The organism is Candidatus Devosia phytovorans (assembly GCA_029202405.1).
In the GTDB taxonomy this organism is placed as follows: domain Bacteria; phylum Pseudomonadota; class Alphaproteobacteria; order Rhizobiales; family Devosiaceae; genus Devosia; species Devosia phytovorans.
Window position 1 is genome coordinate 5001 of sequence record CP119312.1, and the last position, 57671, is coordinate 62671.

At 59.3% G+C, this 57671-nt stretch carries 50 protein-coding genes, 1 tRNA gene and 2 rRNA genes (2 of these 53 cut by a window edge); 29 read left to right on the plus strand and 24 right to left on the minus strand.

Translation table 11 applies throughout. The features are described from left to right. The 5 genes from P0Y65_00025 to P0Y65_00045 form a co-directional block, all read left to right on the plus strand. Positions 1-370, plus strand: a 23S ribosomal RNA gene (locus P0Y65_00025) (it extends 2352 nt beyond the left edge of the window). Positions 371-501: 131 nt separating this feature from the next. Then, positions 502-617, plus strand: a 5S ribosomal RNA gene (gene rrf / locus P0Y65_00030). A 194-nt stretch (positions 618-811) separates the two neighbouring features. Continuing rightward, on the plus strand, positions 812-2977 hold the full coding sequence (locus P0Y65_00035; protein WEK04685.1) for a mechanosensitive ion channel: 2166 nt from the start codon (positions 812-814) through the stop codon (positions 2975-2977). A gap of 128 nt (positions 2978-3105) precedes the next feature. Continuing rightward, complete coding sequence (locus P0Y65_00040; protein ID WEK04686.1) at positions 3106-4311, plus strand: lytic murein transglycosylase; 1206 nt, start codon at positions 3106-3108, stop codon at positions 4309-4311. A 219-nt stretch (positions 4312-4530) separates the two neighbouring features. Then, a complete protein-coding gene (locus P0Y65_00045; protein WEK04687.1) occupies positions 4531-5535 on the plus strand; it encodes an alpha/beta hydrolase in 1005 nt (334 codons plus the stop codon). A 164-nt stretch (positions 5536-5699) separates the two neighbouring features. Here the strand turns inward: P0Y65_00045 and P0Y65_00050 are convergent, their stop codons facing one another. The 4 genes from P0Y65_00050 to P0Y65_00065 all read right to left on the minus strand — a co-directional run bounded on the left by P0Y65_00050 (position 5700) and on the right by P0Y65_00065 (position 8421). Then, positions 5700-6110, minus strand: coding sequence for a VOC family protein (locus P0Y65_00050; protein WEK04688.1), 411 nt, complete (start codon positions 6108-6110; stop codon positions 5700-5702). Between the two features lie 80 nt (positions 6111-6190). Beyond that, positions 6191-6676, minus strand: a complete 486-nt coding sequence (gene bfr, locus P0Y65_00055; protein ID WEK04689.1) for a bacterioferritin — start codon at positions 6674-6676, stop codon at positions 6191-6193. Further along, positions 6642-6953: a (2Fe-2S)-binding protein gene (locus tag P0Y65_00060; protein ID WEK04690.1), complete on the minus strand. Its 312-nt coding sequence runs from the start codon at positions 6951-6953 to the stop codon at positions 6642-6644. The genes bfr and P0Y65_00060 overlap by 35 nt, the downstream gene beginning before the upstream one ends. Before the next feature lie 103 nt (positions 6954-7056). Further along, positions 7057-8421, minus strand: coding sequence for a bifunctional diguanylate cyclase/phosphodiesterase (locus P0Y65_00065; GenBank protein ID WEK04691.1), 1365 nt, complete (start codon positions 8419-8421; stop codon positions 7057-7059). A 143-nt stretch (positions 8422-8564) separates the two neighbouring features. On the opposite strand from P0Y65_00065, the gene P0Y65_00070 reads away from it, so the two are divergent. Continuing rightward, on the plus strand, positions 8565-9371 hold the full coding sequence (locus P0Y65_00070) for an alpha/beta hydrolase (protein ID WEK04692.1): 807 nt from the start codon (positions 8565-8567) through the stop codon (positions 9369-9371). Here the strand turns inward: P0Y65_00070 and P0Y65_00075 are convergent. Together P0Y65_00075 and P0Y65_00080 are read right to left on the minus strand one after the other, a co-directional pair. Then, positions 9368-10060 carry a DUF599 domain-containing protein gene (locus P0Y65_00075; GenBank protein ID WEK04693.1) on the minus strand — a complete coding sequence of 231 codons (693 nt, stop codon included), beginning with the start codon at positions 10058-10060 and terminating at the stop codon, positions 9368-9370. The genes P0Y65_00070 and P0Y65_00075 overlap by 4 nt on opposite strands. Positions 10061-10187: 127 nt before the next feature. Further along, on the minus strand, positions 10188-11225 hold the full coding sequence (locus P0Y65_00080; protein ID WEK04694.1) for an aldo/keto reductase: 1038 nt from the start codon (positions 11223-11225) through the stop codon (positions 10188-10190). Positions 11226-11446: 221 nt separating this feature from the next. Between P0Y65_00080 and P0Y65_00085 the strand changes: the two genes are divergently transcribed. From P0Y65_00085 to P0Y65_00120, 8 genes are all read left to right on the plus strand, one after another. Continuing rightward, positions 11447-11523 (plus strand) — tRNA-Met (locus P0Y65_00085). A gap of 317 nt (positions 11524-11840) precedes the next feature. Continuing rightward, positions 11841-12359 (plus strand): hypothetical protein, encoded by a 519-nt coding sequence (locus tag P0Y65_00090; protein ID WEK04695.1) that lies wholly within the window; start codon positions 11841-11843, stop codon positions 12357-12359. Positions 12360-12739: 380 nt separating this feature from the next. Next, entirely contained in the window at positions 12740-13417 is a 678-nt protein-coding gene (locus tag P0Y65_00095) for a hypothetical protein (protein ID WEK04696.1), read from the plus strand. Between the two features lie 68 nt (positions 13418-13485). After that, positions 13486-15675 carry a hypothetical protein gene (locus P0Y65_00100; protein WEK04697.1) on the plus strand — a complete coding sequence of 730 codons (2190 nt, stop codon included), beginning with the start codon at positions 13486-13488 and terminating at the stop codon, positions 15673-15675. Continuing rightward, on the plus strand, positions 15672-17162 hold the full coding sequence (locus P0Y65_00105; protein WEK04698.1) for a hypothetical protein: 1491 nt from the start codon (positions 15672-15674) through the stop codon (positions 17160-17162). Before P0Y65_00100 ends, P0Y65_00105 begins: the two co-directional genes overlap by 4 nt. A gap of 583 nt (positions 17163-17745) precedes the next feature. Further along, complete coding sequence (locus P0Y65_00110; GenBank protein WEK04699.1) at positions 17746-18288, plus strand: helix-turn-helix domain-containing protein; 543 nt, start codon at positions 17746-17748, stop codon at positions 18286-18288. A 23-nt stretch (positions 18289-18311) separates the two neighbouring features. After that, on the plus strand, positions 18312-22310 hold the full coding sequence (locus tag P0Y65_00115; GenBank protein ID WEK04700.1) for a hypothetical protein: 3999 nt from the start codon (positions 18312-18314) through the stop codon (positions 22308-22310). Between the two features lie 102 nt (positions 22311-22412). Then, positions 22413-23468 (plus strand): PIN domain-containing protein, encoded by a 1056-nt coding sequence (locus P0Y65_00120; GenBank protein ID WEK04701.1) that lies wholly within the window; start codon positions 22413-22415, stop codon positions 23466-23468. Between the two features lie 420 nt (positions 23469-23888). On the opposite strand, the gene P0Y65_00125 is transcribed toward P0Y65_00120, so the two are convergent. Further along, complete coding sequence (locus P0Y65_00125) at positions 23889-26708, minus strand: DEAD/DEAH box helicase (protein WEK04702.1); 2820 nt, start codon at positions 26706-26708, stop codon at positions 23889-23891. After that, positions 26705-27598, minus strand: a complete 894-nt coding sequence (locus P0Y65_00130; protein WEK04703.1) for a hypothetical protein — start codon at positions 27596-27598, stop codon at positions 26705-26707. The genes P0Y65_00125 and P0Y65_00130 overlap by 4 nt, the downstream gene beginning before the upstream one ends. Before the next feature lie 786 nt (positions 27599-28384). Between P0Y65_00130 and P0Y65_00135 the strand changes: the two genes are divergently transcribed. Beyond that, complete coding sequence (locus P0Y65_00135) at positions 28385-28885, plus strand: MgtC/SapB family protein (protein WEK04704.1); 501 nt, start codon at positions 28385-28387, stop codon at positions 28883-28885. 74 nt (positions 28886-28959) lie between these two features. Here the strand turns inward: P0Y65_00135 and P0Y65_00140 are convergent, their stop codons facing one another. The 5 genes from P0Y65_00140 to P0Y65_00160 all read right to left on the minus strand — a co-directional run bounded on the left by P0Y65_00140 (position 28960) and on the right by P0Y65_00160 (position 32282). Continuing rightward, positions 28960-29304, minus strand: a complete 345-nt coding sequence (locus tag P0Y65_00140; GenBank protein ID WEK04705.1) for a response regulator — start codon at positions 29302-29304, stop codon at positions 28960-28962. Between the two features lie 33 nt (positions 29305-29337). Continuing rightward, complete coding sequence (locus tag P0Y65_00145) at positions 29338-29769, minus strand: response regulator (protein ID WEK04706.1); 432 nt, start codon at positions 29767-29769, stop codon at positions 29338-29340. A gap of 87 nt (positions 29770-29856) precedes the next feature. Beyond that, entirely contained in the window at positions 29857-30858 is a 1002-nt protein-coding gene (locus tag P0Y65_00150; GenBank protein ID WEK04707.1) for a DUF4118 domain-containing protein, read from the minus strand. A gap of 196 nt (positions 30859-31054) precedes the next feature. Then, a complete protein-coding gene (locus P0Y65_00155) occupies positions 31055-31516 on the minus strand; it encodes an NUDIX hydrolase (GenBank protein ID WEK04708.1) in 462 nt (153 codons plus the stop codon). Between the two features lie 511 nt (positions 31517-32027). Next, positions 32028-32282: a hypothetical protein gene (locus tag P0Y65_00160; GenBank protein WEK04709.1), complete on the minus strand. Its 255-nt coding sequence runs from the start codon at positions 32280-32282 to the stop codon at positions 32028-32030. 83 nt (positions 32283-32365) lie between these two features. Between P0Y65_00160 and P0Y65_00165 the strand changes: the two genes are divergently transcribed. Continuing rightward, the gene (locus P0Y65_00165; protein WEK04710.1) at positions 32366-33562 is read left to right on the plus strand and encodes an FAD-dependent monooxygenase; all 1197 of its coding nucleotides are present in this window, start codon (positions 32366-32368) and stop codon (positions 33560-33562) included. A 240-nt stretch (positions 33563-33802) separates the two neighbouring features. Here P0Y65_00165 and P0Y65_00170 read toward each other — a convergent pair whose 3' ends face one another. Genes P0Y65_00170 through P0Y65_00180 form a run of 3 tightly spaced genes read right to left on the minus strand, consistent with a single transcriptional unit; the run spans position 33803 to position 34388 of the window. Then, on the minus strand, positions 33803-34012 hold the full coding sequence (locus P0Y65_00170; protein ID WEK04711.1) for a hypothetical protein: 210 nt from the start codon (positions 34010-34012) through the stop codon (positions 33803-33805). After that, positions 34009-34227, minus strand: coding sequence for a hypothetical protein (locus P0Y65_00175; GenBank protein ID WEK04712.1), 219 nt, complete (start codon positions 34225-34227; stop codon positions 34009-34011). The genes P0Y65_00170 and P0Y65_00175 overlap by 4 nt, the downstream gene beginning before the upstream one ends. Then, positions 34224-34388 carry a DUF3606 domain-containing protein gene (locus tag P0Y65_00180; GenBank protein ID WEK04713.1) on the minus strand — a complete coding sequence of 55 codons (165 nt, stop codon included), beginning with the start codon at positions 34386-34388 and terminating at the stop codon, positions 34224-34226. The genes P0Y65_00175 and P0Y65_00180 overlap by 4 nt, the downstream gene beginning before the upstream one ends. Before the next feature lie 467 nt (positions 34389-34855). Between P0Y65_00180 and ligD the strand changes: the two genes are divergently transcribed. From ligD to P0Y65_00205, 5 genes are read left to right on the plus strand one after another with little or no spacing between them, the layout of a single operon-like run. After that, positions 34856-36685 carry a DNA ligase D gene (gene ligD / locus P0Y65_00185; GenBank protein WEK04714.1) on the plus strand — a complete coding sequence of 610 codons (1830 nt, stop codon included), beginning with the start codon at positions 34856-34858 and terminating at the stop codon, positions 36683-36685. Beyond that, positions 36682-37452 carry an exodeoxyribonuclease III gene (gene xth, locus P0Y65_00190; protein ID WEK04715.1) on the plus strand — a complete coding sequence of 257 codons (771 nt, stop codon included), beginning with the start codon at positions 36682-36684 and terminating at the stop codon, positions 37450-37452. The genes ligD and xth overlap by 4 nt, the downstream gene beginning before the upstream one ends. Continuing rightward, the gene (locus P0Y65_00195) at positions 37449-37763 is read left to right on the plus strand and encodes a hypothetical protein (GenBank protein WEK04716.1); all 315 of its coding nucleotides are present in this window, start codon (positions 37449-37451) and stop codon (positions 37761-37763) included. The genes xth and P0Y65_00195 overlap by 4 nt, the downstream gene beginning before the upstream one ends. Positions 37764-37812: 49 nt before the next feature. Further along, on the plus strand, positions 37813-38064 hold the full coding sequence (locus P0Y65_00200) for a GlsB/YeaQ/YmgE family stress response membrane protein (protein WEK04717.1): 252 nt from the start codon (positions 37813-37815) through the stop codon (positions 38062-38064). 23 nt (positions 38065-38087) lie between these two features. Then, a complete protein-coding gene (locus P0Y65_00205; GenBank protein WEK04718.1) occupies positions 38088-38600 on the plus strand; it encodes a YidB family protein in 513 nt (170 codons plus the stop codon). A 49-nt stretch (positions 38601-38649) separates the two neighbouring features. Here the strand turns inward: P0Y65_00205 and P0Y65_00210 are convergent, their stop codons facing one another. Further along, the gene (locus tag P0Y65_00210; protein WEK04719.1) at positions 38650-39582 is read right to left on the minus strand and encodes a manganese catalase family protein; all 933 of its coding nucleotides are present in this window, start codon (positions 39580-39582) and stop codon (positions 38650-38652) included. A gap of 220 nt (positions 39583-39802) precedes the next feature. On the opposite strand from P0Y65_00210, the gene P0Y65_00215 reads away from it, so the two are divergent. From P0Y65_00215 to P0Y65_00225, 3 genes are all read left to right on the plus strand, one after another. Next, the gene (locus P0Y65_00215; GenBank protein ID WEK06687.1) at positions 39803-41233 is read left to right on the plus strand and encodes a saccharopine dehydrogenase NADP-binding domain-containing protein; all 1431 of its coding nucleotides are present in this window, start codon (positions 39803-39805) and stop codon (positions 41231-41233) included. A 1-nt stretch (position 41234) separates the two neighbouring features. Then, the gene (locus P0Y65_00220) at positions 41235-42434 is read left to right on the plus strand and encodes an FAD-binding oxidoreductase (protein WEK04720.1); all 1200 of its coding nucleotides are present in this window, start codon (positions 41235-41237) and stop codon (positions 42432-42434) included. Between the two features lie 268 nt (positions 42435-42702). Beyond that, the gene (locus tag P0Y65_00225; GenBank protein ID WEK04721.1) at positions 42703-43596 is read left to right on the plus strand and encodes a LysR substrate-binding domain-containing protein; all 894 of its coding nucleotides are present in this window, start codon (positions 42703-42705) and stop codon (positions 43594-43596) included. A 68-nt stretch (positions 43597-43664) separates the two neighbouring features. Here the strand turns inward: P0Y65_00225 and P0Y65_00230 are convergent, their stop codons facing one another. From P0Y65_00230 to P0Y65_00240, 3 genes are all read right to left on the minus strand, one after another. After that, complete coding sequence (locus P0Y65_00230) at positions 43665-44195, minus strand: cupin domain-containing protein (GenBank protein ID WEK04722.1); 531 nt, start codon at positions 44193-44195, stop codon at positions 43665-43667. Between the two features lie 229 nt (positions 44196-44424). Beyond that, a complete protein-coding gene (locus P0Y65_00235; protein WEK04723.1) occupies positions 44425-44613 on the minus strand; it encodes a hypothetical protein in 189 nt (62 codons plus the stop codon). Next, positions 44610-45926, minus strand: coding sequence for an MFS transporter (locus tag P0Y65_00240; protein ID WEK04724.1), 1317 nt, complete (start codon positions 45924-45926; stop codon positions 44610-44612). Before P0Y65_00240 ends, P0Y65_00235 begins: the two co-directional genes overlap by 4 nt. A gap of 437 nt (positions 45927-46363) precedes the next feature. On the opposite strand from P0Y65_00240, the gene ruvA reads away from it, so the two are divergent. From ruvA to P0Y65_00260, 4 genes are all read left to right on the plus strand, one after another. Further along, on the plus strand, positions 46364-46975 hold the full coding sequence (gene ruvA / locus P0Y65_00245; GenBank protein ID WEK04725.1) for a Holliday junction branch migration protein RuvA: 612 nt from the start codon (positions 46364-46366) through the stop codon (positions 46973-46975). A gap of 346 nt (positions 46976-47321) precedes the next feature. Then, positions 47322-48530, plus strand: coding sequence for an efflux RND transporter periplasmic adaptor subunit (locus P0Y65_00250; GenBank protein WEK04726.1), 1209 nt, complete (start codon positions 47322-47324; stop codon positions 48528-48530). A 7-nt stretch (positions 48531-48537) separates the two neighbouring features. Beyond that, the gene (locus tag P0Y65_00255) at positions 48538-51606 is read left to right on the plus strand and encodes an efflux RND transporter permease subunit (GenBank protein WEK04727.1); all 3069 of its coding nucleotides are present in this window, start codon (positions 48538-48540) and stop codon (positions 51604-51606) included. A 160-nt stretch (positions 51607-51766) separates the two neighbouring features. Then, complete coding sequence (locus P0Y65_00260) at positions 51767-52075, plus strand: helix-turn-helix domain-containing protein (GenBank protein WEK04728.1); 309 nt, start codon at positions 51767-51769, stop codon at positions 52073-52075. Positions 52076-52183: 108 nt separating this feature from the next. Here the strand turns inward: P0Y65_00260 and P0Y65_00265 are convergent, their stop codons facing one another. The 3 genes from P0Y65_00265 to P0Y65_00275 all read right to left on the minus strand — a co-directional run bounded on the left by P0Y65_00265 (position 52184) and on the right by P0Y65_00275 (position 56520). Next, a complete protein-coding gene (locus P0Y65_00265) occupies positions 52184-54535 on the minus strand; it encodes a PAS domain S-box protein (GenBank protein WEK04729.1) in 2352 nt (783 codons plus the stop codon). A gap of 223 nt (positions 54536-54758) precedes the next feature. Further along, the gene (locus tag P0Y65_00270) at positions 54759-54962 is read right to left on the minus strand and encodes a CsbD family protein (GenBank protein ID WEK04730.1); all 204 of its coding nucleotides are present in this window, start codon (positions 54960-54962) and stop codon (positions 54759-54761) included. Positions 54963-55041: 79 nt separating this feature from the next. Continuing rightward, complete coding sequence (locus P0Y65_00275; protein ID WEK04731.1) at positions 55042-56520, minus strand: PAS domain-containing protein; 1479 nt, start codon at positions 56518-56520, stop codon at positions 55042-55044. A gap of 212 nt (positions 56521-56732) precedes the next feature. Here P0Y65_00275 and P0Y65_00280 point away from each other — a divergent pair, with 212 nt between their 5' ends. Beyond that, complete coding sequence (locus P0Y65_00280) at positions 56733-57101, plus strand: response regulator (protein WEK04732.1); 369 nt, start codon at positions 56733-56735, stop codon at positions 57099-57101. Between the two features lie 86 nt (positions 57102-57187). On the opposite strand, the gene P0Y65_00285 is transcribed toward P0Y65_00280, so the two are convergent. Then, positions 57188-57671: the 3' portion of an error-prone DNA polymerase gene (locus P0Y65_00285; GenBank protein WEK04733.1), read on the minus strand. The gene runs 2777 nt beyond the window's last position; the window shows 484 of its 3261 coding nt (coding positions 2778-3261); its start codon lies off the right edge, out of view; its stop codon occupies positions 57188-57190.

Genomic DNA, 57671 nt, shown 5'->3' on the forward strand with positions numbered 1-57671 from the left:
ATCCTGGGGCTGGAGCAGGTCCCAAGGGTATGGCTGTTCGCCATTTAAAGTGGTACGTGAGCTGGGTTTAGAACGTCGTGAGACAGTTCGGTCCCTATCTGCCGTGGGTGTAGGAATATTGAGAAGAGCTGACCCTAGTACGAGAGGACCGGGTTGGACGAACCTCTGGTGGACCTGTTGTGGCGCCAGCCGCATTGCAGGGTAGCTAAGTTCGGACGGGATAACTGCTGAAAGCATCTAAGCAGGAAGCCTCCTTCAAAACGAGTATTCCCTTGAGAGCCGTGGAAGACCACCACGTCGATAGGCCGGGTGTGGAAGCGCAGCAATGTGTGAAGCTTACCGGTACTAATAGCTCGATTGGCTTGATCGTTCTCATTAATCTATGTCCGCATAGATTGTGAAATGTGCGATCGGTTAGAAATACACCAGACACCCCTCCTTGCATGGGAGAGGCGGTGTCCATAAACAAAAACCAGAATTCACCAACGCGTTTTTCGCTGACCTTGTGGTTCTTGCGAGGAGCCCAAGACCCGATCCCATCCCGAACTCGACCGTCAAATTCCTCCGCGCCAATGGTACTAAGTCTCAAGGCTTGGGAGAGTAGGTCGCTGCAAGGTCTGCCAAAAACGCGTTGTCTCTTTACAATGTCGAAACGAAATCAAAAACCCTCCACTGGAAAACAGTGGAGGGTTTTTGCGTTCCAAAGACCAAATGCTCCGCGGGGTTGGACCTTTCCGCCGCCTCAGCGTATCCACATTCAAAGGGCTTAAATGCCTCGACATGTTCGATGACCTGATTTGCGGATTTCTCCATGCGTTTGTTTGTCCTGCTGCTGTTGCTGCTGATCACTCCCGTCGCGGCTCAGGCTCAATTGCTACCGGAAGCGACGGCGGAAACGACGACAAGCAGCGATGCCAGCATCGACGAATTGGTGCGTATTCTCGAAAATGACGAGACCCGTGCCCTGCTCATCGAGCGCTTGCAGCAGCAGACCGTGGCCGCTGACGCCGCTGCGCCTGTTGAGGAGCCGCTCAATGATCTCAGCATCGTCCGCCAGCTGGCCGAATATACCCGCGCTGCGGCCGAGGGCACCTCGACGACGCTACGCTCACTTGGCGCGATCTTTACCGACCTGCAACATGGGTTGAGCGGCACGCTCAATGCCGATTTCGATGCCTTTCGCGATGTGGCCATTGCGGTGTTTCTCGTCGCCGTGGGTCTCTTCGGCAGTTTCTGGGTGTTGCGCCTGGTGGTGCATGCCATTCACCGGATGATCGCCCGGCGCGTCGAAGGTCGGGGATGGCTATTGCGGATTGCCGGCATGCTGGGAGCGACCGTGATCGATCTCGGCTCGGTGCTCCTGGCCTGGGCAATCGGCTATGTGGTGGCTTTGACCTTTGTGGGTGGTGCAACCGGCCGCATGGGCATCAACCAGTCGCTGCTGCTCAACGCCTTCCTCCTCGTCGAAATGAGCAAGATGGTGGCGCGGGCGCTGCTGGCGCCCCGCTTCGAGGCCTTGCGCATCATCCCGGTCGGCGACAGCAATGCGGCCTATTGGTCGTTCTGGCTGGCGCGGATCATTTCACTGATCGGCTATACCTTCCTCTTCGTCAGTCCTTTGCTGGCCGCCAATCTCTCCGTCGGCTCGGCCTCGGCCGTACAGGTGCTGGTGATGGCGACAGCCGTGACCATCGGCATCATTATCGTGCTGCAGAACAAGGACGATGTGCGCAACTGGCTCTCTGGTATTGCCGAGCGGCGCGGGCATGATGGCACAGGGCAATTGCTGGCGCTACTGGGGCAACACTGGCATCTGATTGCCATCCTCTATCTCGTGGCGCTGCTGGTGGTCTGGTTCGCCAATCCCGAGCAGGCACTGCCCTTCATGCTGGGCGCGACGCTGCAGTCGGTGATCTCCATTCTCGTCGGCATAGTGATCGTCGGTTTCATCTCCCGCTTCGTCAATGCAGGCCTGAGCCTGCCGGCCGATATCAAGCACCGTCTTCCCCTGCTCGAGACACGGCTCAAGGCCTTCGTGCCGACGGTGATGCAGGTGGTGCGCTGGGTGGTGATCCTGGGCGTGCTGCTGGCCAATGCCCAGGTGTGGATGCTGTTCGACTTCGTCGGCTGGATCGGCAGTGATCACGGCCAGCAGGTGGCCGGGTCGGTGATTTCGGCGGTACTGATCGTCCTTGCCTGTATCGTGCTGCATGTCGTGGTGGCGTCCTGGGTCGAGTATCGGCTCAACACCAGCATCGGCAAGACGCCGACGGCGCGCGAGAAGACGCTGCTCGGCCTGTTCAAGAATGCCTTCACCATCGCGCTAGTGGTGTTCGGCCTGATGCTGGCGCTGGCGCAGATCGGGGTCAATATTGCGCCGCTGCTGGCCGGTGCCGGTGTCATCGGTCTCGCCATCGGTTTTGGCGCGCAAAAGCTGGTGCAGGACATTATCACCGGCATTTTCATCCAGTTCGAGAATGTCATGAACGAAGGTGATGTCGTTGAAGCTGCCGGCAAGTCGGGGGTCGTCGAAAAACTCACCATTCGCTCGGTCACCATTCGCGATATGGGCGGTACGGTGCATCTGATCCCGTTTTCCTCGGTGGATCTCGTCTCCAACATGGTGCGCGGCTTTTCCTTCTATGTCGCCGAATTCGACGTCGCCTATGACAGCGATATCGAGGTGGTGAAGCAGATCATGCGCGATGCCTTCCAGGTGGTGATGGAGAGCGAGCACAAGGATGTCATCATCGACGATCTCGACCAGCCGGCGCTGGTCTCCTTCATGCCGGGGCAGATGAAGCTGCGTTCGCGCATCAAGACGCTGGCCGGCAAGCAATGGGGCCCGGGCCGGCTCTATAGTGAGACGGTCAAGCGCATGCTGTTCGAAAAGAACATCATGGGTCCGAGCCAGACGGTGACCTATCGCAATGCCAAGGCTTTGCCGCCTCCGGGAGCCGACGAGGGCGCCGGCTGATCTGGCGCATTCGTGATCACGGGCGCGGTTTGACTTAATCCGATCTTAAGGCGGTCGGTTAAAATAGTGATATGTGCCCGGTAGAGGATCCGGACGCGACCAGCTCAAAGCGTATCACGAGGCCCGCCATGCATTCCTTTACCGCCTTTACTCGCGGCCTGTCCGCCCTGGCCGTGGCCGCTGCACTGAGCGTCAGCGCGATCGCGCCGTCCTATGCCAATAGCGCTGCATTCGTTGCAAGCATCTGGCCCCAGGCAGAAGCGCGCGGCGTCAGCCGCTCCGCATTCGAGCAGGCCTTTGCCGGCTATAGCTTTTCCGCCAAGCTGATGGAGCACACCAAGAGCCAGCCCGAGTTTACCCGCACGGTGCAGGATTATATCGATCGCCGCGTCACCAATGGCCAGGCGCAGAAGGGCCAGTCGATGCGTGCCGAATGGGCGCAGACGCTGGCCGGGGCGCAGCAGCGCTGGGGCGTGCAGCCCGAGGTGGTGCTGGCGATCTGGGGCATGGAAACCAATTACGGTGGCTTCATGGGCGGCGAGCATACGGTGCATGCCCTGGCCACGCTGGTCGAAGGCGGCTATCGCACCGATTTCTTCAAGGGCGAGCTGCTGACGGCGCTGCGCATCATTTCCGATGGGCATGTGAGCGCCAATAACATGACGGGATCCTGGGCCGGCGCCATGGGCCACACCCAGTTCATGCCTTCGAGCTTCATGCGCTATGCCGTCGACTACAATGGCGATGGCCGCAAGGATATCTGGAATTCGGTGCAGGATGCCTTGGGCTCGACCGCCAATTACCTCCATGAGCATGGCTGGCGCAATGGCGAGACCTGGGGCTATGAGGTCAAGCTGCCCAATAGCTTCAACTTCGATGCGGCCCGCGGCATGGACAAGGCGCCGATCAGCCAGTGGCAGGCGATGGGCATTGGCCGGGTCTCCGGCCGGGCCTTTCCGCGCGGCTCCGACATGGCCTCGCTCTATATGCCGGCAGGGGCCTCGGGACCTGTTTTTCTGCTGCTGCCCAATTTCGATGTGATCAAGCGCTACAACAATTCCAATTCCTACGCTCTGGCCGTTGGGCATCTGGCTGATCGCATCATCGGGGGCGGGGGCTTTGCCACGCCCTGGCCCAGTGGCGACTATGCGCTGAGCAAGGCGCAGCGCGCCGAGCTGCAGACGCTGCTGGGTCGCGCTGGGTTTGATGCCGGTTCGCCCGATGGCGTCTTGGGTCCGAAAACCCGTGCCGCGGTCATCGCCTATCAGCAGCGCGCCGGCATTCCTGCAGATGGCTATATCTCGGGTCGTTTGCTCGACCGGCTCAAGCGTTAACCTCTGGTTAACCCTTTGGGTTCACCTTTTACGGGCTTAAGTAGAGGGCAGGTCAGTCTCCATTCATTCGAGGCGCCTGCCCTCGCCCATTTCCAGATTGCAGCAAACGGGCTAGAGAGCCCCAGGCGTTTCAAAGAGTGGTGATCCCGCTCCAACGCCACAATCTATACGGCTTCCTGCGCTAACTCGCGTCCTCCTCCAGCTTCATCAGTCAGATCCATGTCCAGCATCTCCCTGTCCCGTCGTGCCCTGCTCGCAGCCGCCTTTGCCCTTGCATTGGCGCCCCAGGCGCATGCCGTTTCCATCATGGATCCGTTCAACCTGCCGGCGGCCATGGATGGCGGCGGCATCAAGGTGGGCAGCGACATCGTCTATGCCGATGGGCCGCGCCATACGCTCGATGTCTATGCGCCGCAGGAGCGCGGCACGCCGGCGCCCGTCGTGTTCTTCATCTATGGCGGCGGCTGGAGCCGTGGCGAAAAGTATGAATATCAGTTCGTCGGCCAGGCCCTGGCCTCACGCGGCTTTGTCGTGGTGATTGCCGACTACCGGCTCTATCCCAGCGTGGTCTATCCCGACTTTCTTTATGACAGCGCAGCGGCTTTGGGCTGGGTCGAAGACAATATCGCCTCCTACGGTGGTGATCCCAATCGTCTGTTCCTCGCCGGTCATTCGGCGGGTGCCTACAATGCTGTGATGCTGGGGCTCGACCCGTCCTTCATGCGCGAATTCGGCGTCAACCTCTCCATCCTGGGCGTGGCAGCACTGTCGGGGCCGTTCGATTTCTATCCCTTCGAATATAATGAAGTCCGCGACGTCTTCGGCAAGGCGCCCAATCCGCAAGGCACGCAGCCGATCAACCTGGTCACGCCCGATTCCCCGCCGATGTATCTGGCCAGCGGCACCACGGACCCGATCGTGCGCGTGCAGAATACCGAACGCTTCGCCCAGAAGCTCAAGGACAACGGCATCTGGGTGACAACCAAATATTACGACGGCTTCGGCCATATGGAGCCGGTGCTGGCGATGGGCGCCATGTGGCGCTGGCGCATGCCGGTGCTCGATGACATGGTAGCGTTCTTCCAGATGTTCGGCGCCTTCCCCAGCGGGGTGCCCTATGTCGCCGTAGCGCCCGATGCGCCCGAGCAACTGCCCGAGTCGATCGCCCCGATGGAGCAGATCGTCGAGCAGATGAACGCCATGTTCCAGCCTATCGAGAACTAGGCAGCGTGCCCAAAGGGCAAAATCGCTCCAGTGGAGCGATTTTAGCTGGCTAGGCCATGAGGGCTACGCCCGAATGGCACGAAGTTGCCGCACATGCACAGAGCGCAACGCCCTCGTGGTTCGAGGCTCGTGAAGAACTCGCACCTCACCATGAGGGCGTGGCACTATCTCGCCTCAATCTCCACCGACTCCGCGCTCCGCCGGCTCGCTCCGTGAAACACCGCCTCGATGTTGTTTCCATCCGGATCCAGCACGAAGGCGCCGTAATAGCCGGGGTGGTAGTCGCGTTCGCCCGGAGCGCCATTGTCCCGACCGCCAGCTGACAGGGCTGCGGCATGGAAGGCGTCTACCATGGCGCGGTCCCTGGCCTGGAAGGCGAGATGGACATGGCTGGGCGTGCTGCCGGCATCGGCGGTGCTGACATAGAGTTCGTCGAGCTGGAACCAGTCCTCGCCGCTCTGTTCGATCGTCAGGCCGAGCGCTGCCAGCGAAGTCTCGTAGAAGTGCCGCGTTGCCGGAAAGTCTGTGGTGCGCAGGTGGATATGGTCGATCAAACGTCCGACATGCCAGGCCATGGTCTTCCTCCAGTCTCCAGCCAAAACAAAACCGCCCGGAACTGAGTTCCGGGCGGTTTTGCGATAATCGGTAGCGCGGCTTATTCGGCTTCGTCGGCCGATGCCGAATTGAGCTGGCCGTATTTTTCGACGCCGATCTTGTCGAGCAGTTCGAGCTGGGTTTCAAGGAAGTCGATATGACCTTCCTCGTCGGCCAGCAGGGCTTCGAACAGGTTCTTGGAGACATAGTCGCCAAGCTGTTCGCAGAGCTCGCGGCTGGCCTTGTAGGCAGCGCGGGCGTCATATTCGCCGGCCAGGTCGGCCTCGAGAACTTCCTTAATGGTCTGGCCGATTCGCAGCGGCGCCACGCGCTGCAGGTTCGGATGGCCTTCGAGGAAAATAATGCGCTCGATCAGACGGTCGGCGTGATGCATTTCTTCAATGGATTCAGCGCGTTCCTTGTTGGCCAGCTTTTTGTAGCCCCAATCGTCCAGGAGACGAAAGTGAACCCAATACTGGTTGACTGCGCCGAGTTCAAGAAAAAGGGCTTCGTTAAGCCGCTCGATGACTTGTGCTTCGCCTTTCACGACGGACTCCACTCTGTTGCTTTTTAAGCTTGTCTAACCCAGAGGGAAGCGAAACGACTTCGCCGGTCTCCAGGGCTTGCTGCGAGTGGTAGTTTTCTGTGACGCGGACAATAATGTCCACCACATTCGGCACGCAACCGCTGCATTTGGCGCGGCGATTCAGCTCACTATAGACCTTGGCGGGGACCACGAGCTGCCAGGGATCAGCCTTCAGCAGATCGAGAACGATGTCCTCGATTTCCCTCGAAGTGATCATGTTGCATTGGCAGACGAGCATGGCTTGCGACGGTCAGATAGGTGGCTTGCTGGCCCGCATAAAGCGACTCGATTAGGTGAATGTCAATGTCAGAATTTGTGCACTGCTGTAGATCATGCGGTGCTTAGCTTTGGTGCTGTCTGGAGTCGAGCCATTGCAACAGCTTGTCGGCCGGCATCGGTCGGGCCATGTGGTATCCTTGGCCCTCTTCGACCCCAAGGCTTGCAAGATGCCCATAGGCATATTCGGTTTCGATGCCCTCGGCACAGATGCGGAAACCGAGGCCCTTGGCCATGGTGACGATATGGCGAAGCAGGAAGTCGTCATCCTCGGCGCCCATTAGCGGGCGCACAAAGCTTTGATCGATCTTGAGCACGTCAGCCGGAATACGGGAGAGGTAAATCAGGTTGGAATAGCCAGAACCGAAATCGTCCAGCGCAACCTCGACCCCGGTCTTGCGCAGGCGGTTGAGTTGCTGCACTGCGCGTTTTGGATTGGCCGCCAGTGTACCCTCGGTGAATTCGAGTTCGACATGTTCGGGCGAGAGGTCGTTGGCTTCCAGCCGGCTCAGGAGCAGGTCGTCAAAGCCGGCTTCGGACAGGTTTGCCGGTGCAGTGTTGATCGACATCTTCAGGTCGTAGCCGGCGTTGCGTAACAGGCGGCCCTGGCGCAGCGCCTTATCCATGACCCAGTCGGTAAGGGGAGCCATGAGGGCGGTCTGTTCGACGAGTGGAATGAATTCGCCCGGGGCGATTGGGCCCAGCTGGGGGTGTGTCCAGCGCAGCAGTGCCTCGACGCCGGTACAGATGCCGTCGCATAGCCGGACACGGGGTTGGAAATGCAGGCTCAACTGGTCTTCAGCCGCCAGGGCTTCGGGTAGGCCGGCGAGCATGCGGAAGGCCCGCAGGTTGGCCGCGTCAGTCCGATGATCGTAGAAATTGTAACCCGTGTCGCCGTTCCTGCTGTCCTGAGCGGAGACCAGTGCGGCGCGCAGGGATTCCGTCGGTCCGCGGCTGAGGTCAAGCGGAAGCAGGCCCACGCCGACCCTCGTGTTGATCGGGATATTGTCGACAAGCATCGAGCTGGCGAAGGCGGCGGCCACATGGGCGACGAGGTCAGGCGCACGGGTCAGGTCGTCCACCGGGACGGCCGTGACGAAGCTCAAGACGCCGACATGGAAAATTTCGGCGCCCGGGGGCAACAGATCGCCGATCATTCTGGCGCCGGCGCGCACAAAATTCTCGACAAAGGCAATGCCCAGTGCGCGCTGCATTTCGTTGTAGTGTCGGGCGTCGGCCAGAGATACCAGAACCAGCATGGCGGGTCGGCCGCAGCCTGCAAGCAGATCGAAACAGTTGATGAACTGAAGTCGATTTGGCAAATGCGTGATGTGATCATATTGCCCGAGCAGAGCCATCAATTGTGGCGATGGACTGGTCGCCCAGGTCTGCGTGGTGTCGATCAATTTGAGCTGGGCCTTCTGGCTCATGCCGATTGTTCCTAAGTCTTCCGGTGATCGCAATTTCTTCTGCGACTTCTTAAGTTGACATGAATTTTCCTTTATATTCGGTACTTTAGCTAAACCAAATTGGTCCGGACTACGTATCTATTCCGGACGAGTTCGGAGCGCCCATGCCTATCTCTCTTCTTGGAATGTTCAATGCCATCAGCCCCGGAGACGGTCGTTCCCAAAAATTGGCACAGGGCGTGCCCTATGGGCCGGGCGGGCGGCACAAGCTTGACATCTATGCGCCGACCAAGACCGAGACAGCGCTGCCGGTGATCTTTTTCGTCTATGGCGGATCGTGGAATGATGGCGACCGGCGCAACTATGATTTTGCTGGCAGGGCGCTGGCGGCGCTGGGCTATGTCACCGTTATCGCCGACTATCGCCTGCTGCCCGAGGTGGAATATCCCGCCTTTCTCGACGACTGCAGTCTGGCCTTCGCCTGGGTTGTCGACAATATTGCCAGACATGGCGGCGACTATACCCGCATGGCGCTGATGGGGCATTCGGCTGGCGCCTATAACGCATTGATGCTTGGCCTGAGCCCGGATCATCTGGCGCGACGCGGCTTGATGGCCAATGTGCGCTGCATGGTTGGGCTGTCAGGCCCCTATGATTTCTTCCCGTTCGATGGACGCATTTCGCTGCGCACTTTTGGTGCCGTGCGCGAGCCGCGCGTCAGCCAGCCGATCAATCTCGTCACCTCGGCGGCACCACCGACACTCTTGGCCACGGGTGGCCGGGACAATCTGGTGCTGCCGCGGAACAGCGTGGCCCTGGCCGCCAAGCTGCGCCATGTCGGGGTCGATGTCAGCGAGCTGCATTATCCCCGGCTCGGGCATGCGGGGCCGCTGCTGGCCCTCAGCCGCCCCTTGCGCTTTCTGGCGCCCGTACTTGATGACGTGGCAGCGTTTTTGAAGCGCTATCTTTAGAGCGCGCGTTCCTTGTCGCGACGGGCCGCGATGACGGCGGCCGAGGCTGCAGTGCGGTGCGACGACGAGAAGAATTCGCGATGCGCCAGGATCAGGATGGTGGCGAGGCATGCCGCGATCGGCAGCCATTCGTGGATGAACCAGGCGACATTGGCGACCGAGAAATAATAGGCGCGGATGCCGCTGTTGAAGTTCTTGGCGCCCAGCGCATTCATGCGCGTGATGGCGTTGATCTCCTCTTCCGATGTCGGCGCGCTATGATCGATAGCGCCGAGCATGATGCAGAAGTGATTGAACTGGCGAAGGGAGAGGGTGAAGGCAAAAAAGGCCAGCACGAACATGGTCAGCATGACCACCAGATGCAGTTGCACATCCAGCGTCGTATAGGTGCGATCGAGCGACAGCGAGTTCAACGCATCCATCAGGGCCGGTACCTGGCCGAAGACGGCAAACACCGCGAGGATCAGCAGCACCGCCGTCGAGGCGAGGAAGCTGACCGAGCCCATGATATTGCCCGAGAGGATTGCATCGAAGGGCGATTCCCGCAGGGAGGCATTGGCGACCCAGCGCCGCCGCTGCATGTTCATTATCACTGATAAGGATGGCCGTAGCTTTTCGATCTGCGGCACGATCACATTGTAGGCGACGTAGCAGACCAGCGGAAGAATGGTTGAAATCAGCGCAGTCACACTCGTCCCCGAATCTACAGCCCATCTTTCACCGTTATAGCCGCTTGGTGACGCTCGATGCTAACAGTCTGCTAGCCAATTCGATCGGAATGCGACACCGGATCAAGACCCAGGTGACGCTTCCCCGTCAGATCGGGCGAGGGTGGCGGCGGTGGATAGCGTCGATCTCGGCCAGCAGTTCGGCAGGAAGTTCGAGGTCCGCTGCAGCCAGGACATTGGCCAGTTGATCGGTGCTGGTGGCGCCGATGATGACCGAGGTCATGAAGGGGCGGGTGAGGGCAAAGGCGATCGCCATCTGGGCGATATCCAGGTCGTAACGCTTTGCCAGTGCCAGATATTCCTTGCCAGCGGCTTCGGAATACTGGTTCAGCCGCCAGAAGCTTTTCTGGTAGTCGGCCCGGCTGCCCTTGGGCATCTGGCCATCGAAATACTTGCCGGTCATCAGCCCGCCAGCCAGCGCCGAATAGGCCAGCAGGCCGACATTCTCGTGATGGCTCAGTTCGGCCAGGTCATGGTCGAAATGGCGCTTCAGCAGGCTATATTCATTCTGCACGGAAACGAGGCGTGGCAGACCTTTAGCCTCGGCAATCCGCAGCCACTGGGCCATGCCCCAGGTGGTCTCATTGGAAACGCCGACATGGCGCAGCTTGCCTTCCTTCACCAAGGCGTCGAGGGTCTGCAGCATGTCCTCGATATTGTCGAGCACATCGGACGTGTCCTGCTTTTCCGGGCTAAAGTCCCAGTAGCCCTCAAAATTATAGCTGCCGCGCCCGGCCCAGTGGATCTGGTAGAGGTCGATATAATCGGTCTGCAGGCGCTTCAAACTAGCCTCGAAGGCTTCGCGCAAGGTCTTGCCGCTGGTGCGCGTTCCGTTGCGGATGAAATCCACTGGCCCACCAGCCACCTTTGAGGCCAGGATCCATTGATCGCGCTTGCCGGTGTTCTTGAACCAGCTGCCGATGATTTCTTCAGTCCGGCCAGAGGTTTGCGGGCTGCGCGGCACGGCATAGATCTCGGCCGTATCCATGAAGTTCACGCCGGCCTCGAGCGCCATGTCGATCTGCGCATGGCCTTCCGCCTCGGTGTTCTGGCTGCCCCAGGTCATGGTGCCCAGGCACAGTTCGGTGACGAGGGTATCGGTGCGGCCAAGCGGCTTTTTCTTCATATCGATTTCTCGGAAGCTGGGATCTGGGGCGGCGCCACCGTAGCGCAAGTCATTGAAAATGCCAGTATTCCTGCCAGAAAAAATGGCGCCGTCAAAAAAGCGTCATGCAAAGCGGTTTTGGGGTTGAGCTATCCGCCTGTACCCCCTATATACCCCTCACGTCGCGACCAACGGTCGTGATCGATGACAACCCACCCGGCATTGTTATCAAACATCCTTGTCGCGGGATGGAGCAGCCCGGTAGCTCGTCAGGCTCATAACCTGAAGGTCGCAGGTTCAAATCCTGCTCCCGCAACCAAAAAAGCCCAGTGAACTCAAAGAGTTCGCTGGGCTTTTCCTTTTGGGGTGAACCTTGCCTTAGTCGTTGATCGTCACCGGGTCGTCACCACGGGCGGACGTGCGGCGCAGTCGATTGTCCCCACCATAGTGAACGCCTAATCTAGGTCCGTTGGCAGAATGTCGAATGCTAGTAGCGCCTTGTTAGAGGCGAGAGTGAGCCTCGTCTGGTTCGCGCCCCATTCCGGCCGTCCCCGATCGTTTTCCGGAAGCTAAAAGCGGACACTCGCCCTGCATGGGCGGGTCGGCAATTTCGCCAGCAGACGACGGGGCCCGAACTTGGTTGCTTATGGTCACAAGAACTTCGAGTTGAACGCATCAATTGCCATCCGGGATGTGTACCGCCTGTTTTTGGTTTTCAGTGGAGACCAGCAGCTTTTTGAACTGGCGCCTACGCCGGATGATCCACTCCGACTAATGCGCGACAGTCATTTCGCCGATGAGATTATTCATTTGTTGGTTGGCACCGCGGTCGCCAATCGCGTTCACGCAGAACATATGAACCCGCTGCGAAACGATCCCTCGGAGCCGATGCACCAGCCTATTACCCTGCGGTGCGGTTCGCTCCAGCCAGACGTCCTCAATAGCGGCCAAGAGATCCCGCTGACTTTTGAGCAAGCCTGCAACAAGATAATCCATGCGATGCATATTGTGCCGGATTGTGGAAACCCGGCTGAAAATCCGCTGACCAGCGAGGTTAAACTGCGAGGCCACCTGGGAAAGTCAGCGTGGTCCGCGCACCTCAACATCCCCCAGTATGTGCGAGCATCGATCCTGAACTTTCGCGACCGCATGTGATTGTGTATGCCACTATTGACCGCCAAGCGCCCCATTCCAGCCATTGAGCGAGTTTTTGCGCGTTTCCAAAAGCGGATATTAGGCGCCCATCCAACTCACTCGGCGGGACCTATGTGGACTGCATGCAATGCGGATCCACTCACCCTGTATGAAGTGCTGCGAGTTGATCTCGGACTAAGGTCGGAAATAGGTTTAGGATCAATGCCTGGTTCACTGCTCATTACCGTTACCTGGCATATTCCCAGCCATGATCCTTGCCAAACTGTTAGGGAACTCCAAATTAAGGAAACCCGTTCAATCATCAATCGATCATTGATCGGACCTTGTTCCGGGTCTAATCCGGCGTTACACCATGGCTATGTAGCCTAGGAGTTGAAACCATGCCGAAAGCCAAATGGCGATTTCTGGATATGGTAAAGCAGGACTTGCTCGCAGGAAAGCGGACAGGACCCGCAGCCATGATCTTGGCAGATCGAATAGAGGCTGCTGCCGCCGTATCGGATGTCGCTTCGCTCCATGAAGTCAATGCTGAACTTACCGCTTTGATTGACAAGTTGCTTCCGCACGTCCCCGCGCAGGTGTTAGCCGTTTTGCGAGATGGCGATATGGTGATGGAAGCGCCCTTGTTGTGGGCCTATGAGCTTGGCCAGCTGGGTTTTGCTCAGTCTATAGCTGCGCGAGCGGCTGACCGTCGCGCGCCGATGCAGGTTCAGCATGCCTTCGAGAACCCGCGCTACGTGCCGTATATCGACGCTCTATATCGCTCAGACAAGACAGGTATCGAACTGTCCGACGCCGTCAGCCAGACCACTGAAAACGTTAGCCGCGTGCTAATCGATCTTCGTGGTCTCGGACTTAGTGACTTCAGGCAGGAGGGGACGCGGCGCATCAATTTTCTGACCTCCATGGCACGGGCAGCTTACCGTGACGTCGGGGAGCAGCGTCGCAAAATTCGTCTGGAGGGTATGACCCCAGCGGGCAGAGAGAGGCTGGAAGAAAAGAGAGAGGAGCTGCCAGAACACATGCAGCACGCTCCAACTTTCGCTTCTATCCAATGAACGAGGCCGGCGAAAAACTTGGCAAGATAACGACCTTTTATTCTTATAAGGGGGGCGTGGGTCGAACCATGGCCCTCGCGAATGTTGCCTTCCTGTGCGCGCTTAATGACCTCAAAGTCTTGACGATCGATTGGGATTTGGAGGCCCCGGGCCTGCTTTACTATTTCCGAGGATTGCTCGACCCTACTGAAATCCGCGAGATGAAGGACCAAGCCGGCATTCTGGATATGGCTTGGAATTGGGTGTCACGAACTGACAAAGCCTTGAGCCAAGACGACGTCGATCAGCTAGTCAGGGAGACCGGGGCTGGCGGGTATTTTGGCGAGTTCGCGCACCGGGTGTTTGATTTCGGCGACGGTCATCTAGATTTGATTATGCCTGGCGGGCACACCTTCACCGCGCGCGATCTGGACAGCGCGCAAATCGGATATGAGGCAGCGCTTGCCGAATTCTCATGGCACGAATTCATCAACGAACGCGCCGGCGGCATTCTGCTCGATAACCTGAGAGACTGGGCGAAACTGCACTACGACCTGGTGTTGATAGACAGCCGAACTGGTCTCGCGGACGACGCTGGCATCTGCACAGTGCAGATGCCAGATGAGGTGGTGATGTGCTTCGTGCTCAATCGCCAAAATATCGATGGTATTGCTCGAGTGGCTTCGGCGATCCGCCGTCAGCGAAGCTCATCGGTTTCCATCCACACAATTCCCATGCGTGTAGCCGGAGCGAGTACGGCCGAAGAAGCAGACGCGTTCTCTCGCGCCACACGCGAATTGGTACGAACTGGCGGGTTGGATCCCGCGACCGTGGAGTCGCATTTGAGCGATTTGCCGATCAAGGCATCGGTCGCAGTGCCATATTACGAAACGCTTGCTCCCATCGCGGCGACGACGCCAAACCGAGACGTGGCGACGTTGAATTATCTCGACCTCGCCGTACACCTCACAGGCAAGGCGCTTATCGTACCAGACTTAGACGATGAATGGCTGGATATCGTTCGACAAAGACTGGCCCCCCAACACACAACGATCGAATATCTCGCCGACTTACAGACCGCCGAGCCGGAACGGGCCGCAGCAGACCTTGCTCGGTTTCTCGACAGTGCGCGTAATGAGCAGCTCGATAATGGGTCGCTGGATCCACGTTATGTTCGAGCTATGGCGGAACTCACTCTTCAACTCGTTGAGCGTATCGACCCCTTCACTGCCTTCGAACTGATGCACACTTCCGTTGAGCTATTGCGCGAGAGCTCGGCAGCCGCGAGGGACGAATGGTACTCCTTGTTTGTCGCAACCCTCGAAAGATATGCTCAACTCCTTGGGCAGATCACCGTAGACGAGGACGAAGAGCTGGCGGTTCTCGAAGAGCTCGACACCATTCTTGCGGTCGATGGAAATGGACCGATCGACGCACTCAAGCGCATTAGCTTTAAAGTAGGGGCGACGAAGCTTTTGCTCAAGAATGGCGAGCTTGATCGAGCCCGTCTCGCGACTGAGGAACTTCAAGAAATGTTGAGCGGCTTCCCCGTCGAGTTCGGTACTCAACGCGCGGACCAGTATTCGGCCCTCGAGCTGGACCACTTAGTCCTTAAAGGCGACTTAGAGCGAATTGCGGAAAACAACGCCGGCGCTGTTGCAGCATATGAGCAGGGTTTCAACAAGGCTCGCGAGCTCAGCTCGAAACGAGGCGAAGTCACCCGAGCTCTCTTTGATTTTGCAATGCGGTTGGCGCAAACCGCCGGACCTGAAGAGGCCCCACAATACGCAATGAGTGCGTTAAGCTATGCGCCGACCTCCAGCTCTCTTACGGCTAGTATTTCAACGCTAGCGGAAGTTGTGCTCAGAAGCGACAGGGCACAGGACTTGGTTCCTGAGTTTGTGCGCCGCGCGTTTATGAACAGGCGAATGACCCACTTCATCGGCGCTCATTACGGTCGCGGCGCGGGGATTGCTCGCCAGTTTGCCGATCAGCTATTTCGCATGGCGGAATGGGTGGGTCGATCTGACCAGGAGCCCGAAATCTTGTCATCGCTCACGGCCATGCTTCTGTCAGTCGGCCAAGCACTAACCGGGAGACCCGACAGCATGCGACTGGTTCAGAGACGGCTGGATCGTGGAATATCCGATACGATTGGTGCGTGGATTGATCGGTTCGGCCCGCTGCTGCATCCGGAGCAATTGGCCGACTTAGTTGATATCAAAGCACTGCTCGAGCAGCAATCATCTCGGCCACCACGGGGGACCAACAGCCGGTGAGTGTCGCTGCGTACTTCGCCCGGCTTTGGGTGCGTGCCACGGAGGCTGGCCCCGCCCGACGGGCATTGGCAGAGGACTTCTGGCCGCGCTATCGGGGGCGGCTTGTTCGTGCCACCGGTTATGACGATGAAGACCAAGTCATCCAGGTTTTAAGCGATTTCCACGCCACCCAAGCAGCCGAAGGATGGGAGCTTTCCGCGACCCTCGCGGTAATGAAGGCGATCGACGAACAGTTTTCGGCAATCCATCCCCGAATTCATCTGATGCCGACGAGCGCCGCACGCCCCGCATTGCCGGATTGGCTTTTAGGGGCAGAGGCCGATCGGGTGTATAGTGGCGCCTATTGGAGGGATGCGGACCGCCGGGTTATCGCTAAGGGGCCACTGAGCCGAGGAATGGCTCTTCCCGAAGCTACCGATACACTTTCCGACCGTTTTTCGGCGCTTACCGTTGTATCGGGGGCGTTCGAGCACGACACACGCGCTGTGCCGATTAGCATGCGTGTCCTTACGCCGCACGCTACAACCGGGATCCGTCTCACCGGTACCCCGGGTGCGGAGCGAGTGGCCTTCGCGCCTATCGCTGAAGCGGGCGTAGATCTTGAGCCCAGTGTCCACACATTGGCGGCCGGTCGTTTTCTCGATGTGAGGCCTGCAAGCACACTTAGGGGCGGGCAACGCCTCCTTGACGCTGCCAGAGCTGTAGGTCCCGTAGACATTCTCGTCGCGCCGGAGCTGGTAATGTCTGACGCTGACTTCATAGAATTCCAAAACGGCCTGACCAGCAGTGCAGGATCTAACCCCCTTCTGACACTGGCCGGATCAGGCCTGACGGCTGCCAACAGCGCAGAGGGCTTGAGCTGGAACGAGGCGCGGATGGTCAATCCGGCCGGCGCCGTTCTTTGGCGCCAAAAAAAGCTCAGCCCCTATGCCATGAAGGCGAACACGGCCTTCGATTTGGGACTTGTCACTGACTCGGTTGGTGGTCCTCTGGTGGAGTATGTTGCTAACGGCGAGGACTTGACCATTGTTGATACCGATGGCCTTGGGCGCTGTTTGATCCTGATCTGCCAGGATTTCCAGTCCGACCCGATCGTCGCCAACGTAATCAAAGCCTATCAGCCTGACTGGGTGTTTGTGCCGATCATGGATACGGGAGTGGGGCCGACCCGGTGGCCGCAAATTCGGACCAATAGCTTGAGTTCGACCTCTCAGGCTCGCTATCTGGTCGTGAGCAGCTTGGCCATGTGTCACTGGAATGCCACCTGCGTCAGTCCACCACCCGTAGGATTGGCAGTAGGGCCTGCTGTGCCGTCCCCGGACGGAAATGGCGATCTGCTCGACGCAAAAAGGGTGGCCAAGTCCGCCACTTTACCCACTACTGGCGGCGGCCCCCGTGTCGTAACAATTAGGTGGCGAGATCACGACTGGGATCAGGTCTCTATCGCTGTAGTTTCGGGAGCAGGGGCGCCGCCCGCCGGACGTTAGTTCGAAGGGCTGGCGCGGCAGGTGTGTCCGGTTTAACAAGAAACCTATGCAATGCGGACGGACTGCTCTCGGCCCCATTGCTGACGTCCGCCACGCTCGAGCTTTCGGCAGATTTGGGGCCGGTAGCGGTCCGACCGCTTTTTGCTGAGCTTGGCGGGAACCAGCCGTCAAGGGTAGCCACGAAGTGGGTACGCCGAAACGCATTAGCTCATTTCAGTACCGCGCCTCAACGGCATGGCCGCAGGCTCACGGGCTGCTTATAGGTGCGATGTGATGTGCGCACCCACGCAATGAGGGCAAAATCGTTGGACATCATTCAGGTAGGGTCAGTTCATCGATATTCGCCGGCCTCGAATGCCTGGATCCACCGGACATAGCTGACCGGTCGCGAGCCGATACTCGTTTGTCGTTTTGACCGCTTCGTCCGTTTCGAGGTGGCGTCCTTATTAGGCGGACGCTCTTGTCTCGTCAGCACCGGACGCCCATGTCTTGTACTATAGGTCACGAGTGACTACAGGAGGCGTCTTGCGATTTCGCCGGCGCGGTAGCATTTGTCGGACAGCAACCGCCGGAGATCACTATTATGTCGCTGCAAAATCAACAAGAACAGTCCGCACCCGAGGACATCGCAAAGCGCAAAGTGAGTCCCAAGTCCTCTGCCGAAAAGTGGGGGCAGAAGGTTATGGATCTCGGGTTCTGCCTCGTTCCTTCGCTGCTTTTGAGGGCACAACGCCGACTGAACCTCAGCCCCACCCAACTCGCGGTGCTGCTTCAGCTGTGCGACTTTTGGTGGGACAAGGATCGAAAGCCCTTCCCTAGTAAGGAAACGCTGGCCCAACGTCTGAGTTTGAGCGAGCGGCAGGTGCAGCGCTACATCGCGGACCTCGAGCAGGAAGGCTTGGTGCATCGGGTCGACCGACGCGCCAGCAATGGCGGCAAGCTGAGCAATATCTACGACTTGAGCGGATTGGTCAGAAGGCTGCAGGAGCTGGAGCCGGAGTTCCGTCAGGTGGAGGAAATGAATAAGGCGACGCGAAAGGCAGTGGGAACCCGCGGGTATCGCGCCCCTAAGGTCCAGCGGCAGGAAGCGCCGCCTGATCAGTTGAAGACCCTGCTGCGTCCGTAGTCCTCAAACCGTGACCGACCGACATGTCCCTTATCGCCGCCACTCAAATTCCCAAGCCGGCTGATGAACAAGCCTTCGAAAGGGCTTCCGTCCCGCTATGGGCCAACCTTCTCGACGACCCGAACGTGCCGCGGAACGGTCGCCGCGGACAACGCCAGAATGGTGTTGACCTCTACGGCATCAGGGACGGCGACAGCAAACATTACGTCGGCATCCAATGTAAGTTGAAGAGCGACGGGCACACCCTGAGTGAGAAGGAAGTCCGAGACGAGGTGACGAAGGCTTTGACCTTTAAGCCAGCGCTCAAGGAGTATTTCATCACCACGACTGCCCCCGACGACGTCGCGATGCAGGAGCTGGCACGTACGATTACGGGCGAGCTGCGCAAGGCCGGCACTCCGATGCTCGTCAATATCTGGGGTTGGAACGCCCTGGAAGAAAAGATCTCGCAGGACGCCGAAGCGCGCAACCTTTTCGATCCGACCTATACGCCGCATAGCGCGGTTATCCTGGAAGAAACCCGAAAGGTGTCGTCAGGGCAGGCCGACATGGCTACAAAACTGGCGAACATCGAGACGTTGCTTAAGGAGCATTTCGGGACACCGCCGGGTGATGCCACGACAGGCGCCGATGTCGTTGAAGCGCACCTTGATGCCGAGATCGACAATTATCGAGCCCTAATCGAGAAAAGGCAGCCGCAAACCGCCAAGACGCTTTTGGAAGGCCTGCTGGGGCGTGTGGCGTCAACGGCTTCGGGTCGTATCCTCTTCCGTATCAGAGCGAATATCGGCTCTTGCCAATATGCACTTGGGAAGGATGCCGACGCTGCTGCGACACTGGCCGAAGCCTACGAGCACGCGCCGCACGAACCCAAGGCTATCGCCAACAAAGCGTTTTCGCTGCTTCTTCAGGGGCGCTGGCGCGAGCTGCAAGAATTCGGCGTGAAATCCTTGCGGGACGATCCGACCAATGAGGGCCTGGCGGGATATCTCGTTCAGACCGGGCGTTTCGACGACCCCGGCAAAGACCCGTTGGACCTCATTCCTGCTGCACTGCACAACACGGCGGCGGTTGCGATCGGGCGGATCGATTTCTTCCGTTGGCGCCGTAGCGCGGGACAATGGTGGGCCTTAGCGCATCAGGCGCTCACCGACCACCCCGACGACCCCCATGCCAGGCAATTCGCCGCCGAGGCCGACATCGACAGCGTCGTCACGAATCCGATCTTCGCCCACTCGCGGCGATTGACCCCGGACGATCGCAGCAAACTGGAAGGCGCGGCAACGACTCTCGCTGCCCTTTGGGACGAGGCACGTTCCGGGGAAGCGGCGATCCGACCCGAGGATATCGCAATATGCGGCAACATCATCGTTGCCCTTCACGCCCTCGACGAATTCCCTCGCGCGATTGACATCGCGCGCCAAGGGTTGGCGGTCGCTCCCAATGATGTCGACCTGCTCGGCAGGGCTGCGATGGTAGCGTCGGAGGGTGGGGAACTCGATTTGACCCGAGAGCTACTGCCGCGCCTGCCGGATGGGCCCGAAACGGTGGTGATCGCTTTCCGTCTGCACACGGCCAGTGCCGACTGGCCCGCGCTGGCGGCCTTGTTGCCGAAGGTGGATCTGCTTCCCGAAAGCGAGCGACCCCTTTTGACGGCGGCAGCGCGCCTGGCGGCCCTTCTCATCGGACCGCAGGCAGATCGGCATTCCGGGTTCGTCCACGTTGCGCAGACCGTCAAAGACGATGCGCGAGCGAGCATTGTCGTCGCCGACCTGGCCCGAGAACAGGGTTTTGCGGATATCGCAGAGGCCGCCTTCGAAGCAGCCAAGGGCCTTGTTGGTCCCCAAAGCCATTTCGCCGACAGGATCATGCTGGCTCGCCATGCCGGTCAACGGGACGAATGGGCTCTCGCAGCCGATTTGTTGTCGGCACACGTCGACTGTAGCAGGGACAGCGCGGCGCTTCGGGCGCTTGCCCGAGCCCTCGTCAACGACCTGCCCGTACGTAACCGAGCGCTCAAGTTTTTCGAGACGCTGCCTCCAGACGTCGCGGAAATGCCCTTCTATCGGCACTGCGAGGGCATGCTTGCCTTCAACTTCGGCGATTTGCCGCGAGCGGAGACCGCGTTGCGTCACGCTTTGGACCTAGACCCATCGCTGGATAGCGCCCTGGCACTAATTTCCGTGATGCGTCGCACGGATCGCCATGACGACATCAAGGCATTTCTGAAGGACTTCGATATATCGGAATTCCGAGGCAGCGCTTATCAACGGATGCATGTGGCCCAGGCGCTTCGCGATGTCGGCCAACCCGAGAGGGCGATGGCATTGGGCTATGAGACCGTCGTCAGCGCCCCGAACGACCCCAGAGTGGCGCTCGGCTACTTCGGCCTCGTCATGATGCGCTCGGATGAGGATGTCATCCCCGAAGCCCCGGTGGTTGCTTTGGACACGTTCGTCAGGCTCGAAGGCGACAAGGACCGTGAGGACGCCTTCCTTATCGTCAATGGCGAGGACCGACCGGCGCAGGGCATCGTGGGCCCGTCCTACCCTACCGCAGCTGCCGCTTTGGGTCTTCGTGTCGGCGATAACTTCGAGATGGCCGGGCCATTCGGCGCAACCCGCCATTGGCGTGTCGCGGAGATCAAACACAAATACCTGCACGCTCTTCATGATGTCATGCAGAACTTCGAACGCCGGTTTCCGGACGCCGACGGGTTCTATTCCATGACGATGGAGGGCAACGACCTAGAACCTGCTCTCGAGCAGGTACGCAAGGCGTCCGAAGCGCATCGCGCGCTTGCCGACCTTTACCTCGACAAGAAGCTTCCGCTGGCGATGGTCGCGCAACGCCACGGCGGCGACATCATAGGGCTTGTCGACTATATCCGTTCGCTGGACGAAAGCGTCGTGGTCTGCTTCGGAAACCAGCCGGAGCGCATGGAGGCGCGCAAGACGATAGCCACGCGTCGTGCCGGCGGGGCGGTGCTTGACACCTATACGGCGTGGACCGTCGCCACCATGGACGCGTTCGACGTCCTGACAAGCGTCTTCGGCAAACTCGTTGTCCCCCGCTCGGTCATCGATGACCTGCGGAGCCTTGCGGACAGCCACCGTCCGTCGGGAAGAAGCACCATGACCGTGGCCTATAGGGACGGCCAGTATTTACGGCAGGAACATACCGCCGAAGACGATGCCGGGAGCCATCAACTGATCCTGGCACAGATTGCGAAAATCGAGGCTGCCTGCGAGACCCTTCCCGTCGCGGCGCCTGACGATATCGGTGAACTGGCCGGCAGCCTGACACGTGCCTTTGCAAGCCATATCCTCGATCCGGCGTTCTTGTCGCGCGACGGCTACGTCCTGGTCTGCGAGGACATGTACTACCGCCAATGGGCATCCGCGGCGACGTCTGCCCAAGGCGTTTGGCTACAACCTGTCTTCACCTATGCGCTGGAAACCGACCGCATCGACCGGGCACGCTACCGGCAATTGATCGTCGGGCTGGCCGGTCGCCGGCATGACCACCTGTCGTTGTCCGGTCAGGATCTGGTCGACTCCTTAATCGGTGACAGCACCGATGAACTCTACGAATTTGCCGCCGTCGCTCAATTTATTGGCGGTAAGAAAGCAGATCTTCTTTCCCACGTGAACGTCGCCAAAGCCTTACTTCTCTACATCTGGAGCGCGACAGCGAAGGTTGAGGGCCAAAAGCGCGAGCGTGGCACGTCTTTGATTGTCGAGAACTTGACCCGGTTTACCGGATCCAATCGTGGTCTCGCCTTGGCCTTGCTCACCGGCGGGATGAGCCAGCCAGCAAAGGACTGCCTTAAAGCATGGATGACCGCAAAATCGATCGCGACAGAAGAGATTGAACGAGCTCGATCAAGCCTTTTCCAGCGTGGGGTCACGCCTATCGCCAAGAAGCGTGCCCTGCCTAGCTTCACTCCTCTTGCTCTTCCAAACTACGGCCCAGCGGGACGAAACGGCCGTCCCCGCCGCCGCAAGAAGCGGCGTGGCTGAAGAACATGTCGCGTGCCCGAAATGCGAGGTCGAAAGCGCTGACCATTGGCGACTTCAGCGCCTCCGGGGTACGATCCCGTCTGTTGATTCCGGGGGGGGTAAATGGCGAAGCCAGAGCGAAAAAAGAGCCAGACGCACATTCTGGTCGACAGTAGCATATGGCTCGACATGGCCAAGGATCATCGACTGCTGCCGGTGCTCGACGCACTTCGTCATCTGGTCGACGAGGAGCGGGTCGTCCTGATCGTGCCAGACATCGTCGAGGCCGAATTCGCGCGAAACAAGGACCGCGTTGTCGAGGATGCTCGCCGCGGCTTTGCATCCCACCTCAAGCGCGTTCGCGATGCCGTTGTGCAGTTCGCCGAGGACGATGCAAAACGGAACGCCACGCTCCAGCAGATCAGTGAACTCGACCACCGCATCGCAATGAAGAGCGAGGACGTGTCGGAGTCGGTAGTCAAGATCCAGGAACTGTTCGGCCGCGCGAAGAAGGTGACAGCCAGCACTGACGCTCTTCTTAAGGCGGCAAAGCGGGGCATCGATAAGGTCGCTCCCTTCCATTTGGCCAAGAACTCTATGGCCGACGCCGTCCTGATCGAGATCTATGCCGAGCAGCGAGCGGCACTCAGTAAGTACGATGAAGCGGCGTTCGTCACATCAAACGTCCGGGACTTCAGTCTGCACAACGGCGACCAGCGCAAGCCGCACGTCGATTTGGAGCCGCTGTTCAAGATCCCGTCGTTCTACATGACATCGCTTGTAGACGTGGTGAAAGCTGCCGACGAGGACCTGCTGGCCAATCTAGAGTTCGAGCGGAACTATCAGGACGAGTCCCGCGGCCTCTCGGCCATCCTTGAAGCGGAGAACCTCCTGTTCCGGCAGGTCTGGTACAATCGGCATTGGAACCTGCGGATCGCCATCGAGGAGGGCCGGCATAAGGTCGTGCCAAAGGATCAGTATTCGACACAACCCTACAAAAACGACGAGACGCTCGACACAGTGTGGGAGGGCGCGCTGGCAGCGGCGAAGCGGACGGAAGAAGAAGTTGGCATCGAGAACCTCGGGCCGTGGGACGACTTCGAATGGGGAATGGTCAACGGCAAGCTGTCGGCGTTGCGGTGGGTCCTTGGATATGAGTGGGACATGCTTGATACCTAGGCCAGCGCCTGCCTGATCTGCTTGCCGGGATATTTTCGATCACCGCTGCGATCGCGCCAGGCAATCGGCCGCTTCGGACAGCACCAACCAGTCCTGTTTAGCCGAAGGCAGCATTAGCTGTTCTCCATTCCCCGAAGACTATTGCAGATGCAGCCTCAGCACCGTGCCGTTGGCAAACGAAGCATCGATCTGGAGGGCAAGCGATCCTGACCGAACAATTCTATGGCTTCTGCGATGTCTGCTTTCAGGAGTTAGGAGGCAGGTCTCAGACGTCTGAAAAGGGGCGCTTGCCAGGCCTCAACGCTGTCCGAACGAACGCCACGCATGCTCCGCATGACACAGAACCAATGAAGCTAGTGAATGGTCTCACCACTTGGAGCGGGCGATAGGGCTTTGGCTGTTGGGCGCCGGTGATCCGCATCAAGCTTCATTATTCTCGATCACGCCTACCGCGAAGATACCGTTGGCGTGTCGCCCACTCTCGAAACCTGCTGCCACATCGATCTCGATGCGATCCATCAGGGCGTCGATCGCAGCCTTCCTGTCCTCGGGCCTTTGCTGGAGCGGTCTGCCTCTTGGTTTGGCACCCTCGAAAAGCGGCTTCAGCAGTCCGTTGTCGACGGCGACAGCGCCGCCCGTTCCTCTCCCGGCCACGAAGAGGTCGGCGCCCCGGGGTTCGCCTTGCTCGTTCTGATAATGGACGACCCCGGCAGCGAGCAGAGGCACCATGTCCGGGGTCGCCAACACGCCGTAGCCGCCACCGAACTGAGGCCTGGATACATGCTCCACCAGGAAGCGCACGATGCTCGACGAGAAGTCGAGCAGTACCCTGCTACCAGTGACGACGCCATTTCGGCGCGTGCGGCATGGCACGACAGTGCGCCCCCCGAATTCAGGGAACCGCCCACGAAGGTCTTCGCCCAGGCGCAGGTCGAACCGCTCCGGATCGTCCCCGGGTACGACCTCGATGCCCGAAAGCACCGCAGCGCGTCTGATGAAGTTGGCAAGATCGAGCGTGGTGAACGACCCTAGATGCATCCAGCCTCCGCTGCTCAAAGTCGAAACGCCCGATAGGATGTCGTCCTGCAACGATCGGGCGCGCTGAGCCTGATCGATTGCGCGGTCGATGCGTTCGGCCGTTCGCTGCACGGGTCCATTTCGTGCTTCCTCGAGCAGATCGTTTATGTCGATGCGATCGAGCAGATCGCCGAGCACTTCTGAACGATGACGATCGTCGTATTCTGAGCTGACCGCTGACATCTGCTTCACCACGTGCTCCAGGCGGGTCAGCACCGAGGTGAGGATCTCGTTGTCGATGGTATCCGTACTTGTCATATTCACGACCACGACCTTATCGAGCTGCCCATATCGATAGAGTCGCCCAATGCGCTGCTGCAGCCTCGCTGGGTTCCACGGAATGTCGTAGTTAACCAGGACGTGGCAATTCTTCTGGAGGTTGAGCCCCTCGCCACCGGCCTCGGTGGAGACGAGCACGTCCACGTCGTCCTCGAAGGCATCTATCGACGCCTGCTTGTCATCCACGGTCATGCCGCCGTTTATGAGGACGGACCGGACGCCGAGGTCCTCCATCAATTTCCGTTGGAGGTATTCCTGGGTGGCGCGGTACTCGGTGAAGATCAGCAGCTTCTTGCCCTGGGCGAGAATCAGGTCGCCTACGACGCCCAACAGCTCAAGGAGCTTCCTGTCCGCGAGCAAACACGCTTCGGCTTGGCTGATAACGCTGTCTATCGCGTCCAGCTCCTCGGCGAAGAAGCTGCTGGCAGTTCCGTAGTCCTGCCCTGCTGCATCGTCCTCGCCATCGGCGATCTCGATGCCTTCATTGCCGTTTAGTTCGATGGAGCTGGCGGCAGCGAGCCCTTGGCCCGACAGTCGCGCGCGTCGTCTTCGCATCGCGACCAGCAATGTCCAGACCGACGAAGACGCCAGCTTCCTGTAGATGGTCATGACAAACCCGATCGCACGACCGGAATTGCCGCCCATCCTGTCTCCGGCCTGATAGCCGCGAGCCAGATAATTCGACAGCCGGCGTTCGAGCTCGATGGTCTCCGGACTGTTCGGTATGTTCGCCAATCGAACGAGCACGCCGTGGAATATGAACTTGCCTTCGGCGTCCACCACGTCGATCTTGCGGTTCCTTAGGACGATGTCGGCGACGAAGCTCGGGTCCTCGTCAAGGTCGTCGATCTCGGCGCTGGACCCAGGTCTCACGAGCTTGAGCAGGCTCTGGAACTTGCCGACATCGCCTTGGTGGGGCGTGCCTGAAAGCAGCAGAAGAGAGTCAGTGCGCTTGCGCAGCGCGTTAGCCAGTTTGAAGCGAAGGGTCTGCCTGCCCGCCTCGTCCCTGGACAGCCGGTGCGCTTCGTCGAATATGACGATGTCCCAGCTCGCTGCCGCAAGAATCGCCCCGAACCGAGTCGTGAAGTCTACGCCTTCGTCGTCGGAGTTCCTCGGCTTCACCAGATCGAGCGACGCAATGACGTGATCCGGCCAGTCCTCCGGCTGCTCAACCTCGAAATCGCGGCCGTAGATCTTGAAGCTGCGATTGAACTTGGTCTGCATCTCAGTCTTCCATTGCTTGGTGAGACCGGACGGAACGATCACCAGGACGCGTCGAACGTTCTGCTTGCGCTCGAGCGCTCCGAGCAGAAGACCGACCTCGATCGTCTTGCCGAGACCGACGTCGTCCGCGATGAGCCAGTTGCTAGTGCCGGATCCAACGATGCGGTGCACCAAGTTGATCTGATGGGGCAGAGGATCCACGTCGAGCCGTTCCAGGGCGCCTGTCGCTTCGTTCCACGTGCGAAGGGCATGCGACATCAGGTTCAGGGCGGTGCGTTCGCCGCTGTCCTCGAAGCGCTCTTCGCTGCGCAGATATTGTAGACGTGGGTCCATGATGCGGGCCAGACGCTCGAAAGGGAACCAGCGGGTCTGCCCCGTTTCGTGTATCTGCACCGCCACCAGGTAAGAATCGGCGATCGCGCGCGTGGCGACCACGGTGCCCAGGCCGAGCGTCCTGCGCACCGCAGAGAGCGGAACGTCCTGGACGATGAAGCCCTGCCTGAAGCCGCACCCCCAGCTTCCCTCTGGAACCTGCCGCTCCCCAATCTCCGGACCGAAATTCGCCACGACCCCTTGGTCGTCGTGCCTCACGACGTGGCCGATGCGATTGGATCTCGTATCCTCTATCCAGCAGTCCACTATCGGCGTGAGCTTGGTCAAATCGAAGTTCTCCGAATGAGTAGAGGCTTGATGGGGTCCAGGTCGAGCACCCCGATGTGCCCTTTGTCGACCTTGACGAGCGCAGCCGTGCGCGAGCGGGGCGAGGCGGAACCGAGAAACATCCGTGTCTTGATGCGATCCGAGTTGGGCAACGCTTCACAGGCGACGAACGAAAAGCTCGCTGCAGCTCTTAGTCGCCATTCGATGTAGTCGATGAAGGACCAGTACCCTTCGTGACCGGGATGCAACGAGATCCAATTCGGCAGCCAGTCGTCCTCAATGCATTGGAGCGGGTCGCCGCCTGCAAGCTCGGCAAGCCTAACCGCGCGCGGCCAGGACAGAAGGGTCTGCGGATCCTGCGGGGTCGTCGGCGGATGCCGACCGTTTCGGCGGACTGAAAAATAGGGATGGTCCATGAGCTCTATCCGGAACCGGCATCCGTCGAGGAAGTCATCGACACCAGCACCGGCCAATGCCACGTCGGCCAATGCCTGGAATGCAGCGCGCGATGGGAAGCGTGTGAACACCTCCTGCAGGAACTCGGCGCAGCGACGGCGCCCTTCCGCGGTGGGTATGTCGAGCATGATGCTGATCCAGCGACCGCGCTTGAGCGCAAGATGCTCGGCCGTCGGAGGCGCGAACACCAGAACACTGGGATCCTCCGCACGGTCGGCATCGAACCAGGGGAGCGCGCCGGCACTCCAGTCTTCAGCAGAACTCTTCTCCACCGAAAGGGCGTCGTCGAATTCCCAGATCGAAGGGAACGGGAGAGTGGGCTCCGGGGCTCGGACCGGCGACCAGAAATCCTCGTTCGCACGCAGGATCGGTCCAGGAACGGGCAATGGATCCCAGAAGTCGTCGGTCAGCACTTCAGCGGTGCTCGAATGCATGATTTTCCCCCAAGTGAAACTTGGGCGATTTCTGCACGGAAGTCCACATCTGTGCTGTGTCGGTGCAATTTAGAGTATTAGAAGATGCACTTTGGTTTTACCAAGGCCTGATTTGCGGCAGTCCATTTGAAGGCCGACAAGCAGCCGCCGCTTATTGCTGACTTTACGAAATGACGGTCTTCCTTCTGCAACATTGAATGGTCACTAACTCAAAGTGAGGGTACTTCCTGGTGGAAGGACGTCCGCTTTCGGGAGTCGACAAAGGCCCGCCTAACGACCGAAATGGGGCGCGTTCCCGCCCCACCATTAGCGCCAGTTTAAGATCGGCTAGTTAGCTACACCGGCCAATAACAGCAGCGTTTCAATTTACGTCGTCTCAAGGGCCGCGGGAACTTCTCACCAGCGCGCACGCTTGCGCCGAATGGCTTTGAGCAGTGGCACTAGGATCAACATGGTGAAGATCAGCGCTACGCCGACCCCGAACAGAGTGGGAAATTCTGGAAAACTCAACAAGCCATGCGCTTACGCTGATTTGGCTAGGTTCAGGAACCATTAATCTATGATCGCATTCAAGCATACGTAGACCTGTCCGTCTGCATCGGATGTCTAGCCAGAGGCGGCTGTCTCAAACGCCCGGAAGCGCGAGAACCGCTCCGGGCTTTTCATTGTCAGGTGATGACACAAGCCAGCTCCCGACACATCAGTTGTCGCGATTTTGCGATCGAAGGTTCGAAAGTTCAGGGCCCGCGTGTGGTTACAATCCGGTCGACCGCCTGAGCAGAGAGAATGGCTGCGAACATGCTGGATGAGATTTGGTCGACTGCAGTGAGCGAGTTCTCCGATGTACCGGACGTTGCCACTTTGACACGCATCACCATGCGTCTCGCGCTCGCGGCAGTTCTAGGGGGCATCTTAGGTTTCGAACGGGAACGGAAGGGGCGCAGCGCAGGCCTTCGAACACATATGCTGGTGGCGGTAGGCGCCGCTTTGTTCGTGATGGGCCCATCTCAAAGTGGTATGTCCATAGGTGACATGTCCCGCGTCTTGCAAGGCATCGTGCAAGGTATCGGGTTCTTGGGCGCTGGCGCCATCATCGTTCGCACCGCGAAGAATCAGGTCGAGGGGCTGACTACAGCCGCAAACATCTGGGCAACGGCAGCCATTGGGGTGCTTGCCGGACTGGGACTAGAAGCGACCGCCGTCCTTTCATCCATTATCCTCCTAATTATTTTGGCCGTTGTGCCGCACCTCGTTCCGTCAAAACCTGATGGGCGGGACCGCGATTAGGAGATTGAGGCCCAGGGTCGACAGCTACAGCTCCAGTCACACGGCTTTTGCCAGATCGACGGCTGGCAGGGCGACTAGGCCAGCATCGTCTCTATGGCTTGAGCGATGCTCCGATAGGAATATGGCTTTGCACAGTATCGGACACCCGCAGGCAAATCCCGACCGTCAACTTGGATTTTGCCAGAAGTCACGATGATCCTGATCGGCGCCCAGAGGTGCGCAACTGCCCGTGCCAGTGTGAGGCCGCTCACAGATCCAGGCATATCTACGTCGGTGAACACCAACCGGATGTCGTCGATGCTCTCGATTATTTCGATCGCTTCCTCGGTGTCTCCGGCTTCGTAGACGTCGTAGCCAAGATGGTCGAGGTGCTGGACGATGCCCGTTCGTACCAAAACTTGATCGTCCACCACCAACATTCGGGTCCTGCTTACGGTGTGCGGGGTCCCCATCTAGTGAGCCTTCCTACTGGACTCGTCGGTCGGGTCTCCCAACCGGTCTCGATTGCTGACGGACCAGTCCGCATCCCGCATTGCGTTATCCACTGCCGTGAGCAGCTTTTCGCCTGCGATCGGCTTGTTGTAGAAGGCGACGCCTTGTGGGAGGTCGCCCGGCTTTGGACGCTCTGTTCCCGAGATAATGACCACTCCGATTTCCGGCCAACCGAACCGCACTTGGTTCGCAAGAGTGAATCCATTACGGATTCCTGGCATCTGGACGTCAGTAATGACAACAGCGATGTCGTCGGAGCGGTCTCTGATCTCTTCCATCGCGTCAAGCGTGGATGGAGCCAAAATGGTCTTCCAGCCCAAGGTCTCGAGCTCTTCCTCCAAAAAGAGCTGCAGGACAGGGTCGTCTTCTACAATAAGCACCGTGTTTCGCATGATCACCCGCCTAGGTTGTCGGGGCGGAAGCGATTCAGGACCGGGTTGGTTGCGAGCACGATCATCACATCGAGTCGTCAGCGAGGCTCAGAGGGTGTCCAAACGCAGTCTCGATACGGTCCCATGATCGGTTTCCATCGAGAGGCCGTCCCCTAACTGTTCAGCGAAACGACGCGCCACTGTGAGCCCAAGGCTCTTGGATGTCGACAGGTTGAAGTCGGCCGGTAGTCCCTGACCGTTGTCCCGCACCGTTATTTCCGCGCCGGCGCCAAGCCGTTCGATGTGAACTTCGATCAGTCCGACCTGCTCAGGACCGAAAGCGTGCTCCACGCTGTTCGCCACCAGTTCTGCGATAATGAGTCCGGTCGGTACCGCGCGTTCGGCGGAGAGTTTGGTGTCGTCGGCGACAACTGAACATTTGATTGAGGTCGCTCCGGATGCAAACAGCAGGTCGTCGCAGATTTCTCGCGCAAACTGGCCAAGTGCCAGCATCTGTCCGTTTGGATCGTGCAGCCGTCGCTGAATCTTGCCGATCAAGGCCAGTCTGTTGGCTGCCTCGTCGAGCACCCTCGCTGCTTCTTGATCGGCGACATTGCGACGCTGCATCCTAATCAGAGAGGCCACCACAGATAGGTTGTTAGACACCCGGTGTTGAAGCTCTTGGAACATGAGATCCCTCGAGGCAGCAAGATTGGCGGATCGTTGCCGCTCCTGGTCGAGTTCGCTCAGCCATCGGAACATCTGATGGATCACCAGCAGATCGACGGTGATGACAGTGGCAAAGAAGACGAGTGCCAACGCTGTAGGCGGGTTTAATTCGAACGTGTCGAACGGCGGAATGAAGAAATACCAGGATGCCAAGAATGAACCGAGCGCTACGACAGCGCCCGGTAGGAGCCCGCCTATGAATGCGGTTAGGATCACTGCCGGAAAGAAAGTCAGGAACGGATAACCGGGGGGCAGGCTGTCATGCAGGGCCATGCGCAGCGACAGTGCCAACGCGAAGGCAACGGCGGCAGCGGCCCATCGCCAAGGCGTAGCTTGGAAGCGCAACAGTCGCTTGCTCGCGCGCTCGAACCTATTCGTCATGGAAATCTCTCCGGCTGCCGCTCGAGGCCAATCGCCGAGAAGTGCCGGACATTTACTCCACATTGGCCGGCAGGGCAATCGGTGCCCTTGAGCGTGCGCGAAAGCGCCTGGTATCGGAAGTCGTCACAGGGGGTGGAGTAGCTCAAAAGTCGCTTATTGCCGCCCTCAAAAACCATGTAGAACACGCTGAGCCCTATCATGGGGAGAATAAAACCAAGGCATCCTCCCGCAAGTCGAGCAGAAACCGGCGTAGGTCTGGCTCGAACACGGCGTCAGCAGCTTTTTTCGGACGGAACCAGCGGCGTTTTCGCTGACCCTTTTCATCCCATTTTGAGAGCTCACATGTTACGCGGAGAGGGAAAACCAGCGCCTGCGCGGGCGTGGAGGTGCCATCGTCGAACAGCTTGATAAAGCGGTAGGAGCCAATGGCCGTTTCCGACGCCACCCCCTCTACGCCGGCCTCCTCCTTGGCCTCTATGCCAGCAGTCCGACCTGCCGAATTTCCAGATATCGGCCAGCCCTTTGGAAGCATCCACTTCGCATTCGTACGGGATGTCACCAACAGGATGCGCAACTTGCCGTCAGCATCGATCCGCCAGGGTAACGAAGCCACCTGTTCGGAAGACGATCCGTCGATTTCAGATGCTGATTTGGCCATGCACCTGAATGGGCTCAAGCAAGATTCGCTGCAACCTCATTTGTTGCAGTCGAACCAAGTGACAGTGCGGACCTCTGCTCAATTCGTAACGCGAGATCGATGTCTGCTTTTTGGAGTTGTCGTTGAGCTGCCTATTATCTGAATTGGGGCGCAAAGGCGCCTCGAAACGATGTGCGTGTAACTCCCTCAATCTTGCTCTGAAGTACGTGCACAAACTTCAGAGCTTCCCAGAAAGCGGACGGCAGAGAGAAAGGCCTGGTGAACTTGCGCCCTCTGCTACTTTACAGCTCTTTGGCGTGAAACCCGCCAGAGTGTGGGGCTGAGAGGGAGATAGGCGAGCTCAAAGAATTGTCCTCTGTAGGAAATGGCGGAGGAAAGGGCGCTGAGTGAAAACATTCTTTGAGCCCGACAGGGCGCCCTTATGTAAATCGCTGCGATGTCTCAAACGGGATGGTTTGCAGAATGTCCGGTTTCGGTGACGTCAGGGCTCAAGTAGACGTTTTAGGGTGGATCACCACGAACCGCGGATTCGGTCCAGTATCTGGTTCAGCATCAACTGCCCGGCATCGGTCAGGTGAAGCCGATCGCCCTGCTCGCTGACCAAGCCCGCCTCGACCAGTTTCGCGATGGCCGCCGGGTCTGCTCTGTGCGCAACGCCGTCCTTGGCCACGATGCTGGTCACGACGTCGCCGCTCTCGAGTTGATGGAAGGCTGCGAATGCGAACACCGCGAGTGCCTTGTCGCTGAGGTCGTTGGGTGTGGTCATGTCGATGCTCCGAGGGCTTTGCTCGGCAACGATACGCAGGGCCACTCGTTCCCAATCGTGCCGTTCCGGCAGCGAGGAATCCCATGACCAAGAAAGTCCTTATCTCCGGCGCCAGTATCGCGGGCAACGCCACCGCCTGGTGGCTTGGACATTACGGCTTCGACGTCACTGTGGTGGAGAAGGCCGACAGCTTCAGGGACGGCGGACAGAACATCGACATCCGCGACGCTGGTCGCGACGTGCTGAAGAAGATGGGATTGGAACAGGCGGCTCTGGCAAACGGCACTGGCGAAGAAGGCACGGCATGGGTGCATGCTGATGGCAGCGTCATCGCCGAATTCGACACTAAGGACATGGGCGCCGATGGCCCAACTGCCGAGATGGAAATCCTTCGCGGTGACCTCGCGCGCCTGCTGTACGAGCCGGCACAGAAGCATGCCTCCTACCGCTTCGGCGACAGCATCAAGGCGTTGGAGGAGATTGGCGACCAGCTGTCTGTAACCTTCGAGAGTGGGAAGACGGAAACCTTCGCGGCCGTAGTTATTGCCGAGGGCGTCGGTTCCGCCACGCGCGACATCATTTTCCCTGGCGAGAACGATCCACGTTGGCTGGACATGAGCATCGGCTACTTCACGGTGCCGAAGACCTCGGCCGACGACAAGCTTTGGCGCTGGTATCACACCACTGGCGGAAGAAGCGCATCCCTGCGTCCGGACCAGCATGGCACGATGCGCGCCATGCTGACGGTACAGAAGCCTGCCGGCGAAGAGGCTGATTTGACGCCCGAGCAGCAGAAGGAATGGCTTGCAGAGCAATTCGGGGATGTCGATTGGGAAACCCCGCGTATCCTTGAAGCCATGGCCAGTTCGGAGGACTTCTATTTCGATGTCCTGCGGCAGGTCCGAATGCCAACCTGGTCGAAGGGCCGCGTGGTGCTAACCGGGGATGCCGCCTGGTGCGTAACGCCTTTGGGCGGCGTCGGCGCAACTCTGGCCGTCATCGGCGCTTATGTCCTGGCAGGAGAGATGGCGGAGCAAGGCGACGTCGCATCGGCCTTCACCAGGTATGAGGCGCGCCTGCGCAAATTCGTCGATGATGCCCAAGGGATCCCCAAGATAGCACCGCGGATGGCGAATCCCCATTCACGGCTGGGTCTCGCCCTATTGTATGGAACCCTCAAGCTGGCATCCACGCCTGGCGTTCGGCAGTCGATAGGCAAATTGCTCGCTGGCAAGTCGGACGACTTCGTCCTGCCTGACTACCGTTCGCCGCTGGGTTAAACCCAGGTCATTGTCGGCGTCTGGAGTTGGCCGCAGCAGAAACCACCGGCACCAAAGCCAGCATGATGACACCTACCATGCCGCCAATGGCCAGCAAGCCGACCGGGGTGATCTCGGCGTCGGCTTGGAAACGGGAGTTTCCGAATGACATTCGCACGGATGCACGTGCCGGTCGATGCGCCGCTCCGTGGGGTGCGGGCTCAAGGGTAGCTCGGTTTGAGTAGTCAGATACCGAGGTCATCACTTAGGTACCCTGGCGGCGACCAAGGCGGTCACCACGCCGTCCGGATCATCTGGCAAAGCTAGGTATCCCTGACCCATCAGCCAGTCCCGAACAATGACGTTGACCGCATCCTCATGGGTCATCTTCCCACGGGGCGGCTCGTTGTGATCCGAAATGAACTGCTCGATGCCATCGAGCAGATCGTCGGCCAGCTTGATCGACATCATTTCGGACCTGAACCGTTGTTGGCCGGGCGCGGCGGTGCATTGCCGTCGTGTGCATACGAATTCTGACCGATATCCTTGTCCTTGCCGGGTTTCGTCACAGCACCGGACGCGTCACCGTCCCCAGACTCTTCTGTCGACGGATGAGGGTCGGCGACATCATTCGGCACTCCCGGCTGCTTACCCGTAGGCAGGCCGTCACCGCTCTCGCGGCTCATTTGGAACCCAGCTTCTTCTCAACGGCGTCGCGGCTGTTGCCAGCGGATTTCACCGCTTCCTTAACGGCGTCCTTCGACTTGCCGGTCTTTTCAGCTTCGTAGCGGACCTCGTGGTTCTGCTGGCCTGCCACTTTTGCGCGATCCTGTGCAGTATTGGACATTTGATTTCCAAGGTTCGTTGTTGAGGTCCTCGTCAAACGCCTTGCTGAATCGATGGTTCAATCGCTACACGACATGGATGACCGAATACCGCGTGATCGACCTCAACATTCAGACGATCGATCCAAAGCCCGGGTCGTCCAGGCTTCTTCCCCGGAACACGCCGCCGAATTGATCCTCGGTATCAAGCTCGTCCGAGGCGGCCACAAAAAGAACCTGCGTGCGAGAGTGTATTGGCAGCTGGGGCGTCACCGACCAATGTGGTCCGCCTCTACACCCAACCCGACCAAGGCACGCATTCTAGAGTCGCAACCGATTCCGGTCCTGGGCATTCTCGACTACCGATGTACCCGAGTGAAACATGGAGGCCGTAGAGGCCCCACCCCGCAAAAGGCGGTCGCCCCGCCGGGACTCAGAATCTAACTCCCGCTACCCTCTTCCAAACTTCCGCCCGTTCCAGCTGTGCACGTTGGCCACCACAATTCCTGTCGGCAGCAATTGGCTGTTCGAGATGAAGTTCGACGGCTACCGAGCCCAGATCGCGATTTCAGGCAAAGAGGTCCGGGTCTACACGCGCAACAGACATGACTGGACCGAGCAGTTCAAAGTCATCCTGCCTCCCCTCCGGGCACTCACAACCGGATCGGTAGTGCTGGACGGCGAAATCGTCGCCATCGATAAGTCCGGCCGGACCAATTTCTCTATGCTCAAGTCGGGCATCGGGGCCGGCATTCCCCTTAAGCTCTACGTCTTCGACATCTTGGAGAAGGATGGTTCGGATCTGACCGGACTACCGCTGTCGGAGCGCAAATCGATCCTTGAGAACCTGCTTGGCGAACGCGCTCCCGAAGACAGCCTGCAATACAGCCACCACGTGATCGACAATGGCGAGGCGGTATTTGATGCCATTGCAGCTGGCGGCCACGAAGGCATGATCGCCAAGAAAGCCGATGCCCGTTATGTCGGCGACCGCAGCACCACCTGGCTCAAGATCAAATGCACGAAGCGCCAGGAATTCGTGATCGGCGGATGGCGCCCCAGCGACAATGGCCGCGGCTTGGCTAGTCTGATCCTCGGCACCTATGAACAAGGTCAGTTCATCTATCGCGGGCGAGTCGGCACCGGCTTCACCGATGCCATGCGCGCGAAGATACTCAATCAGATGGAGGCTCGCCGCGTCGAGAAACCGGCCTTCGCCGCCGTCCCGCGCGACATAGCACGCCAGGCGCGATGGGTGCGACCGGAACTGGTGGCCGAGGTCGCGTTCGCCGAACTAACTCCCGATGGATCCGTGCGCCATGCCAGTTTCCAAGGCTTGCGTGAGGACAAGAGCGCGGCCCAGGTCGTGCTGGAAACACCATCGAACGACGAAGCTTCCGGCCTCGACCCAACCATGGGCATTGAGATTGCTGGCGCCGTGGGTGTGAAACTCTCGCACCCTGACAAGATCATGTATCCCGGCACCGAAATCACGAAGACGCATTTGGTAGCCTACTACGCGGCAGTGGCAGACAAAATGCTTCCGCATCTCAAAGACCGCCCCTTATCGCTGGTGCGCGACACGGACAACGACCTCGCCAACACGTTCTTCCAGAAGCATGCGCTGGCCGGCATGCCCAACAGCTTGAAATCGGGCAAGCTGACAAAAATGAAGGGTACGGAGAGCCGCATCCTATGGATTGAAGATCTGGCCGGTCTGGTCGGTGGCGTGCAGATCAACGCACTCGAGTTTCACATCTGGGGATCGGATCGACATGACCCGGATTTGCCAGACCGCATGGTCTTCGACATCGACCCCGATGAAGGTCTCGGTTTCGAGCAGGTCAAGAAGGCGGCCACCGATATTCGCGATCTGCTGGGCGCGATCGGTTTGCAGTCGTGGCCATTGCTGTCCGGCGGCAAGGGCGTGCACGTCGTAGTCCCGCTGGTGCCGGAAGCAGACTGGGAAGCGGTAAAGTCCTTCTGCAAGAATTTCGCCGAGCTTCTGGCCAGGACTGAACCCGACCGCTTCGTTGCCAACATGAGCAAGGCAAGGCGCAAAGGGCGGATGTTTCTCGACTATCTTCGGAATGGCCAGGGCAGCACGGCGATCTGTCCCTGGTCGACACGCGCGCGAGCCGGCGGCACGGTCGCCGTCCCGGTGACATGGGAAGAGCTGCAGGGCTTCGATCGAGCAAGTGCCTTCGACATTTTTTCCGCTGCAGAGCGTGCCGTAGGACCGGACGCCTGGGATGGGTATTTAGAGACCCGTCAGACACTCACCGAACGCATCCAGGACGTGATTGCGAACCACCGATGAAAATCGCTACCTATAACGTGAACGGTGTGAACGGACGTCTTCCCGTTCTCTTGCAATGGCTGGAGGAAGCGGCGCCGGACGTGGTCTGCCTGCAAGAGCTGAAATCACCCGACGAGCGGTTCCCGATCTCGGCAATCGAGCGAGCCGGCTACGGAGCGATATGGCACGGTCAGAAAAGTTGGAACGGTGTGGCGATCCTGGCCCGTGGCGCTACGCCGACCGAAACTCGTCGCGGGCTTCCCGCAGATCCGGACGATGACCATAGCCGATACATCGAAGCGGCGGTCGACGGCGTCCTCTTCGGTTGCCTGTACCTTCCCAATGGAAACCCCGCCCCGGGTCCGAAATTCGACTACAAGCTCCGATGGTTCAAGCGCTTCACCGAGCACGCCAAGGAACTGCTCGACACCGGACTGCCCGTCGTGCTGGCGGGCGACTATAATGTGATGCCGACCGACCTCGATGTTTACAAGCCAGAGCGCTGGAAAGACGATGCCTTGTTCCGGCCCGAGGTAAGGGAAGCCTATCAGGTGCTCCTCGATCAAGGCTGGACGGATGCTCTCAGACAGTTACATCCGGGCGAACGCATCTACACATTCTGGGACTATTTCCGGAACGCATACGCCCGAGACGCCGGCCTTCGCATCGACCATCTCCTCCTCGCCCCGACAGTGGCCAAACGCCTTAAAGCGGCCGGCGTTGATCGCCACGTTCGTGGATGGGAGAAGTCCAGCGATCATGCTCCCACATGGATCGAGCTGGAATGACGCCGCCTATCACCCCCGATGGTCGCTACATCGTCGTTCGAGGTCGGCTCTGGCGAGCGTCAAACCCGAACCTGTCAGAACGAGAACGGGATGAACTGGTCAAGGCGCTCATGGATGCACGCAGGCGCGTCCGGACCACCAACGTCGCGGCCAAGGCACGGGCCAGGAACGACGTCGATGAGGCGAAAACCGCACTGGGGGAAAGAGGGCCGGTATGGTGGGACGACGGGACCCCTGACTACAATCGGCATTTAGCCAAGAACACACCGTATCGCGGTTGGTTGGACGGGCTCGTTCAAGAAAGTCTCTGACGGAACTGCCGACTTGGCCGCACGTTTGTGACCGACACAGGAGAGCGTCATGGGTATTATCTGGACCATCATCGTTGGCTTCATCGCAGGCGTCATCGCCAAGTTCATTATGCCCGGCAGCAACGAGCCATCCGGTTTCATCCTAACGACGATATTGGGCATCGTGGGTGCTTTTGTGGCGTCATACCTGGGCCAGGCCTTGGGTTGGTATGCCCCTGGCGAAGGCGCCGGCCTCATCGGTGCCATTGTAGGATCGATCATCGTCTTGTTCGTTTGGGGCCTCATCGCACGCCGACGCTAATCACACCATTTTAGGAGGTCATCATGGCCAAATCTATGCCGTCACTCGTTGCCCTGCTTGGACTACTGGCTGTCGCAGGATACCAGAACCGCGACAAGCTTGGATCAGTGTTGGGTGAAATCGGCAACGGCGGAAATCGGCAGCCCGGTGAACCAAGCGGCACTGAGGCCAATGCCGGTAAAGGCGGGTTGAACGATCTGCTATCGGGCGTTGGTGGAATGCTAGGCGGCGCTGGCGCAGGTGGACTTGGTAGCGTCCTGAGTGGCGGCCTCGGCGATCTCATGGAGCAGTTCAAGAACAACGGAAACGGCGAAAAGGCCGAACGATGGGTCAAGGATGGCCCGGACGAAAATATCGATGCCGATGAACTCGAACGCACTTTGGGCGCCGATACCATAGCGGCGTTGGAAGAAAAGACTGGGCTCAGCAAGCAGGAGTTGCTCGAACGCCTCTCGCGCACTCTCCCTGGTGCGGTAGATCGCTTCACCCCCGAAGGCCGCCTCCCGACAGAGACAGAAGCCAGTCGGTTCGTGTAAGCTCGAAGCACGCGACGACGCGGACAGTGTAACTGCCCGCGTCGTCATATTAGCGCGAAGCCTTGTAAAGCTTGGAGGCGATTTCATAGAATTCTTCGGGCGCATAATCCGGCGTAAACGCTGATGGTACGCCCTGCAACTGCTGCATCTTACCGCCATCTGGAATACCTTCGACCACTTCGAGCGGTCCAGGAGGATCACCTGGAAGGGCGACTTCGTCATTGGACCAGATGCCGGAGATCTCTTGGTAGTCATCCTGGCTCCAGGTGTAGAGCCGACGATGCGAGCCTTCATCGAGATATTTCTGGCTTTCCGGGATTTTCGACAGGTCGATGTTGGGCGTCGGCAACATCTTTTTGATGTCGACGCCGGTTAGCTTCTCCAATGCAAGCGCATAGGAATGCGCATGGACCGAGCCGCGGACCAAGAGGTAACCGCAGACCTCGCGACCGGTGGCGTTATCGGCGCTCAGGGTTTCGTAAACCCGCAGCTTGTGCAGGCGTGCGCCGCATTCCAGATGGAAATTATGTAGCAGGTCAAAGATGACATTGCCGGTCGTGGTGATGAAGTCATTGTTCCAAGAGGCACCGTTGCTGTTGACCGGTGTGGCACCGCCGCCATTGGCGAAGAAGGCTGACGCGAGTCGGATATCTTCCATGGCTTCGTGCGGTGACTTCGAGATATCGCCGCCATCACCCATATCGCCCTTGGGCTTTTCCGGGCCGTTGTTGAGCATGGCCACGCCGTTGCTGACCAGTTCCACATGCGCCAACTCTTCGGCGGTGATGGAGGCAACCAGCGAATAGAAGGGCCGCAGCTTGTCTTTGGACCGGAAGTTGAAACTCTGGAACATGTAGTTCCCGAGCGTGGACATCTCACCATACTTGCCGCCCAGCAGCTCCTGCAGCGCAGCCGCGGCGTTAGGGTCCTGTTTTTTGGCAGGAGGCAGTTCGGTTATCAGTCTGTCGACGCGCATAAACATTAGCAGTCTCCTCTTCTGAAGACCGGCCAACGGTAGCCATGCTGTGGCGTTCCATCACGCTCTCAACGCGAGATCCGGCACTTCGGAACCATCCCTCAGCGATCTTGAGCGGACCTAAACTTCCCGCGACGCGGTCTCTCATACCGAGCAACCAATCGGGCAGTCGAAGTATTTCGAGAAGGTTGTGCCTCGGGCGGATGGCACGGTTACGGCTGGGAGAATTCAAATTAGCAGTCACGTTGTTTACGGTCGCATTTCTGGTGCGATTGTTCTTATCGGGTACGGCTCTGTTGGCCGTGGAATGCTCCCCCTCATCCAGCGCCATTTCGAGTTTGACAGCGACCAGCTAACCGTCATCGACCCGGATGCGTCTTGTGCCAAAGATCTCGCCGAGAAGGGCATCCGCTTTCTCAATCAGGCCATAACCCGAGAAAACTATCGAAGCATTCTTGGTGCTGAGCTTACGTCTAAAAGTGGACAGAGCTTTTGCGTGAACCTTTCGGTCGAGACGAGCTCGCTCGATATCATGAAGCTTTGCAGGGAACTGGGCGCCCTCTACATCGACACTGTCGTCGAGCCTTGGGCCGGCTTTGATGAAGAACACAAGGCTGACACGGCTGCCAGAACCAACTATGCGTTGCGGGAGACGGTCCGCCAAGAGAAGCAAGTGAACCCGGGCGGTACCACGGCAGTGTCATGTTGTGGGGCAAACCCCGGCATGGTCTCCTGGTTCGTCAAGCAAGCCTTGATGAACATCGCGACCGATACCGGCAATGCCGTCAAGTCGCCTAACAGCAGCCAAGATTGGGCTTCCCTGATGCAACGGGTCGGCGTCAAAGGTATCCATATCGCAGAACGCGACACGCAGAGCTCCGGCAAGCCCAAACCGATCGGCACCTTCATCAATACCTGGTCGGTCGACGGATTTGTTTCCGAGGCCTTGCAGCCCGCGGAGCTTGGTTGGGGAACCCACGAAAAGTACTTCCCAGCCAAGGCACATCGCTTCGACAATGGCTGCCAGGCTTCAATCTACATCGACCGCCCGGGCGCGCAGACGCTTGTGTATTCTTGGTGTCCGACAGCCGGGCCCCAGCAAGCACTACTGGTCACGCACAACGAGTCGATATCGATTGCGGACTACTTCACAGTTGGCGGGGGCCAGAAGCCGGACTATCGGCCCACGTGCCATTACGCCTACCATCCGTCGGACGAAGCCATCATATCCGTCCATGAGCTAGTGGGGCAGGGACATGAACCCAGGCATTCCCAGGTGCTGGATGAGACCTTGGTAGAAAGCGGCATGGACGAGCTCGGGGTGCTTCTCTTCGGCCATGAGAAGAACGCGTACTGGTATGGCTCAACCCTGACCATCGATGAGGCTCGAGCTCTTGCGCCCTCACAGAATGCCACTGCGCTTCAGGTCACTTCCGCGGTGCTCGCAGGCATGGTCTGGGCGCTCGAAAATCCGAATGCCGGCATCGTCGAAACCGACGAAATGGACTACGTGCGATGCCTCGAGATCCAGCGACCCTATCTCGGATCAGTGGCCGGTCACTATACCGATTGGACGCCTCTGGCGCGTGACGATCTGTTCAAGGGCGATGTCGACGAAGCCGATCCCTGGCAATTCAAAAACATCCTGGTGTCGTGAGATGCTCACCGAAGCGAAGAGGCTCTTCACCGGCGAACCCGTCTGGGAATCGTATCGCAAACCGCGCATCCCAACCCGCGAACTCAACGGGTCGATATCGGTCGACGTAGTCGTCATCGGCGGCGGTGTCAGCGGGGCGATGATCGCGGAATCCCTCAGTGGGCATGACCTCGATATTGCCATCGTCGATCGACGTGCGCCGCTGACCGGCTCGACCTCGGCATCGACTGCGCTGATCCAGTATGAGATCGACGTCCCCTTGACCAAGCTGACCAAGCAGATCGGGGCAGAACGAGCTGCATCCGCATGGCGACGGTCGAGGGTCGCAGTGGAAGGCATTGCGGCCAAAATCCGTGCAAATGAGATCGACTGCGATTTCACACGCAAGGACAGCCTGTTTTTAGCAGGCGACATGCTGGACAGGAAAGGATTGGAGCAAGAGGCGTGGGCCCGCGAAGCCATTGGCATTCCCACTGTGCTACTCGGCAGCCAGCACCTGGAGCGGAACTACGGCATCAAATGTGACGCCGCCCTGCTCAACCAGAACAACCTCACTTGCAACCCCGTGCAATTGACGGGCGGCTTCCTGAAAGCCGCGATTGCACGTGGCGCCAACTTCTATCCACACATCACGATCGAAGAGCTGCAACATCGCGGCAAGAACATCGTCCTCTCCACCGACACCGGGTATGAGATCAAAACGCGCTACGTCGTCTATGCCTCTGGCTACGAAATGCCTGTCGGTGTTCATCCGAAAAAGCACGCCATCGCATCAACCTATGCACTCGCAACGGCTCCCCGGAAAGGCTTCGACATTCCCCTCTTCTGGCAAGCCTCCGACCCCTATGTCTACGGTCGCCCATCCATGGATGGCCGGATGATCTTCGGTGGCGAGGACGAAGAGTTTGGCGACGAGGATCGGCGTGACGAACTCATGGGCAAAAAGCAGAAAGCCCTGGAGCACAAGCTCGCCAAACTGTTCCCCGACTACACTTTCGAGACGACACACTTTTGGGCAGCCTGCTTCGGTGGCAGCGACACCGGCCTCCCATCCATCGGTCGACTTCCTGGCGAGCAAAATATCTACTGCGCCATGGCCTATGGCGGGAACGGCATAACCTTCAGCCGCATCGCCGCCGATCTTATTTCAGCAAGCATTTTGGAGCCACCCGACCCCGAAGAAGCGCTGTTTGCTTTCTGATGGATTTTTGGCCGCACCCACCAATGGTAGCTGGTTTGGTGGAGTGACCGACCAAGTGACGACTCGAGATTGGACAACGCTTGTCGCCTCGTTCCCGCCAAAATTAGTGCGACGGGTGTACTGAGGCAACTGCGGGGTGGTTAGCTGACAGGCGACTTTTGGTCCTATCCACATTATAGCGGACCTTCCACAGGAGACGGCGTGTCAGCGATCCAAAATTTTGCAGATGGGCGATATATCTGGACCATGCGCCTCATAGGTGGAACAGATGGATCTCCTCGCTCTCGCCGATTTTAATCTCGTTGCCCGTCATGGCGGTTTCGGCAAAGCCGCGCGTGAGACCGGTCGCCCGAAAGCGACCCTTTCACGCCGTGTGAGCGAGCTCGAAGCCAGCCTGCAGCTCCGCTTGTTCGAGCGTGGTGGCCGGATGCTAAAACTGACTGAAGAGGGAAAAGCGCTTTATGAGCGCACCGGCACCCTTTTGACCGAGCTTGACGAGGCGGCGGCAGCTATCTCGTCGGGCGGTGAAAAGCCGCGTGGTAGACTGCGGATCAGCGCGCCACTGTTGTTCTCTCAAACCGCCATGGGCAGGCTGGCTGCAGAATTTGCCATGAAGTATCCCGAGGTGCGGCTGGAGGTTACCACCGAGGATCGAGCGGTCGATATGATCGAGGATGCTTATGACCTTGTGATCCGAGTCAATCCAACTCCCGATGAAAGCCTAGTTGGCCGGCCATTCTTGCGCGACCGGTTGGTGGCCGTTGCCAGCCCCGACCTCATCCGGCCAGCTGATGAGGCAGCGGTGCCGGCCATTGTCCGAGGGGGCGATGATCGCGCCACGGTGTGGAACCTGCGATCGGACGCTGGCGAGGTGCTACTTGCTGTCGAGCCGATCCTCCATCTGGCCTCAATGCCGATGCTTCGGGATGCAGTGCGTGCCGGTGTCGGTGTCGCACGCCTACCGATCTCGCTGGTTACCGGCGATTTGGCAGCCGGCAAGCTGGTGCATTGGGGCGATGTCGATGCTCCCGAAATTGCCCTGTGGACACTCTACCCGTCACGCCGCCTGTTGAGCGCACGTGTCTCGGCCTTTCTTGAGCATCTGCGACACGCCTTTCCCAAAGGCACGCCGGACGAGTTGGCTGCCTATGTCGGACTGTGACGCAGACGTGCCGAGGCAGCCGTTGCAGAATATGCAGCGACCGCCTATGCGCTAGTTCGAGGCTGCGATCATGCCTTTGGCGGCAGGAACTCGCTGTGGAAGCGGGCTGCATTGGCCAGCATGATCTGGCGGCGTTCGGCCATCACCTCGGGTGTCGGCGGTGTGGGCGGGCTGGTGCGGGTGGGCAGCGCCTCACCAACGAGCTTGAAGAATTCTTCCTGCCCGGAAGGCAGGCAGATGCAAAGGAACCGGGCGGGAGTGGCCGAGGCAACCCGGAAGCCGTGGGGCGCATTGGCGGGAATGTTGATGGTGTGGCCGGGACCGACGCGATGCACTTCACCGCGGAAGGTGATCTCCAGCTCGCCTTCAAGAATGTGGAAAATCTCCTCAAAATTGTGACGGTGCGGCGGGGGGCCACCGGCGGGCACCAGCATGTCGATCATGGTGTAGCGGCCCCCGGTCTGCTCGCCCGAGACGAGGATTGTGTACGTGCCGGCGCCAACGCCCAGATGGATGAGGCCGTCATCGTCGGCGTGGACGATAGTGGCGTTGCGGTTGAGGTCATCGGCGGGAATGGCGTTGATAGCTTGGTCGGTCATGTCGATCTCCTTTGGATGTAGCCAAGCTATTATGTTGCTTAGATGGGCGGGAGACAGCCAATTTGGACGCAGTGTCTCATTGGCGGAACGAACTGCCCCCTTGGGGAGATCATAGGGCGATTGCGCGTATGCCAAGTCCAAACAGAGTAGCCCCGGGAAACGTGGTTCCCAGGGCGCGTAGTTTCCGAAATCTGGCGTTCGCAGCGATGGGTTAACCGACAGCGCTGCTTTAGTGCGACCAAGCAGCTACTTCTGGCTCGCCCTGCTTTGGCCGGAAGGTCATCGCTAGGACGAATGACAGCACGAACAGTAGGACCGCGCCTATCATCATGACGCCGGCGAAGGCACTTTCGTAGGCCAGCTTCGCATTGGCGACGAGCTGATCGACGCCTGCGCCCGCAGTGGTTTCGGCCATCATGAGGACCTGGTCGAGGCCATCGCGCGCCGTACCGATGTCGCCCAATTCCGCGGGAACAAGCAGGTTGCTGACGTAAAGGTACGTCGTGATGCTGCCCATGATAGCGACGCCGAAAACCGCACCCAGCTCATAGGAGATCGCCTCAATGGAGCCGGCCATGCCCGCCTTCTCGGGCGGGGCGCTGACCATGACCGAGGTTGATGCCGCCGAGACCGCCGACCCACTGCCGAAGCCGAACATGGCCAGTGCGATGACCTTGAGCCAGATCGGGCCATCCTAAGGCCGACGAAGGCCAGCAGACCGATCCCGGCGAAGGCCAAGGCGACCCAGAGCACGCGACCGATGCCGATCTTGAAGAGCATCGAGCCGATAATGGGGCCTGCCAGGAATGAGGCAAGCGACACGGGGACCATGAAGAGTCCGGCCTGTAACGGCGCCAAGCCTTCGACCAGTTGCAGGCGCTGGGTCAGGACGAGTTGAACACCCAGCAGGACGACCATGGAGAAGACGATCGCAATCACGCCGCCGCGGAACCGAGGGTTCTTGAACAGGTCGAAATCCACCAGCGGCGAAGTCGACCGACGCTGACGACGAACGAACAGACCCAGGAATACAAGACTGATGATGATGGAGGCCGCGAACACGGTCCAGTCGCGATCGATCTTGGCCACTTCCTTGAGGCCGTAGGTCAGGCCGACGAGCCCAACCATGACCAGCAGGGAGCTGATCAGGTCCCATTTCCGCTCCGGGTTGCCCTCGGTCTTGGCGATCAGCATGGGCGTCAGGATCAGGGCCAGCAAAACCACCGGCACGTTTATCAGGAACACCGAGCCCCACCAGAAATGGGTGAGCAAGAAGCCGCCGATCAGCGGACCGACCGCTGCTGCGCCCGAATACACAGCTCCCCAGATGCCCATGGCGATGCCCTGTTCCTGGTCGGTTACGAAGGTGTGGCGCAGTAGTGCCAGCGTCGCCGGCATCATCATGGCAGCGCCAACTGCGAGAAGACCACGGCCAGCGATAAGCATGCCGGCAGAGGGCGCGAAGGCTGCGAAAACCGAGGCCAGACCGAAGAAGGTCAACCCCAGCATGAACATCAGACGATGGCCGACGCGATCGCCGAGGGTGCCAGCACCGAGCAGCAGGCCAGCCATGACCAGGGGATAGGCGTTGATGATCCAAAGCTTGTCGCTGTTGGTCGAGTTCAGATCATGGGTGAGCGTCGGCAGGGCCGTATAGAGCACGGTCATGTCGATGCCGATGAGAAAAAGCGCTGCGGATATCACCGTCAGCACCAGCCACTTATTATGCACGTGAGGTCTCCTTGCAGCACGCTGTTTCCAGGCGGCTTCCTTTGTTCTGAATGTATTGAGAGACCGGCCCGGCGTTCTCGCTAAGGCCTCCGAACTATGTGGTTCGAGGGCACGCGCTCGCCTTCGACTGACGAGATGACTTGCCTTAACCGACGCTAGTTTTGCTTGTCGACCCCACCTTTTTGGCCCTGCGTGTCGGATATTCCGCTTGCCGACTAGGCAAAGTTTCGATGGGAAGCTATTGAATCGTCGTCCAAGAAAAGATCGGTCGGTTGGTCAATCCGGCCCTCGCGCAGATGCGTGAGCCTTGTCGCAACCCAGCGAACCCATGGCACCTCAAGCTCCTCCAATCGGATGAGCGCAGGTGCATGGCGCGCACCATTGCGGCCTTCGCCTGCCAGCGGAGACGATACTATGACCAAGACCTCGGACCGGCCATGATCAGCAAACTCATCGGCCTTCTCGACACCATCGGGGACGACACCGCCCTCATTGACTGCAATGGCGTAGGCTACCTGGTCCAATGCTCCCAACGCACCCTGGCCGCTTTGCCGGCAGAGGGAGAAAAGATGGCTATCATGGTCGAAACCGTCGTCCGTCAAGACATGATCCGGCTCTACGGTTTCAGCGACCAGGCTGAGAAGACCTGGTTCAATACCCTGGTGGGCCTGCAGGGCGTCGGTGCGAAAGTGGCGCTCGCGATACTTTCTGCGCTGTCCACCGATGAACTGGCGAGCGCGGTCGCATTGCGCGACACCAAGTCCATCGGACGCGCCCATGGAGTTGGCCCCAGGCTGGCATCCCGGATCATCGCCGACCTAGACGGCAAAGCCCCAAAGGGGATGGGAAGCGAGACCCTCGACTTCCAGAAGTCGGTGGGCAACGGTTCGGTAAAAACCAGTGCTGCCGAAGCGATCTCGGCGCTGACAAACCTGGGGTATCCGAGAGCGAAAGTATCGGCAGCTCTTGGCAAAATCGTTTCGGCACAAGGCGACGATCTGCCTACCGAAAAGCTGATAAGACTGGGCCTCAAAGAGCTCGCGAGTTGATCCGAATCCTTGAACCTGACCAGAACAAATTATGGTCGCGTTGCGGCGAATTCGTCTTTTTTGTCAAGCGACGAATCTCGCCACAGAGGCCAAACTCTTTGGTTTCGAAGCCAGTCTCGACCAATTATAAGTTAAATGAAGAGTGCCCAAGCTGAGCTCGGCCTCAACATCATCTGCCAAAAAAAGGTGGACCGGTTCGGTCAATCCGGTCATCGCGAAAGCGAACTTGCCACTTCGGTGTGGCCCATGGCGTCTCATTACAATCCCGAGGGATTGGATGCAGGCGCATGGTTGTCTGTGACCTCCCACACACATCCGCTGCTTCCTGCTTTTGCGGAGTGTGTGCATGTCGAACAACAATCCCAATCTTCCCGCTGAGAGCATTGAGGGCAAGGCTATCTACGCCGAGACCGTCGTGGGCAGTGGAACAAAAATTGGCGGGCAACCGCCAATCCGGCCTCGGCGGGTACCGCGGGTCGTCGCCGTAGTCGTCGCCGTCACGGTGCTGGGGTCGGTTTTCTATGGGATCATCAGCTGGAGAGACAGCCGCGCAGCCGCAGCTGCCGCCGCGTCGGCTTGGGAAGCGGCACCGGTACAGGTATCGGCGGTCGAGCTTGCCTATGAAAACTTGCCGCTAAACATCGCGACGGTCGGTTCGCTGAAGGCCGCCGATGAGATCGTGCTGGCCCCTGAAGTTGGAGGCCGCATCAGCCAGCTCAACCTCGAGTCTGGTGAAACCATCGCCGCTGGCACCTTGCTCGTGTCCATCGATGACAAGACCGAACAGGCCGAATTGCTCTCTGCCCAAGCACGCGCGCGCTACGCCGAATTGCAGCTCGAGCGTTCTCAGCGTTTGGCGCAGTCCGGCACCGAGTCTGGTCAAGCGCTTCAGCAGCGCGAGGTAGAGGCCGAGCAGGCACGCGCCGAAGTCGCCATGGTCGAAGCACGTATCGCCCAAAAGACGATCATCGCGCCCTTCGATGGTGTTCTTGGCCTGCGCCAGGTGGCACAGGGTGCGTTCGTCAACGCCGGTCAGGTCATTGCCACCCTGACTGCGATCGACGAATTGCATGTGGATTTCCGCGTGCCGCAGCGCGATCTGCCGAAGCTGTCCGTAGGCGCGCCGGTGAACATTCGTACCGACGTGTTTCCCGATCGTGACTTTACGGCGATCGTTTCTGCGATCGACCCGGTCATCGCGGCTGATACTCGCAACGTCACCGTACAGGCAACTCTAGACAATTCGGACGGTAGTCTTCGCCCGGGAATGTTCGCCAACGTGTCCTTGGCGCTTGAAGCCAAGCCTGAGACCATCGTGGTTCCCGGCACCGCCATACAGCAGAGCGCATCAGGCGACATGGCTTACCTCATTCGCGAGGGCGTCGCGGCCATTGTACCCGTCACAGTCGGAACGCGTCTCGACGGTCGTGTCGAAATCACCTCGGGCCTTGAGCTAGGCGACGTCCTGATAACGGAGGGCCAGACCCGCGTCGATCCTGGCGCTGCCGTCGTCATCGCCGACCCTAATGCACCCGCTGCTGAAACCGCCTGGTAGGTAGACAATGTCTTTTACTGATCTTTTCATCCGCCGACCCATCCTGTCGGTGGTGGTTAGTCTCATGATCTTGCTAGTCGGTGGCATCAGCTTGTTCTCGCTGCCTATCCGCCAGTATCCCAACCTCGAAAGTGCGACGATCACCGTCAACACCGCCTTCCCGGGCGCCACGCAGGAAGTCATGCAGGGGTTCGTCACCAGCCAGATCTCGCAGGCCATCGCCACGGCCAGCGGTATCGAGTACCTGCAGTCCAGCTCGACCACCGGCATGAGCAGCATCAAGGCCAAGCTGGTCCTCAATGCCGATGCTGATCGCGCCATGACCGAGATCCTGGCCAAGGTTCAGCAGATTAAGTACCTGCTGCCCCAAGGCGTTTCGGATCCTGTCATCACGAAGATGACCGATGGGGCATCTGCCGTTCAGTACATCGCCTTCACCAGTGAGACGATGACGGTGCCGCAGATCACCGACTACATCACCCGTGTGGCCCAGCCGCTGTTCACCTCGATCAACGGCGTGGCCTCCGCGCCGCTTTCGGGCGCCCAGCAGCTCGCCCTTCGCATCTGGATCGATCCTGATGCCCTGTCGGCTCGCGACCTTACCGCTGGCGACGTGGTTCAGGCTCTTCGAGCCAACAATGTGCAGGCTGCTCCAGGCGTGCTTCGTTCCGGGCAGACCGTGACCAACATCACGGCTTCGACCGATTTGACCAATCTCGACGACTTCCGTCAGATGATCATCAAGAGTGGCGCCGGTGGCCTGGTTCGCCTTGCCGACGTCGCCACCCTCGAGATCGGTGGACAGAGCTATGACACTGGTGCCCGCTACAATGGCGAGCAGTCGGTGATCGTAGAAGTGTATCCGACGCCTGAAGGCAATCCGCTCGACATCGTGGCAGCGTCCGACAAGATCATCGATGACATCCAGGCAACGGCGCCTCCGGGTCTCGAGATCGCCAACGCGTTCGATATCGCACACTTCGTGCATGCATCGATTTCCCAGGTCGAGCATACCCTTATCGAAGCGGTCATCATCGTCGTGGTCGTGATCTTCCTATTCCTGGGCTCGATGCGGGCCGTGATCATTCCGGTCGTCACCATCCCGCTGTCGCTCGTCGGCACGGCGGCGCTCATGCTTGCCTTCGGCTTCTCGATAAACCTGTTGACCCTGTTGGCCATGGTTCTTGCCATCGGCCTCGTCGTGGACGACGCCATCGTGGTGGTCGAAAACATCCATCGACATATCGTCGAAGGTAAGACGCCGGTGGAAGCAGCCATTTTGGGTGCACGCGAAATCGTGGGGCCGGTCATCGCCATGACCGTCACCCTGGCAGCGGTTTACGCTCCTATCGGTATGATGGGTGGTCTGACCGGTGGTCTGTTCCGCGAATTCGCCTTCACGCTGGCCGGATCGGTCGTGGTATCGGGCGTGGTCGCACTTACATTGTCGCCGATGATGACGGCACTCTTGATCAACAAGAAGGTCACCGAGGGGCGCTTGTCCCTAGCAGTCGAGCATTTCTTCGAGAAGATGTCCCGTGGCTACGCCGGCCTGCTCGACGGCACGCTCAACCATCGGTGGGCCGTGCTCGCCAGCGCCGTGATCGTCTGCGGCGCCACGGTCATGTTCTTCACGCAGAGCCAGAGCGAAATGGCGCCGCCGGAAGACCAGGGCGTCGTGTTCACCACGGCCAGGGCACCCCAGTATGCGAGCCTTGAGTACACCTCTAACGCCACCCGGCAGATGGACGAGATTTTCGCTCGTCTGCCCGATTCCGAGTCCAGCTTCTTCGTGGATGGCATCGACGGTCAGAACAATTCGTTCGGCGGCGTTGTCCTCAAGGACTGGTATGTCCGCGAGCGCAGCGCAGACGACGTTCAGGGCCAACTCTTCGGAAAGTCTGCCGGCATTTTGAGCACGTCCATCACCGCATTCCAGCCATCGGCATTGCCGGCGGCCAGCGGTGGCCTGCCGTTCCAGCTCGTCCTGCGTTCGACCGCCGATTACGCGTCTATCCACGAACAGATGGAAGCCCTGAAGTGGGCAGCTTGGGGTAGCGGTCTTTTCGCCTGGGTCGAGACGGACCTGTCGTTCGACAGCCCGTCCTCCAATATCTCGATCGACACCGCCAAGGCGGGTGAACTGGGAGTCAGCATGCAGACCATCGCCGATACCCTGGCCACGCTCGTCGGCGGGAACTACGTCAACCGGTTCAACTATTACGACCGGTCCTATGACGTGATCCCGCAGGTTGCCGCCAAGGACCGCGTCACGCCCGAGGACGTGGGTTCTTACCACGTCCGCACGGCGTCCGGGACGACCGTGCCGTTGTCCACCATCGTGACCAGCACGGCGACGGTGCAGGCCAACCGGCTCGGGCAGTTCAACCAGATGAACGCAGCGACCTTGTCGGGCGTGCTTCTGCCTGGCGCCACGATGGGTGAAGCTGTCGAATACATGCAGTCGCAGCCACTGTCCCCGGGCATGAGCATCGACTGGTTGGCCGACAGCCGGCAGTTCGTGACCGAAGGCAATCAGCTGACGGTGGCGTTCGGCTTGGCCTTGGTCGTTATCTTCCTGGTCCTCGCAGCTCAGTATGAGAGCTTCCGTGACCCGTTCGTCATTCTGCTGACGGTTCCCTTGGCTCTTAGCGGAGCGCTTGTGCCGTTGTTCCTAGGGTTCACGACGATCAACATCTATACTCAGATCGGTCTGGTGACGTTGATCGGTTTGATCTCCAAGCACGGTATCCTTATGGTCGCCTTCGCCAACGAGATCCAGGTGAGCAAGGGCTACGACAAGCGCTCGGCCATCATCGAGGCGTCCGCGGTCCGCATGCGTCCGATCCTGATGACAACGGCGGCCATGGTCACCGGTCTTATCCCGCTGGTCATGGCCAGCGGGGCCGGCTCGGCCAGCCGCTTCGCCATCGGTATCGTCGTGGTCATGGGCATGCTGGTGGGCACGCTGTTCACCCTGTTCATGCTGCCCACCTTCTACGTGCTCCTGGCCAAGGATCACCGGAAGGCTGCCAAGCCGGCCGGCACCGACTTGGTTCCGGCACTGGGTCAGTAGGCACTTCGATCTCAACGGCGGTGAGGCAAGCCTCACCGCCTCATTCTCAAAAATCGACTTCTGCGGCTTGAACCGCCAGGGATTCGATCGCCCAAGAACTGGAACTCGGATGCCCGCCGTTGGCAGCGGCATTCCCTCGAGCCGTTAGTGGAGACACCATATGAATGTTCGAACTGAGCTTGGCGGAGAGCCAAGCCCCACTTCCATCCTTGCCAAGAAATGGGCCGTGGAAGTCATCCTGACGCTGGGAGACAGAACCGTTCGCTTCAGCACCTTGCGCCGGGAGTTGAACGGGGTGACGGCGAAAAGCCTCACCGATGTGTTGCAGCAGATGCTGGAGAGGGAACTGGTTCGACGCGACCACTTCCCCGTAATTCCTCCTCGCGTGGAATACAGCTTGAGCCCCTTGGGACTAGAACTTCTGAAGGCCCTCGGACCTCTCCAGGCGTTTGCAGCACGAACTGCGTAGCAATCTTACTTCAATGGCTGCTTTCGGGGTCAGCAAGCAGGCTCATTGACGGCAAGAATGGGGTCGGTTGCCGTACGCGATTGAAGGACGTCGCTCGCCCGAGCACTATCAGCTCTTTTCGATAAGCTCCCTCACGCGTCGAGCGAACGAGTCCATCTGAAACGGCTTGGTCATCACGTGCATTCCCACATCAAGATGACCGTGATTGAGGACTGCGTTTTCCGCATAGCCAGTGATGAAGAGTACTTCCAAACCTGGGCGGGACACACGCGCGGCGTCTGCCAACTGACGCCCGTTCATCCCGTTCGGTAGCCCGACGTCCGTAATCAGCAAATCGATCGAGATCCCTGAGTTTAGGATCTTCAGCGCCGAGGGGCCATCCGCGCTCTCAATGACGTTGTAGCCCATCTCTTCGAGTTGTTCGGTGGCAACCATTCGGACCAAGGGTTCGTCATCGACGACCATGACCGTCTCCCCACCCGGTGAGCGCGGGAGCTCTGCGCTTCCCACCATCGTCCCCGCGTCAACATCGCCACCATCGCCTTGCGCCAGCCGGGGGAGATAGATGCACACCATGGTCCCTTGGCCGACCTCAGAATAAATCCGGACCGCCCCACCAGACTGCCCGGCAAAACCGTAGACCATGGAAAGGCCCAATCCCGTACCTTGTCCGATCGGCTTGGTCGTGAAAAAGGGATCGAAGGCGCGGGCTATGGTTTCTGCGGTCATGCCTGTGCCGGTGTCGCTCACGCACAGGGAGATATACTGGCCGGGCTCAATTCCGCGTTCCGTCGCCGACCGCTCGTCCATCCAGCGGTTTCCGGTCTCAATCGTCAGCTTGCCCCCATCGGGCATTGCGTCACGGGCATTGATGCACAGGTTCAGCAGCGCGTTCTCCAATTGGCCGGCATCAACGAAGGTGCTCCACAGACCCGCTGCTCCAGCGGTTTCGACGTTGATCGCGGGTCCCACGGTCCGAGTGATTAAGTCCAGCATGCCGTTGACCAGCGCATTGACATTGGTGGACTTCGGATCGAGGGTCTGTCGCCGCGAAAAGGCCAGAAGCCTCTGGGTCAGACCCGCTGCTCTCTTGGCGGCGCCCGATGCGCCGACGATGTAGCGGTCAAGGTCGGAGATGCGGCCCTGCGCCAATCGAGTCGACATCATCTCCAAGCTACCACCAATACCGGCCAGGATGTTGTTGAAGTCATGAGCGAGCCCGCCGGTGAGTTGACCGACCGCTTCCATTTTCTGGGACTGACGAAGCAAACCGTGCGCTTGTTCCAGCTCGGCCTCGCGCGCCTTGTACTCGGACAGGTCACGTCCGACAGCGATGAAATTCGCTCCGTCCGCTTCCGGCGATACCGTCCATCCGATGGGGCGCCAGATGCCGTCCTTCGTAAGGATCCTATTCTCGAAGCGGGTCGGCTGACTAGTCCGCCCCATCTCCGCCAAAGCGGCAGCTGTCGCCGGGAGGTCTTCCGGATGGATGATGTCGCCATAGGGGTTGGTGAGCAGCTCGTGTTCTGTCCACCCCAGTACCGTAGTCCATGCCGGATTGACCGCCGACATGTCGCCGGCGTAGTCCGCCCTGGCCAACATGTCCTCTGACAGTCGCCATAGCTGATCCCGCTCCGCGCGGGCAGCTTTTTCATCGGTGATGTCGCGGACGATGCAGTAGATTTTGTCGCCCTCGGGCACGCAGACCCATGAGAACCACCGGTACCTACCATCAGACGCACGGTAACGGTTCTCTGCGCCGATGATTGCCTGGCCTTCGACAAGGCGGGCCAGCGCGCCCTGCGCGCCGACTACGTCGTCGGGATGCAGCAGGTCGGTGTAGAGGTAGCCGCGCATCTCCTCTTGCGAGTAACCCAGCGATTTCGTCCAGGACGGGTTCGTGGTCAGGAAGCGTCCGTCCAGGTCCACTACGGCCAACAGGTCCGGATTGACGTTCCAGGTTGTGCCGCGCTCATGGGAGCGCTCCAGAACCTGGCGCTCGAGGTCCTTATTCAACGCCTGCAGGGCCCGATCTGACTTTACGCGGTCGCTGGTTTCGAGAAGGAGGCAGATGACGCCGATGGTGTTGCCCAGCTCATCCACGACTGGGGAATAGTCGAGGTTCATCCAAACCTGCTCGGGTTTCCCCGAACGGTGCAGCGTTAGTTCCTCGTCTCGGTAGGACAGCGTGCCCCCTGCAAGGCCGACCTGCATGACGTTGTCGTTGAAGTCGGCAACCTCGGGCCAGCCCTCACGGACATTGGAACCCAGCAATTCTGGATGTCGGCGACCAGCGAAGATGGAATAGGCGTCGTTGTAGATCATGACGCCGGCTTCGCCCCACAGTGTCACGATGGGTACCGGTGATCGCAATATCATGGCGATGCTGGTCTGTAGCGCTACGGGCCAAGCGTCCAGGGACCCAAGCGGCGTTGCCTGCCAGTCGAATGCAGCGATCATGTCCGCGAGTTCTCCCCCAGCCGGAAGAAATATTGGCCGATTGGGCGAGTCAGACATTCGGGACCTCGTGGGTAGAAAGCACTAGAAGCCCCGGCGCCGTGAAAGGTTCATCGCACGAACCCAGAGATCCAGTCCACAATTTAGAGAGGCAAGCTTTGAACTATGGTTGTGATCTACCGAATTATCGGCGCCCAAAAAGAAGGGCCCCGAGGGGCCCTTTGCATTACCAGGTTTGACGACCGTACCAGTCGTCGACGTCCTTTTTGACGTCATCCTTGGCCTTGCCGTAGCGCTCCTGAAGCTTGCCTTCGAGCTGCTCGCGGTTACCGTTGATCTGAGTGATGTCATCGTCCGTGAGTTTGCCCCACTGTTCTTTGACCTTGCCGGACATCTGCTTCCAGCTACCTTCTACGCGGTTCCAATCCATGATCGGTCTCCTGTGTTGGTGTGTGGAAGGTCAACGATGCGGCGAGGGAAGCGTTCCTGCGGCTGGACGCCTCAGCGGATTATAACTCCGGCCCGCCCGACGACGTATCCGAAAGGTTGCTAACCGCAGTGGTGATCCTGAAGACCACGCCATTTGACCGATAGTCGATTTCGGCTTTGCCTTGTATGCTCGCTGCCAGCGCCCGCTCGATCATGCGCGACCCGAAGCCCGTGCGGGTTGGCTGGCCCACCACCGGTCCTCCGGATTCCGTCCATTTGAAATCGAGCAGTCCGTTCTCGATGTGCCAGTTTACCGTAACCACGCCTGTGTCGTTCGACAGGGCACCGTACTTGACAGCATTGGTGGCCAACTCGTGCACGGCCAAGGCGATAGCGGTTGAGGCCGCCGACGAGACGGTCACTTCATCGCCGCCGATATGAATACGCTCAGTCGGGCCGCTGTCGAATGGCGCCGTTGCGGTCTTTACGATGTCGGCCAGCCTGGCCTCTTCCCATCCCGTATTCGTCAGAACGTCATGGGCTCCGGCAAGAGCCTGTAGACGCTGCGCGATGACCGCCGCCACCTCTGGAGGAACATCGGCTCCGCGGAGCGACTGACCCACGATCGACTGTACCGTTGCGAGTGTGTTCTTGACACGATGGCTCATCTCCTTGGTCAGGAGGTCGCGGTGGCTTTCCGCAAGCTTGCGATCGGTGATGTCTTGGGACACGCCGGCCATCGAGATCGGCTTGCCATCGGCATCGAAGCGGGTCTGGGCGCGGACCTCGATCCACCTCAATTCTCCCGATGGCGTAGTGATGCGGTAGGCAACATCGAGATCACCATTGCCTGCAACGGCTGCACCAACCGCCTGGCGCCAATGCTCCATGTCTTCAAGCAGGATCGATGCCTGCAGGTCGCGATAGGTGAAAGTATCAGAGGGCTGCCGACCAAAGTTGATTTTGCAAAGCCCGGAAGCAACCAGCCGCTGTTCGATCAGGTCCAGCGTCCATGCGCCGAGACGTCCGGCACTTAATGTAAACTTCAGTCGGTCCTCCGACGCGGTCAGGTCACTGACCCGGCGTGACACTTCGGCCTCAAGGGCATCGCGGTCCTGCGCCACACGGCCAAGGCGTTCTCTCTCAGGGGTAATGTCGAACTGGGACGCGAAGAAAAACGACAACTCACCGTCGTTGAACACGGGCGACATGAGCAGCCGGTTCCAGAACGTGGTGCCGTCCTTCCGGTAGTTCAGCAGGTCGAGTTCGATCGGCACACGCCGGTTGATGGCCTCGCGCATGCGCTTAACATCGTCCTGGTTGGTACCCGGACCCTGTAAAAAGCGACAATTGCGGTTGAGCGTCTCTTGGCGAGTATAGCCGGTGAGCCTAGCAAACGCGTCATTGACGAAGACAATGGGATTGTCCGGAAGGGTCGGATCGGTGATCAGCATCGGCATGCGGGTGGCCCGTACGGCAGCCGCAAACGGGTCGGTTCCTCCGCGACCCTCACGATGGATCTCGACGTCAATCCGACGATTCTCGACATTGTCGGCCACGGTCACCCTCCTGTTATTTTTGTTTAGCAGGAAGCACCTGACGTATGCGGTGATATTGAACCTCCCTTTGGGGCTTTGCAAATAACTAAACGTATAAGGCCGTGCGGCAGATCACGCTGAAATTGTGATCCACGATTTGGCACCGAAACCCTTCCCGCGCATTTCATGTTTGTCAGAACGCGTCGGCTGGCCACCCTAAATTCGGATGACCCATGGCTACTCGCGTGACAGTGCTGATCGTGGAAGATGAAGTCCTGGTACGGATGGCGCTGGCCGATCATTTGGAAGACGTAGGCTATCACGTGCTGGAGGCCAACGACGCTGACGAGGCAATCGAAGTGCTCGAACGGGAAGACGATGTCCGCGTCATATTCACCGACATCGACATGCCTGGAAGCATGGATGGACTGAAGCTGGCTGCAGCAGTGGCGGATCGCTGGCCCCCGATCCGCATCATCATAACATCCGGGCGGCGGATGGTGGAAATCACCGATATTCCCAGCGGCAGCGTCTTCTTCATGAAGCCTTATTCGCATCGACTGATCGAGCGTCAGATCGGCGAGATGCTCACAAGCCGGTGAGTTCCAAAACTCTAGACTTTCGTTACGTCCGCTTAATAGAGAATTTGAAGTGCTCGCAAACGGCTGAAATGGGGTCGAAAGCAGCGTTAGTGAAAGTTCCGACCTCGCACCCGAATGCTGTCAATGTGAAGGTCCGGAATATAGATATCTCGCTGTCGAAAATCCTTGGGCTCCCTGGCCCGGCTATCCGTGCCCGACCCTCCATGGGCGAACTCGTCGCCGCGGCCAGTGCGGTGAACGAAAGACCCATCTCTGCCGCCGACGCTTGAAAGTTCCGAGGTCATATCGGTCAGTGTGCGCGCTATGAGGTGCACAACTTCGCCCTCCCTCTGCACCTTTCCGTAGATACTCATCATCGAAGCGCCCAGCACGATGCGGCGATGCTGTTCGAAAATTTTCGGCCAGACGATCAGGTTGGCGGTGCCGGTCTCGTCCTCAATGGTGATGAACATGACGCCTTTGGCGCTGCCTGGCATTTGCCGAACCAGCACCAGGCCTGCTGTCGTGATCCAATGGTTGTTCCGCGTCGCCATTGCCTCGGCACAGCTCAGCACCCTTCGAGACAATAGA

Coding starts and splice junctions, on each gene's coding strand:
- ruvA (WEK04725.1), top strand. CDS start 46,364: ATGATCAGCAAACTCATCGGCCTTCTCGACACCATCGGGGACGACACC.
- P0Y65_00130 (WEK04703.1), bottom strand. CDS start 27,598: ATGCATTCGAGCACCGCTGAAGTGCTGACCGACGACTTCTGGGATCCA.
- P0Y65_00255 (WEK04727.1), top strand. CDS start 48,538: ATGTCTTTTACTGATCTTTTCATCCGCCGACCCATCCTGTCGGTGGTG.
- P0Y65_00230 (WEK04722.1), bottom strand. CDS start 44,195: ATGACCGACCAAGCTATCAACGCCATTCCCGCCGATGACCTCAACCGC.
- P0Y65_00180 (WEK04713.1), bottom strand. CDS start 34,388: ATGTCCAATACTGCACAGGATCGCGCAAAAGTGGCAGGCCAGCAGAAC.
- P0Y65_00160 (WEK04709.1), bottom strand. CDS start 32,282: ATGACCACACCCAACGACCTCAGCGACAAGGCACTCGCGGTGTTCGCA.
- P0Y65_00080 (WEK04694.1), bottom strand. CDS start 11,225: ATGAAGAAAAAGCCGCTTGGCCGCACCGATACCCTCGTCACCGAACTG.
- P0Y65_00210 (WEK04719.1), bottom strand. CDS start 39,582: ATGTTTATGCGCGTCGACAGACTGATAACCGAACTGCCTCCTGCCAAA.
- P0Y65_00095 (WEK04696.1), top strand. CDS start 12,740: ATGCCGAAAGCCAAATGGCGATTTCTGGATATGGTAAAGCAGGACTTG.
- P0Y65_00100 (WEK04697.1), top strand. CDS start 13,486: ATGGCCCTCGCGAATGTTGCCTTCCTGTGCGCGCTTAATGACCTCAAA.
- P0Y65_00280 (WEK04732.1), top strand. CDS start 56,733: ATGGCTACTCGCGTGACAGTGCTGATCGTGGAAGATGAAGTCCTGGTA.
- P0Y65_00175 (WEK04712.1), bottom strand. CDS start 34,227: ATGAGCCGCGAGAGCGGTGACGGCCTGCCTACGGGTAAGCAGCCGGGA.
- P0Y65_00060 (WEK04690.1), bottom strand. CDS start 6,953: ATGCTCGTCTGCCAATGCAACATGATCACTTCGAGGGAAATCGAGGAC.
- P0Y65_00035 (WEK04685.1), top strand. CDS start 812: ATGCGTTTGTTTGTCCTGCTGCTGTTGCTGCTGATCACTCCCGTCGCG.
- P0Y65_00120 (WEK04701.1), top strand. CDS start 22,413: ATGGCGAAGCCAGAGCGAAAAAAGAGCCAGACGCACATTCTGGTCGAC.
- P0Y65_00155 (WEK04708.1), bottom strand. CDS start 31,516: ATGGCCAAATCAGCATCTGAAATCGACGGATCGTCTTCCGAACAGGTG.
- P0Y65_00050 (WEK04688.1), bottom strand. CDS start 6,110: ATGGCCTGGCATGTCGGACGTTTGATCGACCATATCCACCTGCGCACC.
- P0Y65_00140 (WEK04705.1), bottom strand. CDS start 29,304: ATGTTGGTGGTGGACGATCAAGTTTTGGTACGAACGGGCATCGTCCAG.
- P0Y65_00145 (WEK04706.1), bottom strand. CDS start 29,769: ATGCGAAACACGGTGCTTATTGTAGAAGACGACCCTGTCCTGCAGCTC.
- P0Y65_00225 (WEK04721.1), top strand. CDS start 42,703: ATGGATCTCCTCGCTCTCGCCGATTTTAATCTCGTTGCCCGTCATGGC.
- P0Y65_00065 (WEK04691.1), bottom strand. CDS start 8,421: ATGAGCCAGAAGGCCCAGCTCAAATTGATCGACACCACGCAGACCTGG.
- P0Y65_00235 (WEK04723.1), bottom strand. CDS start 44,613: ATGATGGCCGAAACCACTGCGGGCGCAGGCGTCGATCAGCTCGTCGCC.
- P0Y65_00260 (WEK04728.1), top strand. CDS start 51,767: ATGAATGTTCGAACTGAGCTTGGCGGAGAGCCAAGCCCCACTTCCATC.
- P0Y65_00045 (WEK04687.1), top strand. CDS start 4,531: ATGTCCAGCATCTCCCTGTCCCGTCGTGCCCTGCTCGCAGCCGCCTTT.
- P0Y65_00200 (WEK04717.1), top strand. CDS start 37,813: ATGGGTATTATCTGGACCATCATCGTTGGCTTCATCGCAGGCGTCATC.
- P0Y65_00135 (WEK04704.1), top strand. CDS start 28,385: ATGGCTGCGAACATGCTGGATGAGATTTGGTCGACTGCAGTGAGCGAG.
- P0Y65_00270 (WEK04730.1), bottom strand. CDS start 54,962: ATGGATTGGAACCGCGTAGAAGGTAGCTGGAAGCAGATGTCCGGCAAG.
- P0Y65_00220 (WEK04720.1), top strand. CDS start 41,235: ATGCTCACCGAAGCGAAGAGGCTCTTCACCGGCGAACCCGTCTGGGAA.
- P0Y65_00040 (WEK04686.1), top strand. CDS start 3,106: ATGCATTCCTTTACCGCCTTTACTCGCGGCCTGTCCGCCCTGGCCGTG.
- P0Y65_00170 (WEK04711.1), bottom strand. CDS start 34,012: ATGATGTCGATCAAGCTGGCCGACGATCTGCTCGATGGCATCGAGCAG.
- P0Y65_00250 (WEK04726.1), top strand. CDS start 47,322: ATGTCGAACAACAATCCCAATCTTCCCGCTGAGAGCATTGAGGGCAAG.
- xth (WEK04715.1), top strand. CDS start 36,682: ATGAAAATCGCTACCTATAACGTGAACGGTGTGAACGGACGTCTTCCC.
- P0Y65_00150 (WEK04707.1), bottom strand. CDS start 30,858: ATGACGAATAGGTTCGAGCGCGCGAGCAAGCGACTGTTGCGCTTCCAA.
- P0Y65_00265 (WEK04729.1), bottom strand. CDS start 54,535: ATGATCGCTGCATTCGACTGGCAGGCAACGCCGCTTGGGTCCCTGGAC.
- P0Y65_00110 (WEK04699.1), top strand. CDS start 17,746: ATGTCGCTGCAAAATCAACAAGAACAGTCCGCACCCGAGGACATCGCA.
- P0Y65_00195 (WEK04716.1), top strand. CDS start 37,449: ATGACGCCGCCTATCACCCCCGATGGTCGCTACATCGTCGTTCGAGGT.
- P0Y65_00070 (WEK04692.1), top strand. CDS start 8,565: ATGCCTATCTCTCTTCTTGGAATGTTCAATGCCATCAGCCCCGGAGAC.
- P0Y65_00115 (WEK04700.1), top strand. CDS start 18,312: ATGTCCCTTATCGCCGCCACTCAAATTCCCAAGCCGGCTGATGAACAA.
- P0Y65_00205 (WEK04718.1), top strand. CDS start 38,088: ATGGCCAAATCTATGCCGTCACTCGTTGCCCTGCTTGGACTACTGGCT.
- P0Y65_00165 (WEK04710.1), top strand. CDS start 32,366: ATGACCAAGAAAGTCCTTATCTCCGGCGCCAGTATCGCGGGCAACGCC.